Below are 54,855 nucleotides of genomic sequence, written 5' to 3'. Positions count from 1 at the left end.
TGGGGCGAGTCCGACCGCCCCCTGCGCCTGTCCTTCGACTACGACACCGAGGTCACCCGCCTCGGCCGGCTGCTGGACGCGCTGGACCTGGACTCGGTGAACCTGGTCGGCCACGACTACGGCGGCTTCCTCTCCCTCGGCTTCACCGAGACCCACCCCGGCCGTGTCCGCCGCCTGGCCGTCCTCAACAGCCGCGCCCACGCCACCTTCACCCGCCGCTGGTACGCCGTCTTCAGCCTGATCAGCCTCGCCGGACGCACCTCCGCCCTCCGGCCGGCGGCGATGCGCCTGCCCTACGCCGCCATCCACCGCCGGTCCTTCGCACCGCTGGTCCGCGCGGGCCACCTCGACACCGGCGTACTGGACGACTACGTCGACTGGATGGACACGCGGGAGGGGCGCCGCTGGCTGCTCCACTACTTCGGCGACTACCGCACCCCGCCCCGGCCTGAACTGCGCCGGCACCTCCGCGACATCGCCTGCCCGACGGCGGTCATCTGGGGCCGCGCGGACCCGTACCTGAGCCCGTCGATCGCGACCGAGCTGGCCGGGACCGTCCCCGGCGCCGAACTGACGATGCTGGACGGCACCGGCCACTGGGTGATGGACGAACGCCCGGCCGAGGTGACGGCGGCACTGAGCCGACTGCTGGCACGCCCCGCCCCGGAGGCCACGCCGTAGCGGTGCACCACCCGGGGGCACCTTCCGGTGCTTCCCGGCACGTCAGGTCTGCCCGGAAGTTCCTTGTCGGCGGAGCGGAAGCCCGGGTAGACCGCTGGAAGGGCGACGCGACGTTCGGTGTCTGAGGTGTTGGCGGGCGCGCACGCAGGCCGCCCCTCCTCCGCCGGCCCGGCGGCCACCGCACTTCCTGCCCGCCGCCTCCGGGCGACCGAGACGCAGGTCACACCCGCCGCCTCCCCCGGGCCTGTCACATCCGGCCACCGCGCTCCGTCGTAGCTGTGTACGCCCAAGGGCGGACGACAGACGACTCAGCTCGATGACCGACGATGGACGAGATCATCATGGAAGCCCGACTCGACATGTTCGGCAGCCCGCTCGCCGGTAAGTTCCTGCGGCACATCAACTCGGCGGGCAAGCTCCTGTCGGACTCGGGGCTGCCGCACGCGACCCAGGAACTGGTGAAGATCCGCGCCAGTCAGATCAACGGCTGCGGCTTCTGCCTCGACATGCACACCAAGGACGCCGAGAAGGCGGGCGAGACCGCGCTGCGCCTGAACCTGCTCGCGGCCTGGCGGGAGGCCGACGTCTTCACCGACGCCGAGCGCGCCGCCCTGGAACTGACCGAGCAGGGCACCCGCATCGCCGACGGCGGCGGCGTCTCGGACGAGGCCTGGGCGAACGCGGCGCAGCACTACGACGAGGACCAGCTCACCGCGCTGGTCGGCCTGATCGCCGTGATCAACATGTACAACCGCCTGAACGTCATCACCCGCCAGCCGGCGGGTCACTACGTGCCGGGCATGTTCGGCTGACTCCGCACGGAGTACGGGGGGCGGCTCGCTCCCGAGCCGGGGGGACGAGCCGCCCACCCGTGACCCGTACCGCCCATCGCCGCCTCCAACTCCGCGCCCACGAAGCCCTTTTCACGCCCCGCCGACAGCGTCGGCGCTAGGTTGGTGTCCTGATCACCCACGCCAACCCCTAGGAGACTCCGCCGTGTCGGACACCAACTCCCAGCTCGCTGCCAGCGCGGAGATACGGGCCCGGATCGACACCGCCACACCGCACTCGGCCCGCTTCTGGAACTACTTCGTCGGCGGCAAGGACAACTACGAGGTCGACCGGGAGATCGGGGACCAGATCAAGGAGATCTTCCCCGGCCTCGTCGACGTGGCCCTCACCAGCCGGCTCTTCCTGGGCCGCGCCGTCCGCCACCTGATCCGGGAGGAGGGAGTCCAGCAGTTCCTGGACATCGGCACCGGCCTCCCCACCGCCGACAACACTCACGAAGTGGCCCAGCGCGTGGCTCCCGACGCCCGCATCGTGTACGTCGACAACGACCCGATCGTGCTGGCGCACGCCAACGCGCTGCTCACCAGCACCCCCGAGGGCAGCACCGCCTACCTGGACGCCGACCTCTACGCCCCCGACACCGTCCTGGAAGCCGCCGCCGGCACCCTCGACTTCTCCCGGCCGATCGCCCTGATCATCCTCAACACCCTCGGCCACGTCGCCGACCACGACCAGGCGCGCGACCTGGTGCGCCGCCTGATGGCAGGCCTCCCGGCGGGCAGCTTCCTGGTGATCAGCGACAGCACGGCGACGAGCGAGGGCATGATCGCCGCCTCGAACGCGTACAACGCCAGCGGCGCGACGCCGTACTACGTGCGCAGCGTCGAGGAGATCGCCGGGTTCTTCGAAGGGCTGGAACTGGTCGCCCCCGGCATCACCCGGGTCCCGGCCTGGCGCCCGGACCCGGACACCCCGGCCGACCAGGCCGCCGCCTCCGTCGACGCCTACTGCGGGGTGGGACGCAAGCCGTGAGGCGGGGCGCCGCTCCGCCCGATCAGGCTCCCGGCGTACGGCAGCCTCCGGCCTGACCCGCCGGGCACGCGTGATGAAGGCGAACCCGGCGGGCGCGACCACGAGCAGGCATGTTCGGCTGACGCCCATGCGTTGCGGGTGTCCCCCGACGCCGCCGTGACGGCTCGCCCGGTCGACGGGCGAGCCGGCCCGCCGTTCAGCCGGCGTGCAGCAGGACCGGGAGCCGCTGGTGACCGTTGCTGATCAGGGAGGGCACGGGCGGCAGTTCCTCCGCCGGGTCGGCGAGGCGGATGCCGGGGAAGCGGCCGAACAGGCTCTCCAGCGCGAGGGTCACCTCCATGCGGGCCAGCGGCGCGCCCAGGCAGAAGTGGACGCCGTGGCCGAACGCGAGGTGCTCCTTGACCGTGCGTGTCGCGTCGAAGGTGTCGGCGTCCTCGTGCCAGTCCGGGTGGCGGTTGGCGGCGGCGTACGAGGCGAGGATGGCCTCCCCGCGGGCGATGGTCCGCCCGTCCGGCAGGGGGATGTCCGTGACCGCGAACCGGAGCGGCAGATGCTTGACCGCCGGTTCGTGGCGCAGCGTCTCCTCGACGACGTCCGCCCAGGTGACCTCGCCCTCGCGGACCAGTTCGAGCTGGTCGGGACGGGTCAGCAGGGTGTGCGCGGCCTGGTCGATGACGTTGACGGTGGTCTCGTATCCGGCGCTGATCATCAGCAGCAGGGTGTCGCGCAGTTCCTCCGGGGAGAGGCGGTCGCCGTCCCCCTCGTCGTCCCGCGCGGTGATGAGCAGGGACGTCATGTCGTCGCCCGGGGTGGCGCGCTTGGTGGCGATGAGCTGGTCCAGGACCTCGTACAGGCGCATGGTGTTGGCCTGTGCCTCGGCCTGGTCCAGGGTGGTGTCGAAGACACCGTCCACGAGGGCCCGGAAGCCCTCCCGCTGCTCCTCGGGCACGCCCATGAGGTGACCGATCACCGCGATGGGCAGCGGGTAGGCCAGCTCCTGCCGCAGATCGACCGGTTCGCCGGCGGGGAGGTCCGCGAGCCGGTCGACGAGCCGGGTCACCATCTCCTCGACGGCCGGCCGCATCGCGGCGATGCGACGGGCGCTGAAGGCGGGCGCCACCAGCCGGCGCAGCTTGCGGTGGCCCGGCCCGTACGCGGTGAACATGTTCTCCACCGCCACCCACAGGGCGAGCGGCCAGGTGCCGACCACCTCGCCGAAGGCCGGCCAGTGCGCCCGGGCGTCCTTGGAGACGTCGGGGCTGGTGAGCAGCTGTTTGAGGAGGGCGGGATCGCTGACCGACCAGGCCTGGACGCCGAGGACGTCCACCCGTGTGGCCGGGCCGCGCTCCCGTAGCGCGCGGTGCTCGGCGTGGTGACCGGCGCCGGTGGGGTCGAGGACGAGGGCGGGCTGCTGGGTCGCCATGGCCTGGCTCCTTAGTGTGCGGCTTGGTGAGCGGCGGGGAAGGTGACGGGCAGGGATTCCAGGGCGCGGTGGAACGGGCCGGGACGCCACGTCAGCTCGGCGAGGGGGCGAGCGAGGTCGGTCTCCGGCAGCGCGTCCAGGAGGTGGGTGACCGCGGTCTCGGCGATGAGGTAGGCGTGCGAGCGGGCGGGGCAGGCATGCGGGCCGATGCTCCAGGCCAGATGGGCGCGGTTGCCGGTGTGGCGCCCCTCGGGCACCCCCTCCGTGAGGGCCGGGTCGTTGTTCGCCGCCGCCATCGAGATCACGACCGGCTGGTCGGCCGGGAGCAGCACCCCTTCCACGTCGATGGGGTAAGGGGGGTACGAGATGCAGTAGTTCGCCATCGGCGGGTCGGTGTAGAGGACGGCGTCGAGCGCGTCGCGCACCGTGGACAGCCCGGCGTGCAGGTCCGCGGAGAACTCCTCGTCGGTGAGGATCTTCAGGATCGTGTTGCTGATCAGATTGGTCAGGGGCTCGATCCCGGCGCCGTAGAGCGTGACGAGCTGGTGGCCCATCTCCTCGTCGCTCAGTTCGGCGGGGTGGCGGGTCAGGCGGGACGTGATGTCGTCGCCGGGGTGGAGCCGGCGCAGGGTCACGAGGTCGGACACGGCCTGGGCGAGGATCTGGTTGCCCTGCTCGGCGTTGGTCGTGTCGAAGATCTTCGCCATGCCGTCGGCGATGCGCTGCCCGATCTCGTCGGGGCAGCCGAGCAGCGCGCTCAGTACGCGGAAGGCGATGGGGAACGAGTACTGGGTGAGCAGGTCCGCCGAGCCCGCGGTGCGGAACTCGTCGATGGCGCCGGAGGCGACCTTCTCGACCAGGGCCCGCAGTCCGTGCTGGTCGACCCGGTCGATGGCGTGGGTGTTCGCGGCGCGGTAGCGGGCGTGCTCGGCACCGCCCGAGCGCAGCGCGTTGGGCCGCCACTCCATCATCGGCCGCACCGGGCAGGTCGCCGGGATCAGCTTCTCCCAGGCGCGGGGGTCGGCCGGGAAGTGCAGCGGGTCGTTGAGGATGCGGCGGGCCTGGTAGTAGCCGATCACCAGGGTCGCGGGCACCCCGGGCGCCAGCTCGACCGGGACGAGCGGACCGTGGGTGCGCCGCATGCGCCGGTAGGCGGCGTGCGGGTCGGCGGCGAACTCCGCTGCGTACAGGGCGACCCGGCCCGGCGGGCCGGCCGGCGCGGGCTCGGCGGAAGGCAACGTCATCGGCGGGACTCCAGGAGGGCGGCTGAGCGGTGCTCGGAGAGGTACTCCGTGAGCGTGATCAGGGCGTGCAGGGAGGACGTGCGGTCGCGGGCGTCGCAGTACGTCAGAGGCGTGGCGGGTTCCAGGGCCAGCGCCTCGCGCAGCTCGGCCTCGGGGTAACCGGGGGCGCCGGGAAAGGTGTTGATGGCGACGGCGTACGGAATGCCCGCGCCGTCCAGCAGACCGAGGGCGTCGTGGGAGGCGTCGAGGTCGCGGGTGTCGGCCAGGACGAGACAGCCGAGGGCGCCCTGGGCCAGGTCCTCCCACAGCGGCTGGAAACGGGACTGCCCCGGCAGCCCGAACAGATACAGCGCGATCCGGCCGTCGGCCATGTGGATGCGGCCGAAGTCCATCGCCACGGTGGTCGTCGTCTTGTGCGGGGTGCCGCGCAGGTCGTCCACACCGTCGCTGGCCTGCGTGATCGGCTCCTCCATCCGCAGCGGCCGTACCTCCGAGACGCTGCCGATGTACGTCGTCTTGCCGACGCCGAAGCCCCCCGCGACCACGATCTTGGCCGACCGCGTCACCGTGGCGGGGACGTAGGTGACGGACGGGTCGGACCGGTCAGACCATGGAGCGAAGTCCACGGAGCACCTCCTGCAGCAGGTCGAAGTCGGGCTGGTCGTCGGCGGCGGCGACCGGGCTGGTCAGGTGGCCGGAGTCCATCAGCGAGGAGACGAGGATGCGCACCGTGGAGGGCGGCAGCTCCAGCGCGGCGGCGATGTCGGCGACGGCCAGGCCGCCCTGGGCACCGGCGAACAGCCGCATCACCCGGCGGGCGTCCGGAGGGAGGGTGTCCGTGGGACCGGTCGCGGCGATGACCACGCTCTCCAGGCGCACGTCTTCGCGCGCGTGGACCAGGCCCCCGGTGCGGACATAGGGCCTGACCATGTCGGGGTCACGCCGCGGCCCCGTCATGCCGACGAGCCGCCTTCCGCGACCGGCACGCGCTCCTCGGTGACCAGTTCGTGCCCCACCCGGGTGGCGAGCCGCACCATGTGGTGGGAGATCAGCCCGACGTCCGCGTCCGGCCCGGTCGTGCACACCGACAGCATGGTGTTCTTCGCGGCGGTGGTCGTCAGGCCGATGCAGCCGACCGACTCGATCAGCAGCTGGCGCATCCCCGCACCGCCGGTGAACTCGTCCCAGGCCTTGCCCGCCGCGCGCAGCGCCGCCGTCAACGCGGCGAACTTCTCCCCGTCGTCCTGGCCGATCGTCGCGGTGCGCGCCTTCAGCAGCCCGTCACTGCTCATCAGCACGGCGTACCGGACGCCTTCGACGCTGCCGAGTTCCTGGTCCAGCAGCCAGCCCAGGCTGTTGGTGTGTGTGTCTTGCACGATCAGTGTCCTTCGTCGTCGGCGGCGTCGTGGGTGGCGTCGGCGGTGGGTCCGGTCGTCCGTCCGGGGCCGGTGCCGGGGCCGGGGGCGGTGGAGGCCGGTGAGGGTTCCTCCTCCCGGCCGCGGCGGGTGCCGGCCGCCCAGGCCGCGGCGACGGCGGGACGGCCGGGCTCGGTGTCGTCGAGGGCGGCAGGGCGTCGCGCGGCGGCGGGCGCGGTGGAGCGTCGGCGGACGGTCAGACCGCTGGCGGTGGTGGTCGAGGGTGTGGCCGCGGCGGCTGTGGACGCGCCTGTGGCGGCCGCGGCGGCGGAGGGCGGAGCGGCCGGCTCGGGCTCGGGTACGGGGGGCTGCGCGGCGAGACCCGCCGCGGGGGCGGTCGCCGGGGCGGTCGCGGGGCCGGTCACCGGGGTCGGCGACACGCGGTCGGCGACGGGGGCCGTCGGTGCGGGGGTGGCGCCGGCCGCGGGGTCGGGCGCGGCCACCGGCGGAGCGAGGGGCGCGGCGGAGGGCGTGGTCACCGGCCGGGGCACCGGCTGGACCGCCGCCGGGTCGACGAGCAGGTTCTTCGGCAGGACGACCATGGCCCGGGTTCCCTGGTAGATGTTCGGCGCGGTCAGCTCGACGCGGAAGCCGTAGTCCTCCGCCAGCAGGGACGCCACGCGCAGCCCGGTCTGGGGGTGGGCGCCCAGGCGGGTGATGTCGTCGCGCTGCTCGCCGGACATCACGTCGCTGGCCCACAGCAGCCGCTCGTCGTCCATGCGCAGTCCGGCGTCGTCCACGATCAGGAAGCAGGCGTGGTGCCCCTGTTCCAGCGAGACGTGGACACTGGCGGCGGGCGGCGAGTAACGCAGCGCGTTGTCCAGCAGTACGGCGAGTGCGTGCACGACCGCCTCCACCGCGCGGCCCTCGACCACGACGGAGCCCATCTCGGGGTGCTTGATCCGCTCGTACCCCTCGATCCGGCCCATGGCCGCGCGCACGATGTCGGTCAGCGGGGTGGCGGGCCAGCGCCGGGACAGCTTGTCCCCGGCGAGTACGGAGTACCCCGACGCCGTGAGCAGCATCTGCTGCGTGAGGTGGTCGATCTCCACCAGCGTCGCGTACGCCTCGTCCGAGATGTGCCGCCGCACGCCCTGGCTGACGGCCCTGCCGAGCCTCGCCGACCGGGCCACGATGTTGTTGGCGAAGCCGCGCACGGCGGCCCGGGCGACGCCGACGGACTCGCGCCGCACCTGTGCGATCTGCCGCTCGGTGTCCTGCCGTACCTGGTCGGCGGCGTGGGCCGCGGCCCGTTCGACGGCCGCCCGCTCCCGCGTCCGTACGTCCTCCACCACCGAGGTCACCGCGCCCGGTACGGCACGCAGCCGCTCGGCGAGCGGTGTCCCGTCGAGCGGCGCCGGTACGAGCAGTCCGCCCTCGGGGCCCGCACCGCCGTCCCCGCCCTTCGCCGTCGCCGGAATCACGGTGGCCGCGAGGTGCCCCACGCACTGCTCGGCCGCGACGAGTTGCAGGGTCAGCCGGTCGGCGTGCTCGCGCAGCAGCTCGGCCCGGTGCCGGGCCTGGACGCCTTTGCGCCGGAAGTACCACGCGGCCCCGACTCCGGCCACCGCCAGCACGGCGGTGGCGGTCACTATCAGTTCAGTCATCAGGTCCTCACGGATCGGAAGCCGTCGGTGTGGGGAAGTGGGCCGAAGGCGCGGAGGGGCCGGGGAGGCGGCGGGGCCGGGGAGGCGGCGGGGCGGCGGGCGGCGATGTGTGCGGCGACGCGTGCGGACCGCGGCAGGCCGGAACGGCCCGGCGGCGGCGAGGCGCACGACATGGACCTCCAAGGAACATGCAAGGCCGGAACGAGCAGGGGGGCCGACGACGACGCGGACTCGGAACCGGAACAGGACCACGCACACCCGCTATCGCCTCGAACTCCTGTACCCGCGACCGGCGTTCGACGTACGGGAAGGGACCATACCGCTTGCGTTCACACCTCGTGTCAGCCTCGTGACGACGAGCCGGAACCATCGGAGGTTTGACGCGAAATATGCCCGGATGGCAGCCGAACCGCTTTGGCTGGAAAGGGTGTTGGCCCCGCGGGTGGCACGCTGGTAGTTCGGTCGACAGTCACCGTGCCCTTGTCCGGTGACCGAGTCGCCGTACTCGATGTGCGGGCAACCCGCGCCCCGGCCCCGTCAGCCGCGGGGACCGGGCTCGCCGCTCCCGCGCTCGCCGCTCCCGCGCGTCACCCGCCACTCGCCCGGCGCGGTCTCTTCCGAGTACTCGCGAATCCTCTCGGCGCTCCACAACCCCGGCCAGCGTGTGCTGGACGACCAGCGCAGCGACATGAGGATGCCCGTACGGGCGTGTGTCTCGAAGAGAGCCACGATGCGCGACCCCAGGTAGTCCAGGGAGGCGCCGCTCAGGTCCGCGCCCCTCATGTCCGCGACCTGGATGTGCGTGCTGAACAGGGTCGCGCCGCGCAGGCCGGCACGGGAAAGGTCGGCACCGGTCAGGTCCGCCTGGAACAGGTTCGCCCGCAAGAGGTTCGCGCCCCGCAGATCCGCACCCACCAGCCTCGCGCCCGAGAGATCGGCACCCGTCAGGTCGGCGCCCGCCAACCGCGCGTTCGTGAGATCCGCGCCCTTCAGGAACGCGCCGGTCAGGGACGCGCCCCGCAAATCAGCGCGCCGGAGCCTTGCTTCGTACATGTGGGCGCCGTCCAGCTTTGCACCTGACAGATCCGCCCAGGACAGGTGGACCTTTCGCATGCGGGCCAGCCGCAGGTTGGCCCCTCGCAACCGCGCCCCGTGCAGCCAGGCGCCACGCAGGTCCGCGGAGACCAGCCCCGCGCCCGGTCTGATCCACGGCCACAGGGCCAACGGGCCGATCCGCCGACCGAACATCTCAATCCCCCAGCCGCCCGCAGAACCTCACGTCACTGTGTATGCCCAGTCCTTCCGGACGCCAACGGTGCCGGGGGTACAGGGGGTGCATGGGCGGCCCACCGAGGCTCGGGCTCCCGGCTGGTCAGTACCCCCGGGGCAGTCGCAGCGGAGGGACCTGTGAGTGCAGCAGCCGTTGTCCGTCGCCGTCCACCCGCAGTGTGTACGTCTCCGGTCCGGGCCGCCCCGCGGCGTCGAAGGCCTCGACGAAGTGCTCGATCCGGCTCCACAACTTCAGTGGACCGCCTTCCCGGACTCTCCAGTTCCCGCCGTCGGGAGTGAGGGCAGCGGCGGAACCGGAGACCACGTCGATCAGGTGCAGCACCCCGTCGATGGTGACCATTTGAGCGTTCGGTACGGCACTCTGAGCCAGAAACCGCAGGTGGAAAGCCTCCTCGGTCGCATCCGTGAGCCGCCCGGGGGCGTGCCGCGCAGTCCGGGGCCTCTCATGCAGTCCTGCGGCCCAGTCCGCGGGATTCCCGTACGCCGGTGCCGCATGGGCCCGGGCGGGCATGAAGGAGATGGTGCCGGGCAGCAAGGGACCCTCGGCGGTGCCGTCCCCGGCGACGGTGAGCAGGACGCGGGCGTTGCCGTAAAGCCACCCCGACAGGGGGAGCAGGATCTTCCCGCCCGGCCGCGTCTGCCTGAGCAGGGCGGACGGCACGGCGCGGAAGGAGCAGGCGGCCACGATCCGGTCGAACCAGGCCTCGGGCCAGTACCCGTACAGCCCGTCCGCCCGCGCGAGCGTCGGCGTGTACCCGCAGCCGTAAAGGGCACCGGCCGCCGCATCCAGCCTGTCGGAATCGACCTCGACGCTGGTCACGTGGGACGACCCCAGCCGCTCGCAGGCGAGCGCCGTCGAGTACCCCGTCCCCGTTCCGATCTCCAGGACGGTGTGCCCCTCGGTGACGTCGGCGTCCGACCACATACGCAGGACGAGGGAGGGCAGCGTGGAGGAGGACGTGGGCGCGCCACCATGGCGGACGGCCGGGTTCTTCCAGTCGACCTCCTCGCCGTCGAGCTGGGTGACCAGCGTGGCGTCCGAGTAGGAGGCCGCGAGCCAGCGTCCGTAGTCGAGCCTCGACGTCACCGGCTCCCACACCGTCAGCCCGTGCGCGTCGGGCTCGTCGGCCGGAAGGTGGAAGCCAGGCACGAAGGTGTGGCGCGGCACCTTCTTCGCGGCTGCTAGCCAGGCCGAGTGGGCTGGAAGCCCGGCATCGGCGAGGCCCTTCACCATCGCCGCGCGCAGCGCGGCCGCGTCGTTGTCCAGGTCGGCGGGCATCGTCATGACCTGTTTGTTCCTTTCATGCTCGATGTCTGCGCGCAGTCAGAGCCGAAACAGGCGGGGCGTTGAGCCGCCGGAACTGCCTGGCCCGACAGGGCGATTCGGCCCGTCGCCAGGACGTCGTGATTGGCGAAGATCGTGCCGAGTTCGAAGCATCGGCCAATGTGCGCAGTCCATTCCACGTTGCCCACCTCACCGGAGTTCACGATCCGGGCGCGGACGGCCTGAGTGAGGATCCATCGGGCCTGCTCCTGAGAGGTGCTACGGCCGCCGAGGTCCCGGGCCAGGCGCCAGAGTTCGTCTCCGTTGCTGTCTGCGTCCACTACGGCGACGAGCCCGATGTCGCCCAGTGCACGATCGTCACTGGAGCGGGTGGTGTAAGCGACAGCGAGGTGATCGAGCGAGAAGAGAGTCACGCGGCTGCTGGCGCTGAGTTCGGTTGGGGACATGGAAGAGAGCCCCTTCGCAAGCGGGGAGGACAGGGCCGCCCTGGGAAACAGAGCGGCCCTGCCCTCTGAGGCGCTGATCGCGTTGTGCGTCAGCAGCAGGGCCCGTCGCCACAGCACGCGGGAGCGTTGCATTCTGCACCCGTGCCCCACAGCCGGTCGTCGACCTCGAATCCGGCCGACCGGATCCTGGCGGTGACGGAGGCCATCAGCCCCCGCGTACGGAGCTTGCTGTTCGGCTGGTGATGGAGGAAGTAGCCGAAGTGCTTCTGACACCAGTCGGCGTACCAGTCGGTGTGCAGGATGAGCGTGTGCCACCCAGGGTCGATGAGTCGGGATGGGGCCATGACGGAACCGGAGTGGGTCGTACCCATGACAAAGGTCAGGGCGAGGGCCTGATCCATGACGCGATCGGCCAGGCATCGTTCCAGCCCGTATTCGTCGGCGCAGAACGCGGCGAGCGTGTCGAACTCTTGGTCCGTGACGAGCGAGCGCCCGGAGCGCTTGCCGACGGCGACGGCGACGGCGGTCGTGGTCATTGGGCGGTCTCCCGCTCGCGCCTACCGCTCGCCGGCGGGACGGGACCCGGAGGCTTCTCTGGTCCCGGTCCCGGTGGGTTGGAACAAAAGAGTGCTTCCATCTCGGCTGACCTCCTCAAGGGGGACCCACCCACGCCCCATGACCTGGAGCGAGCGGTAGGGCCGGCTGTCAGACGGAGACGCTAGAGATGCGAGGCCCAACACCTCTATCAATGTGCAGATTTGTGCAACCTGCCGCCCGTACAGACCATTTCACCGATGGTCTCTTGACCCGGAACACTGCCACCCATCAATGTGATGCACATTGCCGCACATCCCGTCGCTGTCGGAGGTCGCCATGCCCCTGCTGTTCATCGGGATTGACCCGAACACCGGAGACCACGAGAGTCCGACTGTCTGGGTCGACCAGGACAACAAGGAAGTTGTCATCCAGGGTTGGAAGCCCGACGCGAGTCTCGAAGCGGAGTGCGCATCCTTCGAACTACCGGGTCATGCCAAGGGCATCCCGGAGAGCGAAGCGGTGGTCCGGATTCCCGCCAGGATGGCGCCCGCGATCAGGAAGGCGTGCGATGCCGTCGAACGTGCCAACGACATTCACTGACCTCCTCGCTGGCTGTGCCCACTCCGCCGTGCACCTGGAGTTGCGTGACTCCTACGCGGTGGACTACGAACACGGGCCCTTTGCCGACTGGCGTGCCGGGCACCGCTACCGGCCGGACGACCGGGCTTCGTGGTGGCGACCGTGGCTCGACCTTGTCCAGGAGACCGTGAACCGGGGCGTCGTCGTGCGACGCGCCCGGATCGTGTCCGAGCCGGTCAGTGAATACACGCGATTCCTGTACGACGGCACGTTCACGAACGTCGCCGCAGGCGAGGAGATCCGCTGGCTGCCTCGTCGCCGGGCGAGCGACATCGCCCTGCCCGGGAACGACTTCTGGCTCTTCGACGGTCGAGTCATCCACTGGAATCACTTCGCCGGTGACGGCTCGTCACTGGGCGGCGAAGTCTGGGACGACGCCCCCGAGGCCTCGAAGCTGTGCGCCGACGCCTTCGAAGTGGTCTGGGCGCGTGCGGTCCCACACAGCACGTACAGAGTTCACTGACAGCACGTACCGACAGGCCAGCTCATGCCGATATCCCCGTCCTCCTCTGCGCAGGCCGCGCGCGAAGTCGTTGCCCGACGGCTGCGCGACCTGCGGAGAGAAGCAGGGCTTACCGTCACTGAACTGGCCGGCCGGTGCGGCTGGCACCACGCCAAGACGTCCCGCATCGAGAATGCCCTCACCGCACCGTCCACCAAGGACATTCGTGCCTGGGCCTCCGCCTGTGGCTTCGCCGATCAGGAAGACGACCTCGTCGCCCAGTCACTGCATGCCGAGTCGATGTACACCGAGTGGCGCCATCGCGTCCGCAGCGGCCTGAAGCAGCTCCAGGACAGTGCGGTCCAGTTCTTCCATGAGACCCGCCTGTTCCGCGTGTACTCGTCGTCGCTGGTGCCAGGTCTCCTCCAGACCGAGGGCTATGCCGCCGGGGTACTGGGCATCAGTGCTCGGTTCCGTGATCTCCCGGTGGACGACAGCAGAGAAGCGGCCAGAGCACGTGTCGCCCGCTCAGGGGTCGTCCATGAGCCGGGACATCGGTTCGTGCTCGTGGTCGAGGAGTCCGCCCTGTACTACCGTGTCGCGGACGAGGACTCCATGGCAGCCCAACTCGGCTACCTCCTCGCCGCCGGGGCACTGCCCCAGGTCTCCCTCGGCGTCATTCCCTCGGCTACCCGGACCCGAGCGCAGTGGCCTCGGGAGACGTTCCACGTCTATGACGACAAGCTGGTGTCGGTAGAGCTCGTATCCGCCCAGGTGAGAGTCACGCAGCCCACCGAGATCGAGCTGTACCTGAAGGCGTTCGAGGAGCTGAGGGGCATGGCCGTCTATGGGGCGGAGGCACGAGGGCTGATCCTGAGAGCGATCGAGGCGTTGCGGTAGACGTACGTCCCGCATCGTCATTCCACCTGCGCCTGCGGGCGGTCCGCGAACCGCGGTCCCTGGTTATCCGCGTACCTGGAGGCCTGAGCCATCGAAAGCCCACCACGGCGGCGGGATGGCCGGCCGGTCGTCCGTCACGTGTGCCTCCATGGCGGCTCGCGCTGTTACGACCGCGATGACGCCGCTCACTCGCCTCGCGCCTCCCGCTTCAGTCGCGTGGCGAGGCCGATCCCGTCCTGGACGGCGATGTCGAAGTCGGGATCCTGGTAGAGACGAATCCTTCCCCGGTAGTCGACGATAACCGCTGCCACAGCCTTGAGGTCAGTCTCCGAGGACGCCTCCAGCGCGCGCTGGAGATCGGCTTCGAAGGCCTCCTGGTCACCGGGAAACCCGTACCCACAGAGCAGAGCGGCTCTTATGTCGCCGATGGTCTTCAAGGGCATCGGTGCGGGAGTACCGATCGCCGCGTGCTGTGCGCTCACGATCACCTGCTCCTTGGTCTCCTCTGGGTTCTGTGGAGTGTCCTACAGGTCTGCGCCGGTCGCAGCTTCGCTCAGGCACGGGCGCTGACGTAGAGAGGAACCGGCACGGCCGCGTGATTGCGTCGCACGGTCATGCCTCTCCGACTCTGATACCTTCCGCCGAGTCCCGGCGCGCCGCGTCGACGAAGCGCCGCCAGGCTTCGGTCCCCACGGAGAGAACGGGTCCGCCCCTGCGCTTCGAGTCACGTATCAGTGTTCGGTGTGTGAGGTAGGCGCACTCGACGCACTCGGTTCCGCTGCCTCCGCTGTACGAGGACTTGAACCAGTGGTGCTCTGATGTTGCTGCCATCAAGACTCACTCCTTGCTGACCCGGTCGATGAGTTCGGCGGAGGACTCGAAGTCGAGTGCCTGGGCGCTGAGGTACTGGAACGCCAACCTATAGCGCGCCAGTTCCTCCGGCTTTTCCATGAACAACCCGCCGCCGAGGAGATCGACGTACACCACGTCCAGTTCAGGAGTTTGACCGCGAAGTGTGGCGAAGCTCCCGACGGCGGCTGCATGGGCGCCGCGCGCGAACGGCAGCACTTGGACGGTGATATTGGAGCGTTGGGCCATGGTCAGCAGGTGTGCGAGTTGTCCCCGCATGATCGCGCGACCGCCGACCTGTCGTCGGATCGCAGCTTCGTCGATCACGCACCAGATGTGCGGTGGTTCGTCTCGCTCCAGCAACTCTTGGCGTTTCATGCGGATGTCCACCATGTGCTGCACCTCGCGCTCCTCGCATTCCACTTCGGAAGCCCGGTGCACGGCTTCGGCGTAGGAACGCGTCTGGAGGAGCCCGGGTACGTACATGCAGGCGTAGTGGTCCTCGCGTACGACCTCGTCTTCCAGGGTGAGCATGAGATTCATGGACTCGGGGATGGAGTCTGCCAGGGAGCGCCACCACCCCTGGATCCTGGCGCCTTTCGCCAGTTCGACCAGCGCTAGTCGCTCCTCGTCCGTCGCCCCGTATTCGCGGCAGAGGGCGTCTACGGCCGGCCACTTGACCGTGCCCTCCTTTGTCTCGTAGCGACTGAGCGTCGCTTTCGAGATGCCGACGCGTGAGCCCGCCTCCTCAAGCGTCAGCCCTCTGAGCTCCCTGAGTCGTCGCAGGTCGGCGCCGAGTTGGCGCCTGCGTGTGGTGGGTCCAGCTGCCATGTGCACGGCCCTTCGTGTCGGTCCAGTAGATCGTCGTGCTCGGTCATCGGCGACGGCAAGACGGCGTGCGCTGGGGGCGCGCGGTGGAGAGCGTGCTCCTAGCCGCTCACCGTGAGAGTTCCATTTTGAGAGTTCCAATGCAACTCTGGGTTGTGATCAAACTACGGGCCGCCACGAACGGTGCCAGGGGAAGGGGAGTGGGCAACGCATGGACAGCTTTCTTTGGATGCCAACGCGGCCATGGAGCCTGCCGTTTCTGGCGGACGCCGAGCAGGTGTCGTTCTTGCGGCGGGCTCTGCGGATGCACCTGGAGTACTGGGGGCTGCACGAACTGAGAGACGCCGCCGAGCTATGTGCCAGCGAACTCGTCGCCAACGTCATCCGGCATGTCGGGGCTGGCACGCCGTCCACGCTCGTCGCCTCGCTGAACGGCCCTCATCTGCGCATTGAGATCCATGACCCCGATGCTCGCGCGCTGCCGACCCTCGCCTGCACGGGCCCCGATGCGGAGGAAGGGCGGGGGATGGTGCTGGTAGACGCCATCAGTGACCGCTGGGGCGTCGAGTTGACCGGTGACCGCAAGGTGACCTGGTGTGAGTTCCGAATGAGTGCCACCAAGGCGGATCGTCACGCTCCGGTTCCTCGGTTGGCCCGAGCCGCAGATGTGCTGAGTCTGTACGGCGGTTCGGGCTCGGCGCCGCAGCCGGTCGGTCACGGCCGGTTGGGTGCGGCCGTGGCAGAGGAGGCGGCGATCACCATCATCACCGACCTCCTCTACTGGTTCCGCGTGCACGGGCGGGACGCAGACGATGTTCTGGACCAGGCTCAAGCGCACTTCGAGGCGGAGAGCAGAGCCCGACTCTCCTGAGAGCCTGCGTGCTGCGGCCGATGTGCAGGGATCAGCTCGCCTGGATGGCCGAGTACGTCCACACGTCGGCCGGGAGGTCGTGCTTCAGACGCCAGGTGATCGCCATCGGCTTGCTGCCCGAATGCTCCACGTAGGTTGCCGGGCCGAGGAGCATCCACGGCTGGGACTTGCCTATGTCCGTGTTCTTATAGCGGCGCATGAACAGCAGGACGTGGCTGCCGTGACGCGCGTGCTGCTGGTAGCGCAGGCCCGTAGGGGAACTGGCCGCTATCGAGTTCTGGGACTCCCAGTGGAAAAGAGTCGGGTTCAGCGCGTAGTCCTTGTAGCGGACCGTCGGCGAGAAGTCCTTCTCGTTCTTTTCGAGCGTGATGAGGAGCGCATCCGTCTGGAGATCCTCCACCCACTGCACGCCCTGCGCGAAGGACCGCGGCATCTGCCCGCCGAAGCGTGCGACGCCGAGCGCAGCCAGGATCTCCGACCGGTTGTACGCGCTGTGGACCTTCAGCGGGACCTGGCTGAGGCGGCCGGACAGCGCGATCGGGAAATGATCGGCCTGGTCCATGACGTACGTCAGTACCTGCCGGAGCTCCTCCCGCAGCGCGCGCTGCGGGCGCAGGGACGCCAGGCCCTCCTGGAAGCTCCCGAACCCGCCCGCGTTGTCCCAAAGGTTGAAGAACAGCATGCGGGCGTATGCCTGGTCGGTCGGCCCGAGAGCCTCGTACGGCGGGGCGTCGTCCTCCAGGAGACGTAGGTACGCCTGCGCGCGCTCGGGGTCGTCCACGTGCAGGAAGGCGTGGACCCGCTTGAGCAGCGCCGTCTCGCCGAGCGGGGCGGTGTCGGTGATCAGGCCGGCCCGGCGGAGGACGGTCGTCCATGAGTTGTCACTCTTGTACAGCTCCTTGATCTCCCGGCGGCTTTCCCAGAGGTAGTCGGCTAGGCGCGGGGTGCCGTACTCCTTGACCTCCTTCACCAGCGTTTTGATGGTGGCGCCCAGTTGGGTCCGGATGTTGTCGAGGACGAGGTCCTTTGCCTTGCCCTCCAGAATGATCTGGCAGCCGGACGGCAACTGCGGGAACTCGCGCTCGATGTGCTCGGCCAGCCGGTTCCGAGACAGGTTGGTCAGGGCCCTGAACTGCTCTTCGAAGCGGAACTCCGCACGGTGCTGTCCGATGAAGTCGAGGACCGTGAGCACCGGCTTCGTCTCGGTGCGCCGCAGCCCCCGACCAAGCTGCTGGAGGAAGACGGTGGCGCTGTTGGTGGGCCGCAGCAGGAGGAGGGTGTCGACGTCCGGGATGTCGAGCCCTTCGTTGAACAGGTCCACCGAGAAGATGACCTGGAGTTTGCCTTCCCGCAGGTCGGACAAGGCACGGGCGCGTACGTCCGCAGGCGAGTCGCTGTCGAGTGCCACGGCCCGGATGTTGGCGTCGCGGAAGTAGTCCGCCATGAAGTGAGCGTGCGCCTTCGTGACGCAGAAACCGAGCGCACGCATGGCGCCCGGGTCGGAGACCTTGTCCCGAATCTGCTTGACGACGATGCGGGCTCGGGCGTCATTGCCCGTGAAGAGATTGCCGAGCTCTTGATCGGCGTAGGAGCCCTTCTGCCAGTTAAGGTTCGTCAGGTCTGTGCCGTCTGGGATGCCGAAGTAGTGGAAGGGGCACAGCAGGTCGTTCTCCAACGCCTCCCAAAGCCTCATCTCGGCGGCGATGCGGCCCTCGAAGAACTCGTCCTGGACATTGAGCCCGTCCATCCGCTCCGGAGTGGCGGTGAGGCCCAGCAGTTCCTTCGGCGCGAAGTGGTCGATCACTCGCCGGTACGTGGATGCCGTGGCGTGGTGGAACTCGTCGATGACGATGACGTCGAAGTGGTCCGGAGCCAATTGCTCCAGCCTTTGCACGTTGAGCGACTGGACGCTGGCGAAGACGTGGTTCCACTCGCGCGGATCCGCGCCGCCATACAGCAGCTCACCGAACGAGGCGTCGTCGAGCACCTCCCGGTAGGTGCGCAATGACTGCTTGAGGATTTCCTTGCGATGGGCCACGAACAGCAGCCTCGGCCGCCCGCCGGTCGACTCCTTGCACAGGTTGCGGTAGTCGAGGGCGGCCATGACGGTCTTCCCGGTGCCAGTAGCCGCGACCAGCAGGTTGCGATGCCTTCCGCGTATGTCGCGCTCGACGCTCAACCGCTCCAGCATGTCCCGCTGGTGTGGGAAAGGACGCACCTCCAGGCCGGAGAGGTTGATCTTCAGATCGGTGGCCGACGTGGTCCCGCCCGCCTGGGCGAGAGCTCCGTCGAGGCGGTCGCCGTGGAGATCGGGGTCGTACGTCTCGAAGGCAGTGTCGTTCCAGTACGCGTCGAAGGTTGCCTCGAATTTGTCCAGCACCGCGGGTGTGGCCACCGACGACAGACGTACGTTCCACTCCAGGCCGTCGAGTAGGGCCGCACGAGACAGGTTAGAGCTGCCGACGTACGCCGTGTCGAACCCTGTTCGGCGACGGAAGAGCCATGCCTTGGCGTGCAGCCGCGTCGAGCGGATCTCGTAGTTGACCTTCACGGTGGCGCCGAAGTCGCGCACGAGCCTGTCGAGCGCGTGGCGGTCCGTGGCACCCATGTAGGTGGTAGTGATGACCCGGATCGGTACCCCGCGCTCCTTTGCGGCGCGCAGGGAGTCCTCCAGTACGCGGATTCCGTACCACTTCACGAACGCGCAGAGCAGGTCGATACGGTCCGCGGTGGCCAACTCGGCCCTCAGCTCGGAGCCCAGGCTGAGGTCTTCCGGCGAGTTGGTGAGCAGCGACGTCTCGGAGAGCGGGGTGAGCGGGCGGATCGCGTAGGCCCCGGGGGCCTCTTGCTCTGCCAGGGCCAACAACTGTCGAGGTCCCTCGACGATGGTGCTGACGGGTTCGGCATCGCTCTGCTCGCCCACGTCGGCGGCCAGGGACTCCAGGATGCGGTTGGCGAAAGGGACCTGTTCGTCGGCCGGGAGCTGCTTGAGGCGACGGGCCACCATGTCACCTATGTGCCGAGCCAGCACATGAGGGGAGGACTCCGCGCTGACCTCCGCGTCGACAGCCTTCCACCCCGCGGCCTCGAGTCGCTCCAGCTCGCCGTGCACCTGATCCGTGATCAGCTGCTCGTAGACCCCCGCCACCGGCTGCGCCGGTCCCCCCGCTTCTCCCATCACGACCCCCTCGATCACTGAAGCACTGTGGCTCAGTTCTAACAGGAGCCACTGACATCGGGCCATGCCTGTAGCGGGGCGAGGCGACCGTGGTGTGGAGCGCCTCAAATGAGCAGAGCGTGAACACTCACCCGGTGAGTGTTCACGCTCTGCGTAGCCGGTAACCGGCGGAGGGGAGGAGGCGAGGACGGTGGCCGCGCCTGCGCTCAACCCTTCACCCCGTCCGCTAGGAACCCCTCCAACCCGTCCAGCAGCATGCCGCTGCCCTGTTCCGCGTTGTCGCGGGCCTCTGCCGTCTCGCAGGTCTGGTGGAGGGCGATCACGGTGTTGCGGGGGCCCTGCTCGGTGAGGTCGATGGTCATCGTCTCCGGGGTGGGGCGGCCGGGGATGTCCATGCCGAGGACCAGGTGGGTGGGCTCGTCCACCTCCACGTAGGTGCCGGTCAAGGGGAACTCGGCGCCGTCGGGGGTGACCATCGTGGCCTTCCAGGTGCCGCCGGGGCGGACGTCCAGTTCGACGGAGCCGGGGGCGGCGTGGGCCCACTGGGCGTACTGGTCGGGGGTGGTCCAGGCCTGCCAGACGCGCGCCGCGGGGGCGTCCAGGGTGCGGGACAGGGTGTAGGAGAAGCCGTTCGCCGCCGCGTTCGTCTGCTCGGTGCTCATGTCGTCCTGTCTCCTTCGATTGAGGGTTGACGGTTGACGGGGATCGACGCCTTGCGGTTGTGGTGAGTTCGCAAGGCTTTGATGCACCTGTAGACGTCCGGCAGGGCGGAAACTCATCGGTCCGTTGCGGCGGGACCTCCGAGGCCGTGGCACTGCGCGTACGGCTGTTCCGAACCGCACCAGCACGCCGCCCCGCGCTGCGGAGGCCACGCCACCGCGCGGCCCCGGGCGGCCAGCGTCGTCGCGTACTGGGGGAGAAGGGCCGGGTCGGCCGGGGACGCGCCCTCCGAGGCCGCGAAGGCCTCGTACGACGGGACCGTGCCCCGGACCACGCCCAGGTTCGGGGTGCCGGACGACGCCAGCTCGCGCAGTGCCGCCTCTATCGTCGCCAGGTGCTCCTCGTACGAGGGGTACTCGGAGGCGAGGGGCGGGTACGCGTCGAGCAGTTCCGTCAGTTCGTCGGCCGGCCAGTGGAGCATGGCCACCGGGAAGGGGCGGGACAGGGCCTCGCGGTAAGCGCCCAGCTCGGCGCGGAGGCGGGAGATCTCCGCCTCCAGGTCCGCCGGGTTGTCCGAGCCGAGGGACCAGACGCGCTTCGGGTCGTGCAGCTCGTCCAGGGAGACCGGCATGGAGTGCAGGGTGTCGGCCAGGGCGTCCCAGTCGTCGTGGGGCAGGCCCAGCATCCTGCGGACGCGGTGGCGGCCGTAGAGGAGGGGGTGGGTCGAGTACGGGGGTTCCGCCACGTCCGTCAGGAGCAGGCGCGCGCCCTCCGTGAACGTCTCGTGCGCCGCCTCCAGCTCGTCGTGCGCCTCCAGGGCCTCGGCGACGATCACCCAGGGGGCCGGGTCGCGCGGTGACGCGGCGCGAACGCCGTCGATGATCGCCCTGGCCTCCGCCTCGTGGTCGTACTCCCACAGGTTCGAGGCCTTGAGGGCACGGACCAGGGACGGGTTCTCCAGACCGGAGGGGCCGGTGTCGGAGGGCGACAGCAGGCGGTCGTAGAGCTTGGTCGCGGCGGGGCGGTCGCCGGACAGCTCCAGGTGGGCCGCGGCACGCAGGAGCAGGGCCTCGGCGTCCTCGGGGTAGAGGCCGGCGGTCCGCTCCAGGCGTGCCGCTTCGGCGGTGTGGTCGACGTTTTCGGCGGGCGTGTCGGGGCGCATGGTGGACACCGTACTGCCGAGAGGTGACGAAGGTGAGGTGCCCGCCCAGCGGTGCCGATACCGGTGCCGATACCGGTGCCGATACCGGGCTACGTGCGGCTCCTGTATAACTGGGGCAAACGCGTGTACGAGAGGGGGGGTGGCCGATGACCCGCGACCGGGCCGTCCCACGTCCCCTGGACATCTCCCTGCACATGCCGCGTTTCGTGCGCATCCTGCGTTCCGTGCTCGTACTGCTTCTCGTACTCCTTCCCGTCGCGCTCGTCGACGTCGGCAGCCTCTCCGCCACCGTCGCGCTCGCCGCGACCGCCGCGGTCGGTTCCGCGCTCGCCGTCTGCGCCGTCATCGCCGCCCGCTGCGCGCCCGCCGTGCCGCCCACCCGGGTGCGTACGGCCATCAGGGACCGGGACCTGCGTACGGCCTTCCTGCCTCAACGCGATCCCGACGCCCGCGGCCGCCGACGGCCCCGAGCACCCGGACACGCCCTCCCGGCGACCACCGCGTAGGGCACGTACTCCTTCCGTACCTGGCCCCGCGCCGGTCGTGTCGTCATGCCGCCATCACCTTCACCCGGCACGCACGACGAGACCCCCGGAGGGCTCACCCACCCATGTCCGTTTTCGCCAGCCTGGTCGAGCACCTCGCCGACCTGCTCCAGCCGCTGTTCGGCGCTTCCGCCGCGGCCGCCGCCATCGTCCTGTTCACCGCCCTCGTACGGCTCCTCGTCCACCCTCTTTCCCGGGCCGCCGCGCGCGGGCAGAAGGCGCGCACCCAGTTGCAGCCGAGGATCGCCGAACTGCGCCGCAAGCACGCCAAGAACCCCGAGAAGCTCCAGCGGGCCGTGCTCGAACTGCACGCCGAGGAGAAGGTGTCGCCGCTGTCGGGCTGCCTGCCCAGCCTGTGCCAGATCCCGGCGTTCTTCCTCCTCTACCACCTGTTCTCCAGCTCCACGATCGGCGGGCGGGCCAACGAGCTGCTCTCGCACCAGCTCCTCGCCGCCCCGCTCGGCGGGCGGTGGGCGGACGCGCTCGGTGACGGCGGGCCGGCCGGGGGCGCGGGGCTCGTGTACGTCGCGCTGTTCGCGTTCGTCGCCGGGGTCGCCGTCTTCAGCTACCGGCTCACCAAGCGGACGATGGCCGAGCGGCCGATGCTGCCGGCCGGTGCGGGCGCCGGTGACGGGGAGCAGGTGCCCGGGCTCGGCGCGATCACCAAGGTCATGCCGTTCATGTCCTTCTTCACGCTCGTCACCGTGGCCGTGGTGCCGCTGGCCGCCGCGCTGTACGTCGTCACCAGCACGACGTGGAGCGCCGTCGAGCGGGCCGTTCTGTACCGGTGAGGGCACGACGGGACCAGGGCCGTACGACGTGGCCGTGGCCCAGGCTACGGTCCAGTACGTGAACGGGGTATTGCGGAGTGGACCCCGACCTTGGAGGATCGACCAGTCCTCCGATGGTTGTCGCGTTACTGCCGCACCCAGGTCGCACTTCATCGGTCGGGCTGCCCGAGACCGAGGAGTTGGGGATCATGAAGCTGTTGCGAGTCGGTACGGCGGGGTCGGAGCGACCCGCGCTGCTCGACGCCGACGGGACCCTGCGAGACCTGTCGGGCGTGGTGTCGGACATCGACGGAGCGCTGCTCGGCGACGACGCCGCGCTCGGCCGGATACGGGCCGCCGCCGAAGCCGGTGAGCTGCCCGCCCTGGACGGCACGGGGCTGCGCGTCGGACCGCCCGTGGGGCGCATCGGCAAGATCGTGTGCATCGGGCTCAACTACCACGACCACGCCCGCGAGACCGGGGCCGAGCCGCCCGCCGAGCCCGTCGTCTTCTTCAAGGCGCCGGACACGGTCGTCGGGCCGGACGACACCGTGCTCGTGCCGCGCGGCTCCGTGAAGACCGACTGGGAGGTGGAGCTGGCGGTCGTGATCGGGCGTACGGCCCGCTACCTGGAGTCGGCCGAGGAAGGGCTCGCGTGCGTCGCCGGGTACGCGGTCGCGCACGACGTGTCCGAGCGGGAGTTCCAGATCGAGCGGGGCGGGACCTGGGACAAGGGCAAGAACTGCGAGACGTTCAACCCGCTGGGGCCGTGGCTGGTGACCGCCGACGAGGTGCCCGACCCGCAGCGGCTGTCGCTGCGGCTGTGGGTGAACGGGGAGCTGAAGCAGGACGGGACGACGGCGGACCAGATCTTCCCGGTGGGGGAGGTCGTGCGGTACGTCAGCCAGTTCATGGTGCTGCGTCCCGGTGACGTCATCAACACCGGGACGCCGGCGGGTGTGGCGATGGGGCAGCCCGAACCCAAGCCGTATCTGCGGGCGGGGGACGTGGTCGAGCTGGAGGTCGAGGGGCTGGGGCGGCAGCGGCAGGAGCTCAAGAACGGTTGAGCGGGTGGGGCGCGGGTTGCGTCGTCGGCCGCGGGTTGTACGTGGCTGGTCGCGCAGTTCCCCGCGCCCCTTGCAGGGGCGTCTGACTCACGTCAGGAGTGAAGCCAGTCGGCGCCAGCCTTCCCTCGGGAGGCGGGTCATGTCGTCCTCCACCAGCTGGAGGGCCACGTGGTCGGCGCCCGCGTCGTGGAAGGCGTCGATGCGGGCGCGGATCGTGGCCTCGTCACCCCATGCGAACACGGCGTCGATGAGGCGGTCGCTGCCGCCGCCGGCGACGTCGGCGTCGGTGAAGCCGAGGTTGAGGAAGTTCTTGGTGTAGTTCGGGAGCTCCAGGTACATGGCGAGGTAGGCGCGGGCCGTCGCGCGGGCGCGGGCCGGGTCGGAGTCGAGTACGACCTTGAACTCCGGGGCCAGCAGCGGGCCCTCGCCGAGGCGTTCACGAGCCTGCGCCGTGTGCTCGGGGGTGACCAGGTACGGGATCGCGCCGGCCGCCCGGTCCCGGGACAGCTCCAGCATCTTGGGGCCGAGCGCGGCCAGCAGCCGGTGGCCGGCCGGCATGCCCGCCTTGTCCAGGTCGTCGAGGTAGCCGACCATCGTCGAGTACGGGCGGCTGTACCCCTCGACCCGCGGGCCGTGGCTCACGCCGAGGCCGAGCACGAAGCGGCCGGGGTGGGACACCTCCAGCTCGGCGAAGCTCGCCGCCGCCGCGGACGCCTCGTGCTCCCAGATGCTCTGGATGCTGGTGCCGACGACGATGCGCGAGGTCGCCTCGATCAGCGGGGCTGCGTGCCGGGCCGCGGTGTTGCCGCCCAGCCACAGGGCGCCGTACCCGAGCTGTTCCAACTCGGCTGCGGCCTCGGCGCGTTCGGCGCCGCCCGGCGGGTCCTCGGAGCGCAGTTGCGCGCTCCAGACGCCGTACCGTCCGACCGTTTCCTTCAGAGAAGCCGTCGCGTCGTTCATCGGTTGCGATCCCTCCGGTGGGCACCGTGATCATCCTGTGTACCTGCCTGCCAACCACAGGTACCCACCGGTGATTCCCCGAGCGCGCCGCCCGGGGCCGTTCGGGCTACTCGCCCAGGAACCGCTCCAGTGCCTCCACCACGAGCCGGTGGTCCTCGACCTGCGGCAGCCCGGACACGGTCACCGCGCCGATCACACCGACGCCGGCCACGGTGATCGGGAAGGAGCCGCCGTGCGCCGCGTACGTGTCGGCGTCGAGTCGCGAGGACTCCTCGAACGTCGTGCCCTTGGCGCGGAAGCGGGAGCCGACCAGGTACGACGCGGAGCCGTACCGCTCCACCACCCGGCGCTTGCGGGCGATCCAGGCGTCGTTGTCGGGGGTCGAGCCGGGCAGGGCCGCGTGGAAGAGCTGCTGGCCGGCGCGGTGGATGTCGATGGCCACTGGTGCCTGGCGCTCCCGGGCCAGCTCGACGAGGAGCGAGCCGAGCGCCCACGCGTCGTCGTTCGTGAACCGGCGGAAGACCAGGCGGCGTTCCTGTGCCTCCAGTTCCTCCACGGTCGGGACGGCGCTGCTGGGGGAAGGGCTCACAGGTTGACCACCATTCCGTCGCGGGCGGACCGGCGGGCCGCCTCCAGTACGTCCAGGGCGGCGGCCGCCTCGCGGGCGCCGACCGGGTTCGGGCCGCCGTCCAGCAGGGCCTTCGCCACCGCCGCGTAGTAGGCGGGGTAGTCGCCCGCCACGGTGGCCTCCACGCGTCCGCCGCCGGTGAGCGGGGACTCCCCGGAGCCCACGCGGCCCCACAGCGACTCGTCCTCCTCGCCCCAGCCGGGGCCCGGCCGCTTGCCCTCGCGCAGCGCCGCCTCCTGCGGGTCCAGGCCGTGCTTGACGTAGCCGGCCTTCGAGCCCAGGACCCGGAAGCGGGGGCCGAGTTGGGCGGCGGTGGAGGAGACGTGGAGGTGGGAGCGGACGCCATTGGCGTGCGTGACGGCGATGAACGTGTCGTCGTCCGCCTCCGCGTCCGCGCGCCGGACGACCGACTCGGCGTACACCTGTGTGGCCGGTCCGAACAGGACGAGTGCCTGGTCGACGACGTGGCTGCCGAGGTCGTACAGGAGACCTCCGATCTCTGCCGGGTCGCCGGACTCGCGCCAGCCGCCCTTCGGCTTCGGCCGCCAGCGCTCGAAGCGGGACTCGAAGCGCCATACGTCGCCCAGCGCGTCCTCGGCCAGCAGCTTGCGGAGGGTGAGGAAGTCGTTGTCCCAGCGGCGGTTCTGGAAGACGGAGAGCAGCAGGCCGCGCTCCTCCGCCAGCGTCGCCAGCTCGCGCGCCTCGGCCGCCGTGCCCGCGACCGGCTTGTCCACCACGACCGGCAGGCCGGCCTCCAGGGCCGTCGTCGCGAGCGGCACGTGTGTCTTGTTCGGGGACGCGATGACGATCAGGTCCAGCTCGGCGGCCCGCTCGAACAGCTCGTCCGGAGTGGCGACGGTCCGCACGTCCGGGAACTCGGCGCGGGCCTGCTGCTGCCGGTCGGGGTTCGAGGTGACCACCGTGTCCAGGGCCAGGCCCTCGGTGGCGGCGATCAGCGGGGCGTGGAACACGGAGCCCGCGAGGCCGTAGCCGACGAGACCGACGCGCAGGGGGCTGCCGGGAGGAGTACCAGTCATGCCTCCCACTTTCGCAACGGTGTTGCCAAAGTGCAAGCGCCGGGGACAATGGAGGCGTGAACAGGGCGAACGATGGGGTTGGCGGGTACGGCGGCAGTGCGGGGGCGGGTAGGGACACCGGCACGGGTGCGGGCGCGGGTGCGGGCGCGGGCCTCGCGGTGGGCGGCGCCAACCTGCTCGCCCTGCGCAGCCACAACACCGCTCTGGTGCTCGACCTGCTGCGCACCGCGGGTGCCGAGGGCATCAGCCGGCTCGAGCTCGCCGAGCGGACCGGGCTCACCCCGCAGGCGGTCAGCAAGATCACCGCCCGGCTCCGGGAGGACGGCCTCGCCGCCGAGGCCGGACGCCGGGCGTCCACGGGCGGCAAGCCGCGCACGGTACTGCGCCTGGTGCCGGAGGCGGGCCACGCGCTCGGCGTCCACCTGGACCGGGACGAGCTGCGGGCGGTGCTGGTCGACCTCGACGGTGCCGTGGTGGGGGAGCGGCGCTCCCCGCTGGACCTGGGCGCGGGCGCGGCGGACGTGGTGGAGGCGGTGGCGCGGGCGGCCCGGGAGCTGGTCGCCGACACGCTGGCCCCGCCGGGAGGAGTCCTCGCCGCCGCGCCCACCCTCCTCGGCCTGGGCGTCGCCCTCCCGGGCCCGCTCGACCACGTCCGGGGCGTGCTGCACCGGGTCACGGGCTTCCCGGAGTGGGACGGGTTCCCGCTGCGGGACGCGCTGGCGCGGCGGCTCGGCGTGCCGGTCGTCGTCGACAAGGACACCAACGCGGCGGCGCTGGGCCTCGCGGTCGGCGGGAAGGGCGACGCGGTCGGCGGCGCGAGAGGCGCTGAGTGGGGCGGTGAGTGGGGCGGTGAGGGCGTCGGTGAGCGGGACGGTGAGCGGAGCGGTGAGGGCGGTGGCCGGAGAGGCGGCGCAGGGGACGGCGTGGGCGGCGGCGCGGGCGGCTCCTTCGCCTATCTGCACCTCGGTACGGGACTCGGCGCCGGCCTCGTCTTCGGCGGCGGCGTGCACCGGGGTGCCCGGACCGGCGCCGGGGAGTTCGGGCACCAGGTCGTCCAGTTGGACGGGCCGCCCTGCACCTGTGGTGCCCGCGGCTGCATAGAGGCCCTGTGCCTCGCCGCCGTGGCCCGCGGCGACCTCGCGGAGGCGGCCAGGGTGCTGGGCGCGGGCGCCGCGAACCTCGTCGGGCTGCTCGACATCGACCTGGTCCTGCTGGGTGGCCGTACCGTCGCCGCCGCGCCCGAGGCCTTCGTCCACGGGGTCGGCGCCGTCCTCGACGCCCGCGCCCGGCGCGAGGGCGGACACGACGGCGCCGTACCGGTGCGGATCGCGCCCGGCGGGACGCGCGGAGTCGCGGGGGGCGCGGCCCAGTTGCTGCTCGCGCCGCTGTTCGGGCGGGGGGATGCCTGACGGGGCCCGGCCGGCGTCCCGGTGCCGGGCGAGCCCCGGTGCGGGCCCGCGCCGCCGCTCAGCGGCCCACCGCGCACGCGTCCCCGTTGAGCATGAACCGCGGCGGTGGCGACGCGTCGCCGGTGTGGTCGGCGAGATAGCCCAGCGTCACGCTCGCGCCCGGCGCGATGGCGGCGTTGTGCGGGGCGCTGCGTGCCGAGATCGTGTTGCTGCCCTGCGTCAGCTCCGTGTTCCAGTCGGAGACGACCGTCTGCCCGAGGGCCAGCGGGAACTCGAGCGTCCAGCCGTTCACCGGGGCGTCGCCGATATTGGTGACCGTGAGGTCGACCGTCGTACCGGTGCCCCAGGCCGTGACCGTGCGGTCCACCCGGCAGGTGGGTTCCTCGCGCGTGAACGACACGCGGTGCAGGCCGCCGGGCAGGTCGTTCACGACGTAGAACTCCCCGTCGACCGTCGTGCCGATCGACGTCACCTGGGTGGGCATCTCCCCGATCTCGGCCTGCTCGTAGCCGCCCCGGCCGTCGGGGCGCAGCGCCCAGACGGTGGACGAGCAGTAGTCGGTGGCGATGTAGGTGCCGCCGACCAGGTCGGCGTACTGCTCGCCCCGGTAGACGTGGCCGCCGATCACCGAGCAGCCGCCGGTGTAGGGGGAGTAGGTGAAGACCGGCTCGGTGTACTCCTCGCCGGGCCCGCAGTCCCCGCCGGTGAACTTCTCCAGCCCCTCGTAGCAGGACCAGCCGAGGTTCAGTCCGCCCCGGCCGGCTGCGATGTGGTCGATCTCCTCCCAGCGTCCCTGGCCGACGTCGCCGATCCACAGCGAGCCGTCGGCGGCGTCGAAGGAGAAGCGCCAGGGGTTGCGCAGCCCGTACTGCCAGATCTCCTCGCGGGCGCCCGCGGCGTTGACGAAGGGGTTGTCGGCGGGGACGCAGTAGGCGAGCGGGGCGCAGGCGCGGCTCACGTCGACGCGCATGATCTTGCCCAGCAGGGTGTCCAGCCGCTGCCCGGCGTCGAAGGGGTCGCCGGAGCCGCCGCCGTCGCCGATGCTCCAGTACAGGTTGCCGTCGGGGCCGAAAGCCAGCTGCCCGCCGTTGTGGTTGCTGTACTCGGCGTGCTCCTGGGAGAGCAGGACTTCGAGGCGGGACTCGTCGAGCCGGTAGCGGGCGAGGGTGACCGCGCCGTCGGGGAGTGCCGTGTACGCCAGGTACAGATCCTGACTGTCGGCGAAGTCGGGCGGGAGGGCGATGCCGAGCAGGCCTCGCTCGTTGCCCGACTCGTCCACGGCCGAGGTGATGTCGAGCAGCGGGGGCCCGGCCAGGCCGGTGTCCGGGTGGTAGACGCGGACGGTGCCGCGCTTCTCGGTGATGAACAGGCGGTCCGTGCCGTCGTCGGGGGCGGCGAGGGCGGTGGGCCGTCTCAGACCGGAGGCGACCTGGGTGGTGGTGGCGTTGAGTGACGGGAGGGGGACGGGGTCGGGGGGTGCCGGTGCCGGTGCCGGTGCGGCTGCGGCTGCGGTCGTGGCTGCGGCGGGCGCGGGGGTCAGGGTGGTCAGCAGGAGGGCCGGCAGCAGCGCCGTGGCGAGGGTGCTCAGGACGAGCGTCAGGCGGCGCCGCGCATGGTGGACATGTATATGACAATCCATGAAGCCTTCTCGTCCTTCTTTCCGTGGGCGTCGGTGGCGTGGGAGCGCTCCCGTGGCGCTCCCGCACCCAGGCTGCGGCCCCCGAAGCGGAGCGGCAACGCGTGATTGCGCCACTTTCACGCCGCCTGGCGCAAACAGTGCCGATCGGTGCGCCCGCCCGCCGCCGATCGAGTGGTCCCCGCCCTCCGTCCGGGCGTCATGGCCCGAATGGCGGTGCCCGCGTCCGCGATCCATCGGCACGCTCATGTGTTTATGCGACTGTTCACGCCCGCGTCCCCCTGCCTGGTGGCGGCAGCCGCCCTCCTCGCCGCCTCCGCCTCCGCCTCCGCCTCCGCGTCCGCGTCCGCGTCCGCCGTCCTCGCGCCCGCCACCCCCGCGCACGCGGACCCCCGACCCCCGCTGCCCGCCTGTACGGCCCCGGACGACCACACCTTCCCCCTCACCACCCGCATCCACGGCGGCCCCGCCGGCTACGAGGCGGGCGGCGGCTACGGCACCTGGTACCTGGATCTGACCAACACCACCTCCCGCACCTGCGAGGGCATCCACCCGGTCGTCGTCCTCGTCGACGAGAAGCGGGCCCTGGAGCCCGCGCAGCCCCGCCTGGAGTTCTACGACGGCGCCCGGCCGCGCCCCGTCGCCTTCGAGACGACCGACCGGGACGAGCTGATCGGCGCGTTCGGCGAAGCGGGAGAGGCTGGAGAGGCGGGAGAGGCGGGAGAGGCGGGAGAGGCGGGCACGGGCGGCGACGGATTCCCCGGCTTCACCGTCGGCCCCGGCAAGACCCTCTCCGTCAAGGTGCGGCTCGCGCTCACCTCGGACACCGCCCCGGGCGAGGTCACCGCCAACGCGGCCGTCGTCCAGCGTCGCGGCGGGGACGGCGAGTGGATCGGTCAGTCGAACGACTACCGCTTCCGCATCGGCGCCCGTGAGCCGGCCGCCGAGCGGAGCACCGACCCCGCCGCCCCGTCCGACTCCGCCGACCCCGCCGCCCCCTCCGTCGCCGCCACCCCGGACGACCAGGGCACCGGCATCCCGTTCGCCGACGAACTCGCCGGCACCGGACTGGGCCGGGTGGACGCGGCACTGGGCGCCACCGCCCTGCTCGTCGCCGCCGGCGCCGCGGCCGTGCTGCTTGCCCGCAGACGCCGCTGAGACGCACCGGACCGGGCAGCGGCGCGGGCACCCCCGCGACCCCGGCGACTCTCGCCACCTCCGCGACCCTCGCCGCCTCCGCGATCCCCGCCACCTCCGCGCTCCGGCCCCCCTGCGGCCCTTGCCGCCCAACGCCGCTCCCGCCATCCCTGCGATTCCTGCCGCCCCCCGCGCCCCCTGCCACCCCCGCCGCTCCGGCCCCCCTGCGGCCCTTGCCGCCCAACGCCGCTCCCGCCATCCCTGCGATTCCTGCCGCCCCCCGCGCCCCCTGCCACCTCCGCCGCCGCCCCCCGCGCCCCCTGCCGCCCTTACCACCCCCGCGCCCCCGCCACCCCCATCTGCGACCATCCCTCCGTGGACTACCCGAACGACCAGGCCCCGGGCGCCCCCGTCCGCTCCGGGATCCCGGAGCACGGCCGCGTGCCGAAGTACTACGCCGTCAAGGCGCGGATCGACCGTCTGGTCGGCGAACTGGGGGAGGGCAGCGCCATCCCCACCGAGCGGGACCTCTCCGAGCGGTACGAGGTCGCCCGCGAGACCGTCCGGCAGGCCCTGCGTGAACTCGTGCTGGAGGGCAAGCTGCGTCGGCAGGGACGCGGCACCGTCGTCGCGGGCCCCAAGTTGGAGCAGCCGCTGTCCCTGGCCAGCTACACCGAGGGCGTCCGGCGCCAGGGCCGTACCCCCGGCCGCGCGCTCGTCACCCTGGACCGCTTCCCCTGCCCCGACGCGCTCGCCGCCGAGACCGGCCTCACGCGGGGGGAGCCCGTCTGGCACCTGGAGCGCGTGCTGCTCGCGGACGACGAGCGGGTCGGCCTGGAGAGCACCTACGTGGCCGTGTCCCGCATCCCCGACCTGGACACGGCCTTCGACCCGGACTCGTCCTTCTACGCCCACCTGGCCGAGCAGGGCATCGCCTTCGGTGACGCCGACGAGCGCATCGAGACCGTGCTCGCCACCCCGCGCGAGGCTCTGCTGATCGGCACCCCGCCGGCCCTCCCGATGCTGCTCATCCACCGCGTCTCCCGGGACACGGGGGGCCGCCCGCTGGAACGCGTCCGGACGCTGTACCGGGGCGACCGCTTCTCCTTCACGACCCATCTGCGTGGCTGAAAAACGCCACCCCACACATCTTCTTCGAATAACGGAAAGGTAACGGGTCTAGCCCAAACTTGAAGACCAGTTCACGCTCTCGTTGTCAGTCGGATTCCTCCGGTTCCCCAATGCCAAGGAGCGTGGCGGTCGTGAGAGTGATAGTCGTCGGAGCCGGCGTGGTGGGCACCATGCACGCCTGGCACGCAGTGAACCGCGGCCACGAGGTCGTACAGATCGAGCGCGAGACCGAGGCCCGCGGCGCCTCACTGCGCAATTTCGGCCAGATCTGGGTCAGTGGCCGCGCGGGTGGAGAGGAGTTGGAGACCGCGCTGCGGGCGCGGGAGCTGTGGGAGGAGATCGGCGGCCGGATCCCGGGGCTGGGCTTCCGCCCGAACGGCTCCCTGACCCCGGTCCGCGGCGACCTGGAACGCGCGGTCGCCGAGGCGGCCGTGGCCCGCCCGGACGCCGCCGCCCGCGGCCACAAGCTCCTCACCCCCGGTGAGGCCCGCGCCCTGAACCCGGCCCTGCGCGGCGAGTTCGACGCCGCGCTGTACTGCGAGCGCGACGCCGCCGTCGAACCGCGCACCGCCCAGCTCGCCCTGCGCGCAGAGCTGCTCAAGTCCCCGGACTACACCTTCCTGCCCGGCCGCGAGGTCCGCGACGTCATCGGCGAGAACACCGTCCGCGACGACCACGGCGACGTGCACACCGGCGACGTCGTCGTCCTGTGCACCGGCGCCTGGCTCGGCGGCCTCGTCCGCGAGCTGGCCGGGCCCGACCTGCCCGTGCGCAGGGTCCGCCTCCAGATGATGCAGACCGACCCCCTCGACGAGACGCTGACCACCTCGGTCGCCGACGCCGACAGCTTCCGCTACTACCCCGCGTACGGCTCGCCCGCCCTGGACGAGCTGAACGCGCGGCAGCCGCAGCCGGCCACGGCCGCGGAGCACAAGATGCAGCTGCTGATGGTGCAGCGCGCCGACGGCGGCCTGACCATCGGCGACACCCACGAGTACGAGCACCCCTTCGCCTTCGACACCGTCGAGGACCCCTACGAGCACCTCACCGGCGTCGTCGAGTCCCTCCTCGGCCGCCCGCTGCCCAAGGTCCGCCGCCGCTGGGCCGGGGTGTACGCGCAGTGCACCGACAAGAGCCGGGTCGTGCACCGGCAGCAGGTGCGCGACGGCGTCTGGCTGGTCACCGGGCCGGGCGGGCGCGGCATGACCTGCTCACCCGCGATAGCCGAAACCACCGCGAACGAACTGGGCTGGTGAAAGCACCTATGACCACCCTCACCACCACGACCACCACGACCGCCACGACCACGTCGGACATCCGCCTCGTCGTCCTCGACATGGCCGGCACCACCGTCGCCGACGGCGGCCTCGTCGAGCGCGCCTTCGACACCGCCGCCCGTGAACTGGGCGTCGAGCCGGGCACCCCCGACCACGCCGACAAGCTCGACTACGTCCGCGCCACCATGGGCGAGTCCAAGATCTCCGTCTTCCGGCACCTGTTCGGCGACGAGGACCGCGCCCAGCACGCCAACGCCGCCTTCGAGAAGGCGTACGGCGAACTCGTCGACGGCGGTCTGATCGCCCCGGTCCCCGGCGCCCGCGAGGCCGTCGAGGAGCTGACGGCCGACGGCCGCACCGTCGTCCTGAGCACCGGCTTCGCCCGCGTCACCCAGGACGCCATCCTCGGCGCGCTCGGCTGGCGCGGCCTGGTGCCGCTCACCCTGTGCCCCGCCGACGCGGGCGGGCGCGGACGGCCCTACCCGGACATGGTGCTGGAGGCCTTCCTGCGCACCAAGGCCGCCGACGCCGTACACCAGGTCGCCGTCGTCGGCGACACCTCGTACGACGTGCTGAGCGGCGTACGGGCCGGCGCGGGCCTGGTCGCCGGGGTGCGCACCGGGGCCCACGGCGACGACGCCTTCCGCGAGGCGGGCGCGACCCACGTGCTGGACTCCGTCGCCGACCTGCCCACCCTCCTGCGAGGAGCCGGCTGATGGCCACCAGCGCCCCAACCACCACCAGTACCGCCAGCGCCACCACCGGCATCCGCTTCGACAAGGTCACCGTCGCCTACGACGGCAACGTCGTCCTCGACGCCCTGGACCTCACCGTCGAACCCGGCGAGGTCATGGCGCTCCTCGGGCCGTCCGGATCCGGCAAGACCACCGCGCTGCGGGCGGTCGCCGGATTCGTACGGCCCGCCTCGGGGCGGGTCTTCCTCGGCGACCGCGACGTCACCGACCTGCCTCCGCACCGGCGCGGCATCGGCATGGTCGTCCAGCAGTACGCCCTGTTCCCGCACATGCGGGTGGAGGACAACGTCGCCTTCGGGCTCCGGGCCCGCAAGGTCGCCCGGGCCGGCATACGGGAGCGGGTCGCCGAGGCGCTGGAGATGACCGGCATGGGCGCCTACGCCCGCCGCTACCCCCGCGAGCTGTCCGGCGGCCAGCAGCAGCGCGTCGCCATCGCCCGCGCCCTCGCCATCCGTCCGGACGTCCTCCTCCTCGACGAGCCGCTGTCCGCCCTCGACGCCCAGCTGCGCTCCGGCATGCTCGCCGAACTGGCCCGCCTGCACCGCGAGCTGCCCGACGTGTCGATCCTCTACGTCACCCACGACCAGGTGGAGGCGCTGACCCTCGCCGACCGGATCGCGGTCATGGACAAGGCGAGGCTGCGCGCGTGCGGGACGCCGAGGGAGCTGTACCGGGCGCCGGCCGATGAGTTCACGGCGTCCTTCGTGGGTGGCGCGAACCTGCTGCCGGTGACCGTCGGAGCCGGGGGAGTGTCCTTCGGAGACGCGGACATCAAGGTCGACACGGAGGGTGCCGCGCGGGGCGCGTCGGCCGTCCTGTGCGTGCGGCCGCATCTCGTCGGGCTCGGCGACGGACCCAACCGGCTCACCGGCACGGTGGGGGAGATCCAGTGGCGGGGTGCCACGCACCGGCTGTACGTCGATGTCGCTGGGCACCGCGTCATGGCTGACCTGCGCGAGCTGAAGACGCCGCCGGTTCACGGGGAGTCGGTGAGCCTGCACTTCGCGCCCGAGGACGCGGTGTTGCTGCCCGCGGGGGTGAACCATGGCTGAGGCCGTTGCCGAGCCGCGGCCCGTCGTGGGCTTGGCGCGCCCGCCCGGCGGCAGCCGGAAATCGAGCACAGCCCCGCGCCCCTATGGGGCGCTTCTGTGGGCGCTTCCTCCCGTCGCCCTCCTCGCCCTCGTCTTCCTCTACCCCCTCGCCCTCGTCGTCCAGCAGTCCTTCCAGCCCGACACCGGCGGCACCTCGATCCAGCCGTACGCCGACGTCTTCGCCTCGTACGCCTTCCGCGAGGCGCTGTGGACCACCGTGTGGCTGGCGGTGGCCGCCACCGTCGGCTGCCTGGTGCTCGGATTCGTGCTGGCGCTGGTCATCGCCTTCGTGCCGTTCCCGGGGGCGAGGGCGGTGTCCCGGTTCATCGACGTCTTCCTGTCCTTCCCGTCCTTCCTGATCACGCTCGCCCTGCTCTTCATCTACGGCACGGTCGGCATGGCCAACGGCGCGTGGACCGACGCCACGGGGGCCGCCGAGGGGCCGTTCCAGTTCCTGACCACGCCCTGGGGTGTGCTGCTCGCGGAGATCACGTACTTCACGCCGTTCGTGATGCGCCCGCTGCTCGCCGCCTTCTCGCAGCTGGACACCGGCCAGCTGGAGGCCGCCAGTTCGCTGGGCGCCCGTGCCTCGCGCATCGTCCGGCAGATCATCCTGCCGGAGGCGCTGCCCGCCCTCGCGGCCGGCGGCAGCCTGGTCCTCGTCCTGTGCCTGAACGAGTTCGGCATCGTGCTCTTCACCGGTGCCAAGGGCGTCACGACCCTGCCGACGCTCGTCTACGGCAAGGCGATCCTGGAGTCCGACTACCCGGGCGCCTGCGTGGTCGCCGTCGTCAACGTCCTGATCTCCGTGGGCCTCTACAGCCTCTACCGGGTGGTGAGCCGCCGTGCTGGTGCATAACCGCGGGGCGAGGTGGGCCGTGTGGACGGTCTTCTTCCTCCTCTTCCTGCCCCTGTTCGCCCTCCCGCTGCTCGTGGTCCTCGGCGCCTCCTTCGCCACCAACTGGTCCAGCGTCCTGCCCTCCGGCTTCACCACCGCCAACTACGAGGCGGCCACCCGCGGCGAGGCACTCCAGGCGCTCACCACCAGCCTGGTCACCGCGGTCACGGCCAGCCTGCTCGCCCTCGCCACCGGCACCTGGGCCGCGCTCGCGGCGGCGGCGCTGAAGAAGCGGCACCGCAAGGTGGTCGACGCCCTGTTCGTGCTGCCGGTCGCCGTGCCCTCCGTCGTCGTGGGCCTCGCGACCCTGGTCGCCTTCTCCCAGCCGCCGATGCTGCTCAACGGCACCCGCTGGATCGTGATCATCGCCCACTCCGTCCTGGTCACCGCCTTCGCGTACCAGTCGGTGTCGGCGGCGATCACCCGCCTCGACCCGGCGTACGAGCAGGCCGCCGCCTCCCTCGGCGCCTCCCCGGCCCACGTCCTGTGGCGGGTCAAGCTGCCGCTGCTGCTGCCGTCCCTGACCGCCGCCGCCGGCCTCTGCTTCGCCCTGTCCATGGGCGAGCTGAGCGCCACGATGATGCTCTACCCGCCGGACTGGACCCCGCTGCCGGTCCTGATCTACGCCTCCACCGACCGCGGCGCCCTGTTCACCGGCTCCGCCATCGCCGTGGTCCTGATGGCGGCGACGCTGCTGGTGCTGCTCGCGGTGTCCCGGATCCGCACCAAAGCCTCGTATCGCTGACCCCTTTCCCACCGTCGCGCAAGGAGTTCACCTCGCCATGCCCAGGAACCCCCTCAAGCCGCTCGCCGCCCTCGCCGTCCTCGCCATCCCCCTGACGGCCTGCTCCGGCACCTCCGCCGCCTCCGACGAGAACGTCGTCACCGTCTACAGCGCCGACGGCCTCAAGGGCGAGAACGGCGACGGCTGGTACGACCAGGTCTTCGAGGACTTCGAGAAGGAGACCGGCATCAAGGTCGAGTATGTGGAGGGCGGCTCCGGCGAGATGGTGCAGCGCACCACCCGGGAGAAGCGCAACCCGCAGGCCGACGTGCTCGTCACCCTCCCGCCGTTCATCCAGCAGGCCGACACCAAGGGCCTGCTCCAGAAGTACGCCCCCAAGGGCGTCGAGCAGGTCAGCGGCGCCGACAAGGCCGCGAACGGCACCTGGACCGCCGTCGTCAACAACTACTTCGGCTTCATCCACAACAAGAAGGAGCTGAAGCAGGCCCCCGCCACCTGGGAGGACCTGCTCGACGGCAAGTACGAGAACAAGCTCCAGTACTCCACCCCCGGCGTCGCCGGCGACGGCACCGCCGTCCTCATCAAGGCCATGCACGACTTCGGCGGCGAGAAGCCCGCCATGGAGTACCTGGAGAAGCTCCAGGCCAACAACGTCGGCCCGTCCGCCTCCACCGGCAAGCTCGCCCCCAAGGTCGACAAGGGCGAACTGCTCGTCGCCAACGGCGACGTCCAGATGAACTACGCCCAGTCCAAGTCCATGCCGAACCTCGGCATCTGGTTCCCGGCCCGCGAGGGCGGCAAGCCCACCACCTTCGCCCTGCCCTACGCGGCGGGCCTGGTCAGCGACGCCCCGCACAGCGAGAACGGCAAGAAGCTCCTCGACTACATGCTGAGCCAGAAGGCGCAGCAGCAGGTCAGCGAGATCGGCGGCGGCTTCACGGCCCGCCAGGATGTCAAGGCCACCGACGCCAACGCCATCGCGCTCACCAAGCTGATGGACGGCGTGGAGGTCTTCGAGCCCGACTGGGACGACATCGAGGAGAACCTGACGTCCTACATCGACGCTTGGAAGTCGGCCACCGGCAGCTGACCCCTTCACTCATCCCTCACCAGGAGGAACACGTGTCGTCAGCCCTCTCCCGCCGCACCGTCCTGGCCGCCACGGCAGGCACCGCCGCCCTCACCGCCCTGGGCGCCCCCAAGGCACACGCCGCCCCCACCCTCCCCAGCGGCACCAGCAAGGACAAAGTCCTGCTCATCGGCATGGACGGCCTGCGCCACGACCGCATCGACGCGGCCGACGCCCCGCACCTGAAGGCCATGATGCGCGAAGGGACGTACGGCCTGTCCCTGCTCTACGCGAACCCGATGGCCGCCACCTCCTCCGGCCCCGGCTGGTCCACCGTCTCCACCGGCGTCTGGCCCGACAAGCACGGAGTCAAGGACAACTCCTTCGCGGGCAAGGAGTACGCCGAGTACCCCGGCCTGCTGGCCCGCCTGGCCCAGGTCCGGCCCGGGCTGTCCACGTACGCCGCCGTCGACTGGAAGCCCCTCGACACCCAGGGCACCGTCACCCCCGGCGCCGACGCCAAGCTCGTCCTCGACGGTGACGCCGACGGCTACACCGCGCACGACGCCACCATCGCCGCCGAGGCCGAGGCGGTCATCCGGGACCGGAACCCGGACGTGCTCTTCGTCTACTTCGGCGACTCCGACATCGTCGGCCACAACAAGGGCGCGGCCAGCCAGGCGTACCTCGACGTGATCGCCCGGCAGGACGCCTACGTCGGCCGCCTGCGCGCGGCGATCCGGGCCCGGCCCACGTACGCCTCCGAACGCTGGACCGTCATCGTCACCACCGACCACGGCCACCTGGACGCGGGCGGCCACGGCGGTTCCGCGATCGAGGAGCGCCGCACCTTCGTCCTCGCCACCGGCCCCGGCATCGCAGCCGGCGCCCGCCCGGCCGACACCCGGCTCGTCGACGTCGTCCCGACCGTCCTCAAGCAGCTCGGCATTCCCGTCGATCCCGCCTGGGGCCTGGACGGCAAGCCGATCCAGGAGCGGTCCACCGACCCGTTCGACGCGCTCCACGGCTCCCTGACACCACGCGTCGACGAAACCGGCATCCCCGCCGGCGTCCTCGGTTTCACCCACACCCCGCCCCGCGGCTGGTCCGTCATCAACAACGCCATGGGCACCGGCGGCATGACCGAGTGGCGCGGCTGGTCCTTCGCCACCGACGAGTTCTGGTCCCGCACCCAGCGCGACCAGTCCCGCGAGCTGAACGTCCGCTCGCGCGGCGTGTTCGCGGTCGCCGACTCCGACGAGTGGGCGGACAAGTCCTTCTCCGGCGCCTACGACTCGACCCTGGTCACCCCGGTGTACGACGTCACCGGCAAGTCGGCCGTCCGCCTGGAATTCACCACCCTCTACCGGCAGGACGGCAGTCAGACCGCCCAGATCCTCGCCTCCTTCAACGGCGGCACCCCCACCGTCGTCAAGAGCTACACCTCCGACGTGATCTCACAGCCCCAGTCACTCACCGTCCGGGTCCCCTCCGGAGCCTCCAGCGTGAGCTTCCGCTTCCGGTACACCGGGGCGAACAACTGGTACTGGGTGATCGACGGGGTCAGTGTGGCGTAGTCCTGATTAGGCTGTGGGGCGTCGGTACGCCGTGGTTCCGGCGCCCCCGCCCATGCACCACCGCACGCCAGGAGTTCGTTGCACATGGCAGACCGCAAGCCCATCGAGTCGTGGCTCACCGACATGGACGGCGTCCTCATCCACGAAGGCGTGCCGATCCCCGGCGCCGACGCCTTCATCAAGAGGCTCCGCGAGTCCGGCAAGCCCTTCCTGGTCCTCACCAACAACTCCATCTACACCCCGCGCGACCTGCACGCCCGGCTGCGCCGCATGGGCCTGGAGGTGCCGGTCGAGTCCATCTGGACCTCGGCGCTGGCCACCGCCCAGTTCCTCCAGGACCAGCGGCCCGGCGGCTCGGCGTACGTCATCGGCGAGGCCGGCCTGACCACCGCGCTGCACGACATCGGCTACATCCTCACCGACCACGACCCCGACTACGTCGTCCTCGGCGAGACCCGTACGTACTCCTTCGAGGCCATGACGAAGGCGGTGCGGCTGATCAACGCCGGCGCCCGGTTCATCTGCACCAACCCCGACGAGACCGGCCCCTCCGCCGAGGGCCCGCTCCCGGCGACCGGGGCGGTGGCCGCGCTGATCACCAAGGCGACCGGCAAGCAGCCGTACTTCGCCGGCAAGCCCAACCCGCTGATGATGCGCACGGGGCTCAACGCGATCGGCGCCCACTCCGAGACCAGCGCGATGATCGGCGACCGCATGGACACCGACGTGCTGGCCGGCATCGAGGCCGGGATGCAGACCTTCCTCGTCCTCACCGGCCTGACCCGGCCCGAGCAGGTCGAGAACTTCCCGTACCGCCCGTCCAAGGTGGTCGACTCGATCGCCGACCTGGTCGAACGGGTCTGAGACCCGCGAAGCGGCGGTAAACCCGCACGCCCCCGCTGTAGCCCGTTCGGAGCAGCCGGGCCCCCGCGCAGGATGCGGGGGCCCGTCCCGCGGGGGAGTCTCCAGGTAACTGGAGGTGCACGATGGGCTCACTGAAAGTCACTCTCTGTGCCGGAGCCGCGGCGGCCGCGGCGCTCGCACCGATCGCGGCGATCGCGGCGATCGCACCGGCCGCGTACGCGGTGGACGGCGGTGGTGTCTCGGTCTCACCGTCCACCCCCGCGCCCGGCAGCGACGTCAAGCTCCGCGTGGCGGACTGCACCGAGAAAACGGCCCTCGCCGTGTCGGCGGCCTTCGCCTCGGACGTACGGCTCACCCTGGCCGCGAAGGACGGCGTCCTCGTCGGGGCCGGCACGGTCCGCTCCACCATGGCGGCCGGCGTGTACGCCGTACAGGTCAAGTGCGGCGACGACGCCCGCGAGGGCACCGTCACCGTCGCCGAGCGGCGCCGCCCGGCCGCCCCCGCCTCTCCCGTCGCCCCCGTCGACGCGGGCGGCGGCGGCACCGCGCGACTGGCCGCCGCCGACGCCCGGGACGAGGCCCGCCCCGAACCTCCCGGCACGGCGCACACCGTGACCGGCCTCGTCCTCGCCGGCATCGCCGCCGTCGCCGTCGCGCTGCGCAGCGTCCGCAGCCGGAGCCGCGGGACGGACTGACCGACCATGTCCGAACAGGACCAGCGACGCACCGTCGGCTCCGGCCGCCTGGTGACCGGCATCGCCTGGGTGGTGCTGCTCCTCGGGCTGTGGCTGTGGGGCCGCGAGGCCACCGACGTGCGCGAGGGCATATCCCGGCCGGCCACCGGCGACATGGCGGCGGCCGGCCGGCCCCCCGACGTACCACTGCCCCCCGCCCACGCGCCCCTCGGCGACGCCCTGCCCCAGCGGCTCGACGTCCCCGGGCTCGGCATCCGGGCCCCCGTCGTGTCCCGCGGCCTCGACACCGAGGGCGCCATCGAACCACCGCCCTTCGACCGGCCCGGCTCCGTCGGCTGGTACGCGGACGGCGTGAGCCCGGGAGAGGCCGGGACCGCGCTGATGGTGGGCCACGTCGACACCGAGACCGAGCCCGCCGTCTTCTACGAGATCAGCACCCTGGAGCCCGGCGAGACCATCCGGGTGGTCCGCGACGACGCCCAGGTCGCCGAGTTCACCGTCGACGACGTCCAGGTCCTCACCCGCGACGGCTTCGACGCCCAGCAGGCCTACGGGCCGCACAGCACGGGCCGCGCCGAACTCCGGCTGATCACCTGCGGCGGCACCTTCGACCGCGCCACCAACAGCTACACGGCCAACGTGGTCGTATCGGCGTACCTCACGGGTACCGGCCGCTAGGCACCTTCGGGCCGGTATCCGGGAACCCCCTGGGTGCCACAGGCGTATGTCAGGATTGAGCCTTGGAACAGTGCACCCAGGGGGGTTGGATGTACGGCAGCAGGGGGGCCGGAAGCTTGTCCACTAGGCGAGCGTCCGCGGTGGCACTGGGGGCGGCACTGCTGCTCGCGGGCTGCTCCTCGTCCGACGGCGGCGAGGACAAGGACAAGAAGGCGGGCGCCGGGATAACCCAGCAGCCCAAGGAGGCCGACCCGTTCTGGGTCAACCCGGACGGCAACGCGGCCCAGCAGTTGGCGGCGTTGCAGAAGTCCGACAAGAAGGACCAGGCCGAGCAGATCCGCAAGATCGCCCAGCAGCCGACCGGCGAGTGGATCAGCCCGGAGAACCCCGAGGAGCAGGCCCGCGGCTTCACCGAGGCCGCCGACGAGGCCGGTCGCACCGCCCTGCTCGTCCTCTACAACATCCCGCACCGCGACTGCGGCCAGTACTCGGGCGGCGGCGCCGCCGACGGCAACGCCTACCGTTCGTTCATCGACGGCGTGGCCAAGGGCATCGGCGACCGCTCCGCCACGGTCATCCTGGAACCGGACGCGGTGCTCCACCTGGTGGACGGCTGCACTCCGGAGCAGTTCCACGAGGAGCGCTACGACCTCCTCAAGGGCGCCGTCAGCAAGCTCACCGCGCTGAAGAACACCAAGGTCTACCTGGACGCGGGCAACGCCGGCTGGGGCCACCCGGACCAGATCTTCGAGCCGCTGAAGTGGGCGGGCATCGACCAGGCCGACGGCTTCTCGGTCAACGTCTCGAACTTCTACACCACCGAGGACTCCATCGCCTACGGCAAGCAGCTCTCCGCCAAGATCGGCGGCAAGCACTTCGTCATCGACACCAGCCGCAACGGCAACGGCCCCTACACGGAGGGCGACCCGGGCGAACGCTGGTGCAACCCGCCCGGCCGAGCCCTGGGCGAAACCCCGACGACGAAGACCGCCGACCCCCTCGTGGACGCCTACCTGTGGGTCAAGCGCCCGGGAGAGTCGGACGGCGAGTGCAAGGGCGGCCCCAAGGCGGGCGAGTGGTGGCCGGAGTACGCCTTGAAGTTGGCGCAAGGGTAAAGAACCCAGGGGCGCGGGGCTGTGACATTTGCGGCTCCGCCGCGGGAGCGCGACCAGTCACAGCGCTCCCGCACCCCTAGTCACAACCTGCGGGAGCGCTAGGGAACGTGCACCCACTCCGCCTTACTCGGCGTCCCTTCCCCATCCGTCACGAACATCATGTACCACCCGGACTGAACGAGGTTCTTGTTCTCAGGGACCGTCACCGTCAACTGATCCCCGTCCGCCTTGAAGTCCAACGCGATCGACCGCTGATCCACGTCGGTGACATGCGTCGACGCGCTCGGCCGGATCAGCCGCACCTTCTTGACCGACTCCGCCGCCCGGGACGTGAACGTCCCCGACTCACCACGCTCGATGGTCTGCGGCCCCCCGGAAAGATCCGGCCGCGAGTCCCGGTACAGGTACGGCGGCGTGTAGATCTCGATGCGCTGCTCGAACTTGCCCGGCTTGGTGTTGGCCTTGTCGGCGTAGAGCGAGTCCGACCCGAAGAACATCATGCGTCCGTCGGGCAGCAGGATCGAACCGGAGTGGTAGTTCCTGCCGACCAGCGGATCGGCGACCCGCTCGAACTCGTTGCTGTCCGGGTGGTACAGCCGGGCCTCGAGGATGTTGGAGTCGCTGCGGCCCCGGTAGTCCTCCGAGCCGCCGGAGACCAGCACGCTGTCGTCCGGCAGGATCGAGGCCTGCGGATAGCGCGTGCCCTTGTCCAGTGACGGCCCGTCCACGAACTTCGGGTCGTCGGCCTTCAGGTCGACGATCCGGGTCTTCTCGCTGGACAGCTTGGACTCCCCGACCCCGCCGCCGCCGATCACCATGTACTTCTCGTCCTGCGCCGGCGGCAGCAGCACCGAGTTGGCGGTCTCCAGCATGTTGGCGTCGCTCATGCCGGGGACCTTGGTGAACTTGTTGGTCTCCACGTCCCAGATGCCCGGGTCGCGGCCCACGTCGTCGGGGCCGTAGCCGGCGTTCGCGCCCGAGTAGAAGACCTTGCCGTTCTGCATCAGGAACAGCGCCGGGTACGTCGGGAACTGGCGGACCTTGTCGAGGTAGGTCCACTTCTTGGTCTTCGGGTCGTAGACCTCGTTCTTGCCCGGGACCAGCTGGCCGATGTCGTCGAGGCCGGAGACGCTGAGGATCTTGCCGTCGCTCAGGGTGGTGAGCGTCGGGTACCAGCGGGCCTCGTGCATCGGGTCGACCTTGATGTACTTCTCGGCGACCGGGTCGAACTCGAAGGCGTCCCGGATGCCCTGGAAGTCCTTCTTGTCGAGGGCGAGCTTCTGCGCGATGCCGTACGTGTTGCGCGCGTCGGCGCCCGACAGGCCATGGACCCGGTAGTTGTCCTGAGTGCCCGTCTGGTACTTCCGGCCGCTCTTCTCGGCCTCGACGTAGATCCGGCCGATGCCCGGGTCGTTGCGCAGGAACTCGCCGGTCGCCTTGTCGAAGACCTTCTCGGCGCGGGGCACCAGCACCGGGTCCTTGGAGACGAAGGTCTTCTCGTTCTCCTTGCCGGTGAACTTGGTGCCCGCCGGCAGGGTGATCGGCTTGTCCGGGTTCTCGTTGTGGACGATCATCAGGCCGCCGGCCTTGGTGACGTCGCCCTTGAGCTTCTCGTACCGCTTGGTGCCGCCGGCGATCAGCAGGTTGCCGTTGGCGAGCTGGGTGTGGCCGGTGCAGAACAGGTCGGTGGGCGTCGGCACCTTCTTGATGGTCCCCTTGACCGGGTCCCAGATCCGGGTGTCGAACTGCTTCGCGTCGAAGTTGTCCTGGTTGTTGCCCGACCCCGCGACGAGCAGCACCTTGCCGGTGCGCAGCAGCGCCGCGTGGATGGTGTTCTGCCGGTACTTCTCGGGAAACTCGATGATCTCCCACTTGCCGTTGGCGGCCTTGTACTCCGGCTTGTTGATCTTGTACTGGTGGTATTTCTCGGTTCCGAAGCGGTAGAGCCACGGCCCGTTCATCCCGGCCAGCGCGACTACCACCGCCGTACCTATCGCGAAGCGACGGGCGCGGCGGCGGCCGGCACGGTCCTTCATTCCTTACGTCCCCCAAGTCCACCAAGGGCGATCTGCATGGTCTGGTCGTTGCCTCCGTCGGAGGCTGCCCAGCTGGGCTTCTGCTGCGGCGCGTGCGGCGCGTGCGGCGCGTGCTGCATGTGTGGCGCGTACGCCTGCGCGGGTGCCGCGTCCGCGGGCTGCTGCTGCGACGAGACCCGTGCCTCGGGCTCCGCCGCTGCGGCCGGCGGTTGCTTCTTCGCCTTCCGCAGTTCGTGGCGCCAGGCGAACATCGGCGACGCGGTGATCAGCAGAGCGAACGTCGCCCAGATGATCATCGCGGGGTGCGAGTGACCGTAGACGAAGCCGGCGGCGATCGAGCCGCCGAAGATCAGGATGAAGTACCAGTGGTACCGGAAGGTCCCGAAGAGGGTGTCCGGGCTGGCCGAGTCGCCCTTGGGCGTCACCACGAACTTGCTCTTGCGGCGCAGCACGGAGTCGATGAGCGCCTTCGCGTAGAGCGGCGCCGACAGCGCGGACATGACCATGCCGGCCACACCGCCGGAGCCCTCCGGCTCGTGCGGCGAGACGTTGTGGCGGCGGTTCCAGACGTACAGGCCGATCTGGAGGGCGGAGGCGTTGCCGTAGAGCATCAGCCAGACCGCCGGGTCGATGTTCACACCCGAGGCGCCCAGGCCCAGGAACAGGCAGCAGCTCAGCGCCGCCAGGATCCAGTTCAGGGCGGACATCGGGTAGAAGATGATCATCATCGTGTAGTTGAAGAGCTTGCTCGGCGGGAGCGAGTACCAGCCCTTCCAGTACTGCTTGAGGATCGTCTCGTACGTCCCTCGCGACCAGCGCATCTGCTGGGTGAAGAAGTCCGTCCAGGCGTTCGGGCCCTCGCCGACCGCGAGTACGTCCGGGGTGTAGACCGAGCGCCACTTGCGGCCCGTGGCCGGGTTCTTGTGGCGGTGGATCTCGAAGCCCGTCGCCATGTCCTCGGTGATCGAGTCGTACAGACCACCGATCTGCTTCAGGGCGCTGATCCGCACCGCGTTGGAGGTGCCCACGAACATCGGCGAGCCGTACCGGTTGCCGGCGCGCTGGATCAGCGCGTGGAAGAGGAACTGCTGCGACTCGGCGGCCTTGGTGATCGGGTTGTCGTAGTTGCCGTAGACCTGCGGGCCGATGACGAAGCCGACGTCCGGGTCGCGGAAGAAGCCGAGCATCCGCTCCAGGTAGTTGGGCAGCGGCACGTGGTCGGTGTCGACCGAGGCGAAGAAGTCGTAGTCGTCGCCGTGCGCGTCGAGCCAGGCGTTGTAGTTGCCGTGCTTGGTCTTGGCGCGGTGCGGGCCCTTGGGCATGTTCCACTTCGCGACGCCCTTGCGGGAGAAGTGGTGCACGCCGAGACGCTCGCAGACCGCCTTCACCTCGGGGTCGTCGCCCTCGTCGAGGAGCCAGACGTGCATCAGACCGCGGTGGCGGATCTTCACGGCCGCCTCCAGGGTCTTCGTCACCATCTCCAGCGGCTCCTTGCCGGGCACGAAGGAGGTGAGGAAGGCGACCCGGGTGCCGGTCTCGGGCACCACCGGGATCGGGTCGCGGGCGACCAGGGTGGCGTGCGCGTTCGACAGCACGTTCAGGCAGCGGAACAGCTCGATCAGGCCGATCGAGACGAGCATCACGATGTCGAGCGCGGGCAGCCAGTCGAAGGCCACGTAGTCGCGCTCGGTCCAGTGCGTGGGCTGCAGCAGCCAGACCAGCAGCACCACCGACAGCAGCGGGGCGGCGGCCAGCATCAGGGCGACCCGGATGCGGTGCGGCTCCTGGGATATCAGCGAGCGGTACTGCACCTTGTACGGCTTGTGCGGGTCGGGCTGGGTGAGGGGGCCCGCGAGCCGGCTGTAGTGCTCGTAGTCGTACCTCGGCAGGGTCTTCTGTATCCGGCGGAGCGAGCCGGTGTTCCAGGTCCGATGCGCGGGCACCCTGAGCTGGGTGGTCTGGGACGGGTCGTGGTCCTGCCCGGCGCCCGTCGGCGTCGACGTCATGAGTCATCCCCCCACACGCGGGTCACGCGTGTTTCGTCGCTTCCATCGTCCGCTCCGGTCCCCCTCGACCTTCACGCACGTAACAGTGGTGGGTTGCTGTCACCACGGCATCCACACCTTATATAGACATGGAATGGCGACCCCCGGTTGCATGATGCCCCCCTCGGCATCCGGCCCCCCAACCGGACCAGGGTTCTACGGCGTTCGTCATGATCGCAAGATGTCCAAGGTCCGGGTACGCCGAAGGCCCCCCGTGTGCTACGGAGGGCCTTCGACCGTCTGTGCGCCGCCAGGGACTCGAACCCCGGACCCGCTGATTAAGAGTCAGCTGCTCTAACCAACTGAGCTAGCGGCGCCTGCTGACCTGCGCAACTCTACCGGATGCCGGACGCTGCTCCGGACCGTGCCCCGGGGGGGGGCACCGGGAGCCCCGGGGGTCGTGCCCGCCGCCGTGTACATCATTCGGACCGTCAGCATGCGCGCGAAGAAGACAGTTGAGAAACTGACCGACATGTACCGAAGTGCACCGCTGCGGACATTTTCACCGGGAGTGTGAGGGGAATCGCATGGAGGCTCCCGTATTCGAGGAAATCGACCCCGCGAGCGACTGCGACTGCCCCGGTTGCCGTCACTGGCGCCGCGTCCTGCCGCATTCCCCGGCCGGCCGCGCCCCCGCCCACCCGGCGGCCCACCGCGCGCTGATCGTGGCCGTCGCCACCGCCGCCGCCACCACCGGGACCCTGGGCGCGGGGCAGGCGGCAGCGGCGCCGACCACCGCTCACGCGTCCCACCAGCCGGGCGTTCCCGCAGGTGACGAGCCCGACACCCCGCAGGGTCCCAGGGCCCCGCTGCACGGTCCGACCGGGACGCCGGCGGCGCCCCCCGCCGGTGCGGAACTGGCCGCGATCACCCGTACGGAGATCATCAACCGGGCCAAGACCTGGGTCACCGCCAAGGTGCCCTACAGCATGACCGCCTACTGGTCGGACGGTTACCGGCAGGACTGCTCGGGTTATGTGTCGATGGCCTGGAAGCTCCCCACGAACGAATGGACGGGCAGCCTCGGCACGTTCGCCGACCGTATTACCAAGGAGGAGCTCCAGCCCGGCGACATCCTGCTGTTCCACAATGCGTCCGACCCCCAGAAAGGCTCCCATGTGGTGATTTTCGGCGGCTGGACGGACCACACCCGCACCGCCTACACGGCCTACGAACAGACCCCGCCGCACACCCGCAAGCTCGCCACGCCCTACGCCTACTGGAGCGACTCCGCCAAGTACCTGCCCTATCGCTACAAGGGAGTCACCACGACCACGGCCGGCGGGGCGCCGGCCGCCACGGCCTACCCGGGGGCGGCCTCCTTCGGCCCCGGCGCCGACAACGAGAACGTCACCGAGCTGGGCCGGATGCTCGTCGCCCGCGGCGCCGGACGCTTCTACGCCACGGGGCCCGGCCCCCGCTGGTCGGACGCGGACCGCAGGGCCACCGAGGCGTTCCAGCTGGCCCAGGGCTGGCGGGGCGACGACGCCGACGGGCTGCCCGGTCCGGGCACCTGGCGGCTGCTGAAGACCGGCAAGGGAAAGAACATCGCGGCCCCGGCGGCCGGCCCCGCCGCGGCCCCCGCCTCGCACGGGGTGGCCGGATACCCCGGCCGGGCGATGTTCGGGCCGGGCGCGGACAACCCGTACGTCACCAGGCTCGGCAGGCAGCTGGTGAGGAAGGGGTTCGGCAAGTACTACACGACCGGGCCGGGTCCGCGCTGGGGCGAGGCGGACCGGCGGGGCGTCGAGGCCTTCCAGCGCGCCCAGGGCTGGCGCGGTGGCGCGGCGGACGGCCACCCGGGCCCGGAGACCTGGCGGCGGCTCTTCTCCTGACCGTCCGCCCAGCGGTGACCACCCGTTCATGACGCATCTGGCGCGGAGGCTGGAGCACGCATGAGTACGACCTCTTCCACGAATCCGGACACCAAGCCGCCGGCCCCGCCCGGACCCGAAGCGCCCGAAGGGGCGGCGGAGGCGGGCCACCGGCCCGCCCGGCTCATCCACAACGAGGCCACCACCGAGATCCCCGTCCACCTGCTGTTCCGCGACGACCCCCATCCGGCGCCGGTGGCGCTGCGGTCCGCGGTCGTCGGCCGTCGGCAGGGCACGGGGGAGCAGCCCCGGGCGCGGCGCCCCGTCGCCGCGCGCCCGCGTCCGGCGCCGAGCGTCGACCCGGAGCTGACGGAGCGTCCGGCCCGGGTGCTGCCCGGCGCCGCGGGCGTGGCCGCCGGTGCCTGCGGTGCGGCGGGCTGCGCGGCCACCTCCTGGTGGGCCGGGCTCGTACCGCCGCTCGCGGCCGAGGCGCTCGGGCTGCCGGCGTACGCGGGGGCCGGGCTCGGTCCGGCGCAGTGGGCGGCGTACGCGGCCGCGGGGGCGCTGGGGCTGTTCGGGTTCGGCGGGCTGGCCCGGGGCCGGACCGGGCGGGCCTGGGTGCTCGGCCTGTTCGGCCGCTACCGGGGGACCGTCCGGCGCACCGGCCTGATGTGGGTCAACCCGCTGCTGCTGCGCCGCCGGGTCGACGTCCGGCTGCGGCACTGGCGCAGCGAGCCGATGCCCGCGGCCGACGGCAACGGGGTCGTGCTCAGGGCGGTGACGCTGGTGGTGTGGCGGGTGCGGGACACCGCCAAGGCCACGCTGGGCGTCGAGGACCACGAGACGTACCTGCGCGAGTGCGTGGAGGCGGCGCTGGCCCGGGTCCCGGTGGAGCCCCTCGGCACGGTCCGCAGCTCCGCGGACGTGGCCGGCGAGACGCTGACCCGGCTGGTGGCGGCGGACGCGGCGCCGGTCGGCCTGGAGGTGTTCTCGGTGCGACCGGTCCGGGTGGAGTACGCCCCCGAGGTCGCCGCCGCGATGCACCGGCGCCGGATCGCCGCGCTGGACGCGGCGCAGCGGGCCAGCGTGCTCACCTCGGTGGTGGACTCGGTGGAGGACACGGTGACCCGGCTGACCATGCGCGGGCTGGTCGAACTCGACGACTACGAGCGCAAGGTGCTGGTGAAGGACCTGACGGTGGCGTTCTGCGCGGGGCGGGGGGACACGGGCTCCTGACCCGTTCCCCGGGTTCCTCGATTGGTATGGACATGTTCAACTAACGGCAATAACCTGAGACTTGGTCTAGACCTGCACGGCTCACTGAACCTCCCCCACGTCACAGGAGCAGCAGTATGCGTACAAGGACCAAGTTGTATGCCGCCGCGGTGGGCATGGCGACCACCGGAGCCCTCGTGCTCTCGTCCGGCGGCGCCAGCGGCCACGGCTACACCGACCTGCCGGTCAGCCGGCAGAAGGTGTGCCAGAACGGCACCGTCAGCGGCTGCGGCGCCATCCAGTGGGAGCCGCAGAGCGTCGAGGGTCCCAAGGGCTTCCCGGCGGGCGGACCGGCCGACGGGCGGATATGTTCCGCGAACAACACGCCGTTCGCCCCGCTCGACAGCCCGAAGGCCCCGGGCGGCCAGGCGTGGCCGACCACCAAGGTGAACGGCGGGCAGAGCTACAACTTCCGCTGGCAGTTCACCGCCCGGCACGCCACGACCGACTTCCGGTACTACGTCACCAAGCAGGGCTGGAACCAGAACCACAACCTGGCCCGGTCCGACCTCAACCTCACGCCGTTCTTCACGGTGCCCTACGGCGGCAAGCAGCCGCCGGCCACGCTCTCCCACAGCGGCACGCTGCCGTCCGGGCTGAGCGGACGCCACGTGATCGTCGCGGTGTGGACGGTCGCCGACACGGCCAACGCGTTCTACGCGTGCTCGGACGTGACCTTCTGAACGAGCGGAGGGCCCCCTCGCCTGAGCGAGGGGGCCCTCTTGCTGTGCGCCGCCAGGGACTCGAACCCCGGACCCGCTGATTAAGAGTCAGCTGCTCTAACCAACTGAGCTAGCGGCGCATGACTCCCGCCGTCCGCTTTCCGCGGTCGGCGACGACGAAAATACTACCTGGTCTCCAGGGGTGCTTCGGACCACTCATCCGCCGGCCATGCAGCCGGCCATGCAGTCGGCCGTTCGGCCGGGCGTCTCCGCGGCTAGATCGCCAGCGAGAGCAGTACCCCCGCGGCGTTCCGATTCAGCTCGTCGGCGGCCCGGCGGAGCCGGTGAGCGTGCTCGACGGGGAGGGACAGGGCGAGGCAGCCCACGGCGGAACCGGCCGTGATCGGGACGGCCGCGCAGACCGTGCCCACCGCGTACTCCTGGAGGTCGAGGACCGGGACGGTGGGCGGCTGGGACTCCAGCCGGGACAGCAGCAGCCTGTCGCTGGTGATGGTGCGCGAGGTCAGGCGGGCCATCTTGTGCCGGGCGAGGTGGTCGCGGCGGCCCGCGTGGTCCAGCTGGGTGAGCAGGCTCTTGCCGACCGCGGTGGCGTGCGCCGAGACGCGGAAGTCGACCCACTCGTTCACCTTGGGCGTGGTCGGGCTGTCGGCGTACTGGGTGACGCTGACCTCGCCGTCGACGTACCGGCTGATGTAGACGGCGGCGCCCACCGAGTCGCGCAGCCGGTCCAGGGTGTGCTGGAGCTTGTCGCGCACGGCCTCCTCGCGGCCGTGCGCCGAACCGAGGCGGGCCAGGGCCTCGCCGGTGACATACGTGCCGTCGGTGGTCTGCTCGACGTAGCCCTCGCGGCGCAGCATGCGCAGCAGCGTGGTCAGCCGCTCCCGGTCGAGGCCGGTCTGCCGGGCGAGTTCGGTGTCCGTGACTCCGGTGCTGTGCCGCGTCACCGTCTCCAGGGCGCGCAGGGCGTCCTGGGCGGAGTGGTGCGGCGCGGTCGGCTTGTGCTGCAGCGCCACGGTGGTCTCCCCCTGTGCTCGCTGGTAGGCCCCTGCCCCTGTCCCTGCCTGTGCCCCCGAACCGGACAGCGGATCCCCTTCACGATAACCGCCAAGCGGCCCGGTGTGAGGGGGTGTTGGCGAGATTTCAGCGCCCTCAACTGCGGCGCTGGCCCGCCGGCATATGCCAGCGGCGTGCCCCAACGCCCCGACCTCGGGCGTTGGGGCGGCGACGCCGCGTACTCACAGCACTGCGCTGAGAAACTCCCGGGTCCGGTCGTGCTCCGGCTCGCTGAAGATCTTCTCCGGCGGACCGGTCTCGATGACCCGGCCCGAGTCGAACATCAGGACCTGGTCCGAGATGTCCCGGGCGAAGTTCATCTCGTGGGTCACGCAGAGCATGGTGATGTCCGTGGTGCGGGCGATGTCCCGCAGCAGGTCGAGGACGCCCGCGACCAGCTCCGGGTCGAGCGCCGAGGTCACCTCGTCGAGGAGGAGCACCTTCGGCCGCATCGCCAGCGCCCGGGCGATCGCCACGCGCTGCTGCTGGCCGCCGGAGAGCTGGGCCGGGCGGGCGTCGCACTTGTCGGCCAGGCCCACCATGTCGAGCAGGCCCTTGGCGCGCTCCACCGCCTCGTCCTTGGACATGCCGAGGACCGTGACCGGCGCCTCGGTGATGTTGCGCAGGACGCTCATGTTCGGGAACAGGTTGAACTGCTGGAACACCATCCCGATCTGCTTGCGGACCTCCCGCCGCTCCTTCTCGGTCGCCGGGAACAGCTTCTGGCCGTCCACGGTGATCGTGCCCTCGTCGGGCTTGAGCAGCGTCATCAGCAGCCGCAGGATCGTCGTCTTGCCCGACCCGGACGGGCCGATCAGGGTGACGTGCTTGCCGGCGTCGACGGAGAAGTCGAGGTGGTCGAGGACGGTGTTCTCACCGAACCGCTTGGTGACCTGCTCCAGGCGTATCAGCTCGCCGGAGCTGCGCTCGGGGCTCTTCTCGGGATTGGGGAGAGTGTCAGTGGGCAAGGCGTCGCTCCAGGGCTCGCAGGGCAAGGGAGGCCAGGTAGGAGATGACGATGAAGGCCACGCCGATCACCGTCAGGGGCTCGGTGAACTGGAAGTTCTGCTGCGAGAACAGCCGTGCCTCGCCGAGCATCTCCAGCACCGTGATCGCCATCAGCAGCGGCGTGTCCTTCAGCATGGAGATCACGTAGTTGCCGAGGGCGGGCACCACCCGGCGGATCGCCTGCGGCAGGATCACGGCCGTCCAGGTCCGGCCCACCGGCAGGTTCAGCGCCGTCGCGGCCTCCCACTGGCCGACCGGCACCGCCTCGATGCCGGCCCGGTAGACCTGCATCGTGTACGTCGAGTAGTGCAGACCGATGGCGATCACACCGGTGGTGAGCGCCGAGGCGGTCACACCCCACTCGGGCAGCACGTAGAAGAGGAAGAACAGCTGCACCAGCAGCGGGGTGTTCCGGACGAACTCGGTGACCACGCCGACGGGCCAGGTCACCCAGCGGGACGGCACCCGCATCAGCAGCGCCCAGACCAGTCCGAGAACGAACGAGACCAGCGACCCCAGGACCAGGATCTGCAGGGTGACCAGCAGTCCGTCCCAGAAGTGCGGCATGAAGTCGGAGACCGCGCTCCAGTCCCAGTTCATCAGGCGGCACCCCCAACGTTGGTCGCCTCAGGGCGCTTCAGCTCCACCTCGGGCTTGCGCGTGGGCGTCTTCCCGACGCCCGCCTTCAGCTTCTTCTCCAGACCGCGCATCACCCGCGTGAGCAGGAACGCGATCACGAAGTAGATCAGCAGGATGTACGTGTAGATCTCCGCGCTCTCCTGCAGCGCCAGGCGCACCAGGTTGCCGCTGAACGCCAGATCGCCCATGCCCATGATGGACACCAGCGCGGTGCCCTTGAGCAGCTCGATCAGCAGGTTGGAGAAGGGCGGGATCATCTCCGGCACCGCCTGCGGCAGCATGATCAGCCGCATCCGCTGCCAGGGCGTGAAGCTGAGGGCGATGCCGCCCTCCTTCTGCGCCGGGTCGACCGCGCCGAGCGCGCCGCGCACGATCTCGGAGCCGTACGCTCCGTAGGTCAGGCCCAGCGCCAGCGTGCCCGCCCACATCGGCACCAGCTGCCAGCCGAAGGCCGGCGGCAGCACGAAGAACACCCAGAAGATCATCACCAGCGCCGAGGTCCCGCGGAACACCTCGGTGTAGAGGCCCGCCAGGAAGCGGACGACCCACAGCCGGTGGGTGCGCGCGACGCCGATCACGAAGGAGACGGCCGCCGCCAGCAGCGAGCTGAAGAAGAGCAGCTGGATGGTGACCCAGACACCCTGGAGTACGAGTTCCCACAGTCCCGAGGTCATCCGCCGCAGAGCTCCTTCGCGGTCAGATCGGTCATCTCGTTCTCGGTGAAACCGAAGGGCTTGAGGATCCGCAGCAGTTCGCCGCTCTTCTTGAGCTTGTGCAGCTCGACGTTGAAGGCGTCCCGCAGGTTCGTCTCGTTGGGCCGGAAGGCGAAGCCGCCGCCGTCGACCTTCGGCTTGCCGTCGATGATCGGCGAGAAGGGCTCGGTCGCCTCGGCCTTGGTGGACTTCTTCACCACCTCGCGGACGGTCAGCGCCGTACCCGCGAAGACGTCCACGCGCCCGGACTCGACGGCGTTGAGTCCGGCCACCTGGTCGGGGACGATCAGGATGTCGTCCTCCTTGATGCCGTGCTCCACCGCGTAGGCGATCTCGGCGTAGCCGGTGCCGGTCGCGAACTTGGCCTTCTTCTTGAAGACGTCCTTGTAGTCGTGCAGCCCGAGCGGGTTGCCCTTGCGCACGATGTACGCGTCGAGCATCTGGTAGTCGGGGTCGGAGAAGATGACCTGCTGGCAGCGGTCGGGGTTGATGTACATACCGGCCGCCACGACGTCGAACTGCTGCGACGCCAGTCCCGGGATGAGGGAGCCGAACTCCGTCGGCACCGGCTGCACCCGGTCCACTCCGAGTCGCTTGAAGATGACCTTCGCCAGCTCCGGCGCCTCGCCGGTCAGCTCACCGTTCTTGTCGATGTACCCGAAGGGGATCTCGCCCGCGATGCCGAGCCGGGCCACGCCCTGTGCCTTCAGCCGGTCGAGAAGGTCGCCGCCTTCCACGCCGGACCCGGCGGCCACCCGCGAGCAGCCGGCGGCCCCCAGCGCGCCGAGCGCCGCGACCCCCGCGAGCAGCGACCGGCGAGTGGGCCCGGCTGTGCTGGACCTTTGGTCGGATATACCCCATGGAGGGGTTCTGTGTGGTGGAGCCATGGGCGCGCAGCTACCCGAAGCCGGGCAGGTTATGCCGATCTTTTTCAGTCCGATACCTCGGCCCCGCACCCTTGACCACGGGGCCGCCGGGCACTGCCATGGAGGGCATGGCTGATCGCTATATCGAAGTCTCGCTGGTCAAGCGCGGAATCACCTGCACGGCCCAACTGCTCGACGACCGGGCCCCGATCACCTGCGCGGCCGTCTGGGACGCGCTCCCTCTCGGCGGCGACGTATACCACGCCAAATACGCTCGCAACGAGATCTATGCCCTCTTCCCACCCTTCGCGGCATCCGAACCACCGCTGGAGAACCCGACCGTGACGCCCATTCCGGG

The 54,855-nt window shown here is 70.8% G+C and carries 55 protein-coding genes and 2 tRNA genes (2 of these 57 cut by a window edge); 28 read left to right on the top strand and 29 right to left on the bottom strand.

Translation table 11 applies throughout. The features are described from left to right. The 3 genes from ACFW48_RS03380 to ACFW48_RS03370 all read left to right on the top strand — a co-directional run. On the top strand, positions 1-681 hold the 3' portion of the coding sequence (locus ACFW48_RS03380; RefSeq protein ID WP_386310003.1) for an alpha/beta fold hydrolase. It extends 216 nt beyond the left edge of the window; 681 of the gene's 897 nt are visible here — the last part of the coding sequence; its start codon lies off the left edge, out of view; it ends in the stop codon at positions 679-681. Between the two features lie 341 nt (positions 682-1,022). Continuing rightward, positions 1,023-1,493 carry a carboxymuconolactone decarboxylase family protein gene (locus ACFW48_RS03375; RefSeq protein ID WP_386310256.1) on the top strand — a complete coding sequence of 157 codons (471 nt, stop codon included), beginning with the start codon at positions 1,023-1,025 and terminating at the stop codon, positions 1,491-1,493. Between the two features lie 184 nt (positions 1,494-1,677). Beyond that, the gene (locus ACFW48_RS03370) at positions 1,678-2,505 is read left to right on the top strand and encodes an SAM-dependent methyltransferase (protein WP_386310001.1); all 828 of its coding nucleotides are present in this window, start codon (positions 1,678-1,680) and stop codon (positions 2,503-2,505) included. 196 nt (positions 2,506-2,701) lie between these two features. Here ACFW48_RS03370 and ACFW48_RS03365 read toward each other — a convergent pair whose 3' ends face one another. The 10 genes from ACFW48_RS03365 to ACFW48_RS03320 form a co-directional block, all read right to left on the bottom strand. Further along, the gene (locus ACFW48_RS03365; RefSeq protein WP_386309999.1) at positions 2,702-3,928 is read right to left on the bottom strand and encodes a cytochrome P450; all 1,227 of its coding nucleotides are present in this window, start codon (positions 3,926-3,928) and stop codon (positions 2,702-2,704) included. Positions 3,929-3,939: 11 nt separating this feature from the next. After that, positions 3,940-5,172, bottom strand: coding sequence for a cytochrome P450 (locus ACFW48_RS03360; protein ID WP_386309997.1), 1,233 nt, complete (start codon positions 5,170-5,172; stop codon positions 3,940-3,942). Next, positions 5,169-5,798, bottom strand: a complete 630-nt coding sequence (locus ACFW48_RS03355; protein ID WP_386309994.1) for an ATP/GTP-binding protein — start codon at positions 5,796-5,798, stop codon at positions 5,169-5,171. Before ACFW48_RS03355 ends, ACFW48_RS03360 begins: the two co-directional genes overlap by 4 nt. Next, positions 5,776-6,129, bottom strand: a complete 354-nt coding sequence (locus ACFW48_RS03350; RefSeq protein ID WP_386309991.1) for a DUF742 domain-containing protein — start codon at positions 6,127-6,129, stop codon at positions 5,776-5,778. The genes ACFW48_RS03355 and ACFW48_RS03350 overlap by 23 nt, the downstream gene beginning before the upstream one ends. Then, positions 6,126-6,548, bottom strand: a complete 423-nt coding sequence (locus tag ACFW48_RS03345; protein WP_345625217.1) for a roadblock/LC7 domain-containing protein — start codon at positions 6,546-6,548, stop codon at positions 6,126-6,128. Before ACFW48_RS03345 ends, ACFW48_RS03350 begins: the two co-directional genes overlap by 4 nt. 2 nt (positions 6,549-6,550) lie before the next feature. Next, positions 6,551-8,194, bottom strand: coding sequence for an ATP-binding protein (locus ACFW48_RS03340; protein WP_386309987.1), 1,644 nt, complete (start codon positions 8,192-8,194; stop codon positions 6,551-6,553). Between the two features lie 537 nt (positions 8,195-8,731). Further along, the gene (locus ACFW48_RS03335) at positions 8,732-9,442 is read right to left on the bottom strand and encodes a pentapeptide repeat-containing protein (protein WP_386309985.1); all 711 of its coding nucleotides are present in this window, start codon (positions 9,440-9,442) and stop codon (positions 8,732-8,734) included. A 124-nt stretch (positions 9,443-9,566) separates the two neighbouring features. Next, a complete protein-coding gene (gene tgmC / locus ACFW48_RS03330; RefSeq protein WP_386309983.1) occupies positions 9,567-10,769 on the bottom strand; it encodes an ATP-grasp peptide maturase system methyltransferase in 1,203 nt (400 codons plus the stop codon). Further along, positions 10,766-11,215 (bottom strand): hypothetical protein, encoded by a 450-nt coding sequence (locus tag ACFW48_RS03325; RefSeq protein ID WP_386309980.1) that lies wholly within the window; start codon positions 11,213-11,215, stop codon positions 10,766-10,768. The genes tgmC and ACFW48_RS03325 overlap by 4 nt, the downstream gene beginning before the upstream one ends. A gap of 89 nt (positions 11,216-11,304) precedes the next feature. Beyond that, positions 11,305-11,751: a hypothetical protein gene (locus ACFW48_RS03320; RefSeq protein WP_386309978.1), complete on the bottom strand. Its 447-nt coding sequence runs from the start codon at positions 11,749-11,751 to the stop codon at positions 11,305-11,307. Between the two features lie 337 nt (positions 11,752-12,088). Here ACFW48_RS03320 and ACFW48_RS03315 point away from each other — a divergent pair, with 337 nt between their 5' ends. The 3 genes from ACFW48_RS03315 to ACFW48_RS03305 are packed head-to-tail and all read left to right on the top strand — an operon-like array spanning position 12,089 to position 13,733. Beyond that, complete coding sequence (locus ACFW48_RS03315) at positions 12,089-12,352, top strand: hypothetical protein (protein WP_386309976.1); 264 nt, start codon at positions 12,089-12,091, stop codon at positions 12,350-12,352. Further along, the gene (locus ACFW48_RS03310) at positions 12,321-12,854 is read left to right on the top strand and encodes a DUF6879 family protein (protein WP_386309973.1); all 534 of its coding nucleotides are present in this window, start codon (positions 12,321-12,323) and stop codon (positions 12,852-12,854) included. Before ACFW48_RS03315 ends, ACFW48_RS03310 begins: the two co-directional genes overlap by 32 nt. A gap of 24 nt (positions 12,855-12,878) precedes the next feature. Next, positions 12,879-13,733: a helix-turn-helix domain-containing protein gene (locus tag ACFW48_RS03305; protein ID WP_386309971.1), complete on the top strand. Its 855-nt coding sequence runs from the start codon at positions 12,879-12,881 to the stop codon at positions 13,731-13,733. A 185-nt stretch (positions 13,734-13,918) separates the two neighbouring features. Here the strand turns inward: ACFW48_RS03305 and ACFW48_RS03300 are convergent, their stop codons facing one another. From ACFW48_RS03300 to ACFW48_RS03290, 3 genes are all read right to left on the bottom strand, one after another. Next, positions 13,919-14,215 carry a DUF6247 family protein gene (locus tag ACFW48_RS03300; protein WP_386309969.1) on the bottom strand — a complete coding sequence of 99 codons (297 nt, stop codon included), beginning with the start codon at positions 14,213-14,215 and terminating at the stop codon, positions 13,919-13,921. 130 nt (positions 14,216-14,345) lie between these two features. Further along, complete coding sequence (locus ACFW48_RS03295; RefSeq protein WP_386309967.1) at positions 14,346-14,564, bottom strand: DUF397 domain-containing protein; 219 nt, start codon at positions 14,562-14,564, stop codon at positions 14,346-14,348. A 6-nt stretch (positions 14,565-14,570) separates the two neighbouring features. Continuing rightward, a complete protein-coding gene (locus ACFW48_RS03290) occupies positions 14,571-15,413 on the bottom strand; it encodes a helix-turn-helix domain-containing protein (protein ID WP_386309964.1) in 843 nt (280 codons plus the stop codon). 208 nt (positions 15,414-15,621) lie between these two features. Between ACFW48_RS03290 and ACFW48_RS03285 the strand changes: the two genes are divergently transcribed. Next, positions 15,622-16,281 carry an ATP-binding protein gene (locus ACFW48_RS03285; protein ID WP_386309961.1) on the top strand — a complete coding sequence of 220 codons (660 nt, stop codon included), beginning with the start codon at positions 15,622-15,624 and terminating at the stop codon, positions 16,279-16,281. Between the two features lie 31 nt (positions 16,282-16,312). On the opposite strand, the gene ACFW48_RS03280 is transcribed toward ACFW48_RS03285, so the two are convergent. The 3 genes from ACFW48_RS03280 to ACFW48_RS03270 all read right to left on the bottom strand — a co-directional run bounded on the left by ACFW48_RS03280 (position 16,313) and on the right by ACFW48_RS03270 (position 21,281). Continuing rightward, on the bottom strand, positions 16,313-19,459 hold the full coding sequence (locus tag ACFW48_RS03280; protein WP_386309960.1) for a DUF3427 domain-containing protein: 3,147 nt from the start codon (positions 19,457-19,459) through the stop codon (positions 16,313-16,315). A gap of 206 nt (positions 19,460-19,665) precedes the next feature. Next, positions 19,666-20,121, bottom strand: coding sequence for an SRPBCC domain-containing protein (locus ACFW48_RS03275; RefSeq protein ID WP_386309958.1), 456 nt, complete (start codon positions 20,119-20,121; stop codon positions 19,666-19,668). A gap of 113 nt (positions 20,122-20,234) precedes the next feature. Then, the gene (locus ACFW48_RS03270; RefSeq protein WP_386309956.1) at positions 20,235-21,281 is read right to left on the bottom strand and encodes an SEC-C domain-containing protein; all 1,047 of its coding nucleotides are present in this window, start codon (positions 21,279-21,281) and stop codon (positions 20,235-20,237) included. A gap of 194 nt (positions 21,282-21,475) precedes the next feature. Here ACFW48_RS03270 and ACFW48_RS03265 point away from each other — a divergent pair, with 194 nt between their 5' ends. The 3 genes from ACFW48_RS03265 (at position 21,476) to ACFW48_RS03255 (ending at position 23,663) form a co-directional block, all read left to right on the top strand. After that, entirely contained in the window at positions 21,476-21,787 is a 312-nt protein-coding gene (locus tag ACFW48_RS03265; protein WP_386310253.1) for a DUF6412 domain-containing protein, read from the top strand. A 104-nt stretch (positions 21,788-21,891) separates the two neighbouring features. Continuing rightward, entirely contained in the window at positions 21,892-22,617 is a 726-nt protein-coding gene (locus ACFW48_RS03260) for a YidC/Oxa1 family membrane protein insertase (protein WP_386309953.1), read from the top strand. A 188-nt stretch (positions 22,618-22,805) separates the two neighbouring features. After that, on the top strand, positions 22,806-23,663 hold the full coding sequence (locus ACFW48_RS03255) for a fumarylacetoacetate hydrolase family protein (protein WP_386309952.1): 858 nt from the start codon (positions 22,806-22,808) through the stop codon (positions 23,661-23,663). 87 nt (positions 23,664-23,750) lie between these two features. On the opposite strand, the gene ACFW48_RS03250 is transcribed toward ACFW48_RS03255, so the two are convergent. The 3 genes from ACFW48_RS03250 to ACFW48_RS03240 all read right to left on the bottom strand — a co-directional run bounded on the left by ACFW48_RS03250 (position 23,751) and on the right by ACFW48_RS03240 (position 26,288). After that, a complete protein-coding gene (locus tag ACFW48_RS03250) occupies positions 23,751-24,623 on the bottom strand; it encodes an LLM class F420-dependent oxidoreductase (protein ID WP_386309950.1) in 873 nt (290 codons plus the stop codon). Between the two features lie 106 nt (positions 24,624-24,729). Continuing rightward, positions 24,730-25,212, bottom strand: a complete 483-nt coding sequence (locus ACFW48_RS03245; protein WP_386309948.1) for a heme-degrading domain-containing protein — start codon at positions 25,210-25,212, stop codon at positions 24,730-24,732. Beyond that, a complete protein-coding gene (locus tag ACFW48_RS03240; protein ID WP_386309946.1) occupies positions 25,209-26,288 on the bottom strand; it encodes a Gfo/Idh/MocA family oxidoreductase in 1,080 nt (359 codons plus the stop codon). Before ACFW48_RS03240 ends, ACFW48_RS03245 begins: the two co-directional genes overlap by 4 nt. A 56-nt stretch (positions 26,289-26,344) precedes the next feature. Here ACFW48_RS03240 and ACFW48_RS03235 point away from each other — a divergent pair, with 56 nt between their 5' ends. Next, positions 26,345-27,697: an ROK family protein gene (locus tag ACFW48_RS03235; protein ID WP_386309943.1), complete on the top strand. Its 1,353-nt coding sequence runs from the start codon at positions 26,345-26,347 to the stop codon at positions 27,695-27,697. A gap of 58 nt (positions 27,698-27,755) precedes the next feature. On the opposite strand, the gene ACFW48_RS03230 is transcribed toward ACFW48_RS03235, so the two are convergent. After that, complete coding sequence (locus ACFW48_RS03230; protein WP_386309941.1) at positions 27,756-29,336, bottom strand: PQQ-dependent sugar dehydrogenase; 1,581 nt, start codon at positions 29,334-29,336, stop codon at positions 27,756-27,758. Positions 29,337-29,588: 252 nt separating this feature from the next. Between ACFW48_RS03230 and ACFW48_RS03225 the strand changes: the two genes are divergently transcribed. The 13 genes from ACFW48_RS03225 (at position 29,589) to ACFW48_RS03165 (ending at position 42,365) form a co-directional block, all read left to right on the top strand. Next, positions 29,589-30,491, top strand: coding sequence for a hypothetical protein (locus ACFW48_RS03225; protein ID WP_386309939.1), 903 nt, complete (start codon positions 29,589-29,591; stop codon positions 30,489-30,491). 354 nt (positions 30,492-30,845) lie between these two features. Then, the gene (locus ACFW48_RS03220; RefSeq protein WP_386309937.1) at positions 30,846-31,601 is read left to right on the top strand and encodes a GntR family transcriptional regulator; all 756 of its coding nucleotides are present in this window, start codon (positions 30,846-30,848) and stop codon (positions 31,599-31,601) included. A gap of 131 nt (positions 31,602-31,732) precedes the next feature. Beyond that, positions 31,733-32,857, top strand: a complete 1,125-nt coding sequence (locus tag ACFW48_RS03215) for a TIGR03364 family FAD-dependent oxidoreductase (RefSeq protein WP_386309935.1) — start codon at positions 31,733-31,735, stop codon at positions 32,855-32,857. An 8-nt stretch (positions 32,858-32,865) separates the two neighbouring features. Beyond that, complete coding sequence (locus ACFW48_RS03210; RefSeq protein ID WP_386309933.1) at positions 32,866-33,594, top strand: HAD family hydrolase; 729 nt, start codon at positions 32,866-32,868, stop codon at positions 33,592-33,594. Next, positions 33,594-34,685 carry an ABC transporter ATP-binding protein gene (locus tag ACFW48_RS03205; RefSeq protein WP_386309931.1) on the top strand — a complete coding sequence of 364 codons (1,092 nt, stop codon included), beginning with the start codon at positions 33,594-33,596 and terminating at the stop codon, positions 34,683-34,685. The genes ACFW48_RS03210 and ACFW48_RS03205 overlap by 1 nt, the downstream gene beginning before the upstream one ends. Continuing rightward, the gene (locus tag ACFW48_RS03200; RefSeq protein ID WP_386309929.1) at positions 34,678-35,583 is read left to right on the top strand and encodes a 2-aminoethylphosphonate ABC transporter permease subunit; all 906 of its coding nucleotides are present in this window, start codon (positions 34,678-34,680) and stop codon (positions 35,581-35,583) included. The genes ACFW48_RS03205 and ACFW48_RS03200 overlap by 8 nt, the downstream gene beginning before the upstream one ends. Continuing rightward, positions 35,570-36,367 (top strand): ABC transporter permease, encoded by a 798-nt coding sequence (locus ACFW48_RS03195; protein WP_386309928.1) that lies wholly within the window; start codon positions 35,570-35,572, stop codon positions 36,365-36,367. Before ACFW48_RS03200 ends, ACFW48_RS03195 begins: the two co-directional genes overlap by 14 nt. 37 nt (positions 36,368-36,404) lie before the next feature. Next, the gene (locus ACFW48_RS03190; protein WP_386309925.1) at positions 36,405-37,457 is read left to right on the top strand and encodes a 2-aminoethylphosphonate ABC transporter substrate-binding protein; all 1,053 of its coding nucleotides are present in this window, start codon (positions 36,405-36,407) and stop codon (positions 37,455-37,457) included. 32 nt (positions 37,458-37,489) lie between these two features. Further along, positions 37,490-39,013, top strand: a complete 1,524-nt coding sequence (locus ACFW48_RS03185) for an alkaline phosphatase family protein (protein ID WP_386309923.1) — start codon at positions 37,490-37,492, stop codon at positions 39,011-39,013. Positions 39,014-39,097: 84 nt separating this feature from the next. Beyond that, complete coding sequence (locus tag ACFW48_RS03180) at positions 39,098-39,877, top strand: HAD-IIA family hydrolase (RefSeq protein ID WP_386309921.1); 780 nt, start codon at positions 39,098-39,100, stop codon at positions 39,875-39,877. 122 nt (positions 39,878-39,999) lie between these two features. Then, positions 40,000-40,572: a hypothetical protein gene (locus ACFW48_RS03175; protein WP_386309920.1), complete on the top strand. Its 573-nt coding sequence runs from the start codon at positions 40,000-40,002 to the stop codon at positions 40,570-40,572. 6 nt (positions 40,573-40,578) lie between these two features. Continuing rightward, positions 40,579-41,250: a class F sortase gene (locus ACFW48_RS03170; protein ID WP_386309918.1), complete on the top strand. Its 672-nt coding sequence runs from the start codon at positions 40,579-40,581 to the stop codon at positions 41,248-41,250. 89 nt (positions 41,251-41,339) lie between these two features. Beyond that, the gene (locus ACFW48_RS03165) at positions 41,340-42,365 is read left to right on the top strand and encodes a glycoside hydrolase family 6 protein (RefSeq protein ID WP_386309916.1); all 1,026 of its coding nucleotides are present in this window, start codon (positions 41,340-41,342) and stop codon (positions 42,363-42,365) included. A gap of 98 nt (positions 42,366-42,463) precedes the next feature. On the opposite strand, the gene ACFW48_RS03160 is transcribed toward ACFW48_RS03165, so the two are convergent. The 3 genes from ACFW48_RS03160 to ACFW48_RS03150 form a co-directional block, all read right to left on the bottom strand. Then, positions 42,464-44,401 (bottom strand): galactose oxidase-like domain-containing protein, encoded by a 1,938-nt coding sequence (locus tag ACFW48_RS03160; protein ID WP_386309914.1) that lies wholly within the window; start codon positions 44,399-44,401, stop codon positions 42,464-42,466. Continuing rightward, positions 44,398-46,407, bottom strand: coding sequence for a glycosyltransferase family 2 protein (locus ACFW48_RS03155; protein WP_386309912.1), 2,010 nt, complete (start codon positions 46,405-46,407; stop codon positions 44,398-44,400). The genes ACFW48_RS03160 and ACFW48_RS03155 overlap by 4 nt, the downstream gene beginning before the upstream one ends. Positions 46,408-46,689: 282 nt before the next feature. Further along, positions 46,690-46,763 (bottom strand) — tRNA-Lys (locus ACFW48_RS03150). 210 nt (positions 46,764-46,973) lie between these two features. On the opposite strand from ACFW48_RS03150, the gene ACFW48_RS03145 reads away from it, so the two are divergent. From ACFW48_RS03145 to ACFW48_RS03135, 3 genes are all read left to right on the top strand, one after another. Then, positions 46,974-48,281, top strand: a complete 1,308-nt coding sequence (locus tag ACFW48_RS03145; RefSeq protein ID WP_386309910.1) for a peptidoglycan-binding protein — start codon at positions 46,974-46,976, stop codon at positions 48,279-48,281. A gap of 60 nt (positions 48,282-48,341) precedes the next feature. Further along, on the top strand, positions 48,342-49,496 hold the full coding sequence (locus ACFW48_RS03140) for an SPFH domain-containing protein (protein ID WP_386309909.1): 1,155 nt from the start codon (positions 48,342-48,344) through the stop codon (positions 49,494-49,496). Positions 49,497-49,612: 116 nt separating this feature from the next. Further along, positions 49,613-50,218 carry a lytic polysaccharide monooxygenase gene (locus ACFW48_RS03135; protein WP_386309907.1) on the top strand — a complete coding sequence of 202 codons (606 nt, stop codon included), beginning with the start codon at positions 49,613-49,615 and terminating at the stop codon, positions 50,216-50,218. A 45-nt stretch (positions 50,219-50,263) separates the two neighbouring features. On the opposite strand, the gene ACFW48_RS03130 is transcribed toward ACFW48_RS03135, so the two are convergent. The 6 genes from ACFW48_RS03130 to ehuB all read right to left on the bottom strand — a co-directional run bounded on the left by ACFW48_RS03130 (position 50,264) and on the right by ehuB (position 54,518). Further along, positions 50,264-50,337 (bottom strand) — tRNA-Lys (locus tag ACFW48_RS03130). 135 nt (positions 50,338-50,472) lie between these two features. Further along, entirely contained in the window at positions 50,473-51,231 is a 759-nt protein-coding gene (locus ACFW48_RS03125) for an IclR family transcriptional regulator (RefSeq protein WP_386309904.1), read from the bottom strand. Between the two features lie 222 nt (positions 51,232-51,453). Next, positions 51,454-52,239, bottom strand: coding sequence for an ectoine/hydroxyectoine ABC transporter ATP-binding protein EhuA (gene ehuA / locus ACFW48_RS03120; RefSeq protein ID WP_210960644.1), 786 nt, complete (start codon positions 52,237-52,239; stop codon positions 51,454-51,456). Next, a complete protein-coding gene (ehuD, locus tag ACFW48_RS03115; RefSeq protein ID WP_386309903.1) occupies positions 52,229-52,879 on the bottom strand; it encodes an ectoine/hydroxyectoine ABC transporter permease subunit EhuD in 651 nt (216 codons plus the stop codon). The genes ehuA and ehuD overlap by 11 nt, the downstream gene beginning before the upstream one ends. Further along, complete coding sequence (ehuC, locus tag ACFW48_RS03110; RefSeq protein WP_386309901.1) at positions 52,879-53,592, bottom strand: ectoine/hydroxyectoine ABC transporter permease subunit EhuC; 714 nt, start codon at positions 53,590-53,592, stop codon at positions 52,879-52,881. The genes ehuD and ehuC overlap by 1 nt, the downstream gene beginning before the upstream one ends. Then, positions 53,589-54,518, bottom strand: a complete 930-nt coding sequence (ehuB, locus tag ACFW48_RS03105) for an ectoine/hydroxyectoine ABC transporter substrate-binding protein EhuB (RefSeq protein ID WP_386309900.1) — start codon at positions 54,516-54,518, stop codon at positions 53,589-53,591. The genes ehuC and ehuB overlap by 4 nt, the downstream gene beginning before the upstream one ends. Positions 54,519-54,625: 107 nt before the next feature. Between ehuB and ACFW48_RS03100 the strand changes: the two genes are divergently transcribed. Beyond that, positions 54,626-54,855: the 5' end (the start) of a DUF3830 family protein gene (locus ACFW48_RS03100; RefSeq protein ID WP_386309899.1), read on the top strand. It continues 265 nt past the right edge of the window; 230 of the gene's 495 nt are visible here — the first part of the coding sequence; its start codon is at positions 54,626-54,628; the stop codon falls past the right edge of the window.

Source organism: Streptomyces sp. NPDC058812, assembly GCF_042744565.1.
Classification (GTDB): Bacteria; Actinomycetota; Actinomycetes; order Streptomycetales; family Streptomycetaceae; genus Streptomyces; species Streptomyces thinghirensis.
Note: the sequence above shows the minus strand (reverse complement) of the source record. Positions and strands in the feature narration are given on the sequence as shown.

Excerpts from the sequence above, each read along its gene's own strand:
- ACFW48_RS03315 (WP_386309976.1), top strand. The coding sequence starts at position 12,089 with ATGCCCCTGCTGTTCATCGGGATTGACCCGAACACCGGAGACCACGAG.
- ACFW48_RS03135 (WP_386309907.1), top strand. The coding sequence starts at position 49,613 with ATGCGTACAAGGACCAAGTTGTATGCCGCCGCGGTGGGCATGGCGACC.
- ACFW48_RS03275 (WP_386309958.1), bottom strand. The coding sequence starts at position 20,121 with ATGAGCACCGAGCAGACGAACGCGGCGGCGAACGGCTTCTCCTACACC.
- ACFW48_RS03145 (WP_386309910.1), top strand. The coding sequence starts at position 46,974 with ATGGAGGCTCCCGTATTCGAGGAAATCGACCCCGCGAGCGACTGCGAC.
- ACFW48_RS03230 (WP_386309941.1), bottom strand. The coding sequence starts at position 29,336 with ATGGATTGTCATATACATGTCCACCATGCGCGGCGCCGCCTGACGCTC.
- ACFW48_RS03365 (WP_386309999.1), bottom strand. The coding sequence starts at position 3,928 with ATGGCGACCCAGCAGCCCGCCCTCGTCCTCGACCCCACCGGCGCCGGT.
- ACFW48_RS03240 (WP_386309946.1), bottom strand. The coding sequence starts at position 26,288 with ATGACTGGTACTCCTCCCGGCAGCCCCCTGCGCGTCGGTCTCGTCGGC.
- ACFW48_RS03340 (WP_386309987.1), bottom strand. The coding sequence starts at position 8,194 with ATGACTGAACTGATAGTGACCGCCACCGCCGTGCTGGCGGTGGCCGGA.
- ACFW48_RS03350 (WP_386309991.1), bottom strand. The coding sequence starts at position 6,129 with ATGACGGGGCCGCGGCGTGACCCCGACATGGTCAGGCCCTATGTCCGC.
- ACFW48_RS03310 (WP_386309973.1), top strand. The coding sequence starts at position 12,321 with ATGCCGTCGAACGTGCCAACGACATTCACTGACCTCCTCGCTGGCTGT.
- ACFW48_RS03170 (WP_386309918.1), top strand. The coding sequence starts at position 40,579 with ATGTCCGAACAGGACCAGCGACGCACCGTCGGCTCCGGCCGCCTGGTG.
- ACFW48_RS03320 (WP_386309978.1), bottom strand. The coding sequence starts at position 11,751 with ATGACCACGACCGCCGTCGCCGTCGCCGTCGGCAAGCGCTCCGGGCGC.
- tgmC (WP_386309983.1), bottom strand. The coding sequence starts at position 10,769 with ATGACGATGCCCGCCGACCTGGACAACGACGCGGCCGCGCTGCGCGCG.
- ACFW48_RS03160 (WP_386309914.1), bottom strand. The coding sequence starts at position 44,401 with ATGAAGGACCGTGCCGGCCGCCGCCGCGCCCGTCGCTTCGCGATAGGT.
- ACFW48_RS03335 (WP_386309985.1), bottom strand. The coding sequence starts at position 9,442 with ATGTTCGGTCGGCGGATCGGCCCGTTGGCCCTGTGGCCGTGGATCAGA.
- ACFW48_RS03200 (WP_386309929.1), top strand. The coding sequence starts at position 34,678 with ATGGCTGAGGCCGTTGCCGAGCCGCGGCCCGTCGTGGGCTTGGCGCGC.
- ACFW48_RS03175 (WP_386309920.1), top strand. The coding sequence starts at position 40,000 with ATGGGCTCACTGAAAGTCACTCTCTGTGCCGGAGCCGCGGCGGCCGCG.
- ACFW48_RS03375 (WP_386310256.1), top strand. The coding sequence starts at position 1,023 with ATGGAAGCCCGACTCGACATGTTCGGCAGCCCGCTCGCCGGTAAGTTC.
- ACFW48_RS03210 (WP_386309933.1), top strand. The coding sequence starts at position 32,866 with ATGACCACCCTCACCACCACGACCACCACGACCGCCACGACCACGTCG.
- ehuC (WP_386309901.1), bottom strand. The coding sequence starts at position 53,592 with ATGACCTCGGGACTGTGGGAACTCGTACTCCAGGGTGTCTGGGTCACC.
- ehuD (WP_386309903.1), bottom strand. The coding sequence starts at position 52,879 with ATGAACTGGGACTGGAGCGCGGTCTCCGACTTCATGCCGCACTTCTGG.
- ACFW48_RS03265 (WP_386310253.1), top strand. The coding sequence starts at position 21,476 with ATGCCGCGTTTCGTGCGCATCCTGCGTTCCGTGCTCGTACTGCTTCTC.
- ACFW48_RS03295 (WP_386309967.1), bottom strand. The coding sequence starts at position 14,564 with ATGGCAGCAACATCAGAGCACCACTGGTTCAAGTCCTCGTACAGCGGA.
- ACFW48_RS03280 (WP_386309960.1), bottom strand. The coding sequence starts at position 19,459 with ATGGGAGAAGCGGGGGGACCGGCGCAGCCGGTGGCGGGGGTCTACGAG.
- ACFW48_RS03305 (WP_386309971.1), top strand. The coding sequence starts at position 12,879 with ATGCCGATATCCCCGTCCTCCTCTGCGCAGGCCGCGCGCGAAGTCGTT.
- ACFW48_RS03290 (WP_386309964.1), bottom strand. The coding sequence starts at position 15,413 with ATGGCAGCTGGACCCACCACACGCAGGCGCCAACTCGGCGCCGACCTG.
- ACFW48_RS03190 (WP_386309925.1), top strand. The coding sequence starts at position 36,405 with ATGCCCAGGAACCCCCTCAAGCCGCTCGCCGCCCTCGCCGTCCTCGCC.
- ACFW48_RS03325 (WP_386309980.1), bottom strand. The coding sequence starts at position 11,215 with ATGTCCCCAACCGAACTCAGCGCCAGCAGCCGCGTGACTCTCTTCTCG.
- ehuB (WP_386309900.1), bottom strand. The coding sequence starts at position 54,518 with ATGGCTCCACCACACAGAACCCCTCCATGGGGTATATCCGACCAAAGG.
- ACFW48_RS03360 (WP_386309997.1), bottom strand. The coding sequence starts at position 5,172 with ATGACGTTGCCTTCCGCCGAGCCCGCGCCGGCCGGCCCGCCGGGCCGG.
- ACFW48_RS03155 (WP_386309912.1), bottom strand. The coding sequence starts at position 46,407 with ATGACGTCGACGCCGACGGGCGCCGGGCAGGACCACGACCCGTCCCAG.
- ACFW48_RS03165 (WP_386309916.1), top strand. The coding sequence starts at position 41,340 with ATGTACGGCAGCAGGGGGGCCGGAAGCTTGTCCACTAGGCGAGCGTCC.
- ACFW48_RS03285 (WP_386309961.1), top strand. The coding sequence starts at position 15,622 with ATGGACAGCTTTCTTTGGATGCCAACGCGGCCATGGAGCCTGCCGTTT.
- ACFW48_RS03205 (WP_386309931.1), top strand. The coding sequence starts at position 33,594 with ATGGCCACCAGCGCCCCAACCACCACCAGTACCGCCAGCGCCACCACC.
- ACFW48_RS03255 (WP_386309952.1), top strand. The coding sequence starts at position 22,806 with ATGAAGCTGTTGCGAGTCGGTACGGCGGGGTCGGAGCGACCCGCGCTG.
- ACFW48_RS03250 (WP_386309950.1), bottom strand. The coding sequence starts at position 24,623 with ATGAACGACGCGACGGCTTCTCTGAAGGAAACGGTCGGACGGTACGGC.
- ACFW48_RS03260 (WP_386309953.1), top strand. The coding sequence starts at position 21,892 with ATGTCCGTTTTCGCCAGCCTGGTCGAGCACCTCGCCGACCTGCTCCAG.
- ACFW48_RS03270 (WP_386309956.1), bottom strand. The coding sequence starts at position 21,281 with ATGCGCCCCGACACGCCCGCCGAAAACGTCGACCACACCGCCGAAGCG.
- ACFW48_RS03140 (WP_386309909.1), top strand. The coding sequence starts at position 48,342 with ATGAGTACGACCTCTTCCACGAATCCGGACACCAAGCCGCCGGCCCCG.
- ACFW48_RS03225 (WP_386309939.1), top strand. The coding sequence starts at position 29,589 with ATGCGACTGTTCACGCCCGCGTCCCCCTGCCTGGTGGCGGCAGCCGCC.
- ACFW48_RS03180 (WP_386309921.1), top strand. The coding sequence starts at position 39,098 with ATGGCAGACCGCAAGCCCATCGAGTCGTGGCTCACCGACATGGACGGC.